Source organism: Streptomyces globisporus C-1027 (assembly GCF_000261345.2).
Lineage (GTDB): Bacteria > Actinomycetota > Actinomycetes > Streptomycetales > Streptomycetaceae > Streptomyces > Streptomyces pakalii.
In genome coordinates, this window is sequence record NZ_CP013738.1 from 4,617,498 (window position 1) to 4,673,685 (window position 56,188).

Below are 56,188 nucleotides of genomic sequence, written 5' to 3' on the forward strand. Positions count from 1 at the left end.
CTTCGGCTGGGGCCCGGACGACCTGGACGCGCTCGCGGGGGCCGTGGTCGCCGGGCACGTCCTGGAGTGCGGTACGCAGGCGACCGGCGGGAACCACGCCTTCTTCGGCGACCACGACCCCGCCCGCCTCCGCCGCCCCGGCTTCCCGCTCGCCGAGATCCACGCCGACGGCTCGTCCGTCATCACCAAGCACGACGGTACGGGCGGGGTCGTCGACCTCTCCACCGTCACCGCCCAACTCCTGTACGAGACCGGCGGAGCCCGGTACGCGGGCCCCGACGTCACCGCCCGCCTCGACACCGTGCGCCTCACGCCCGACGGCCCGGACCGGGTCCGGATCGACGGGGTGCGCGGCGAGGCCCCGCCGCCCACCCTCAAGGCCGGGCTGACCCGGCTCGGCGGCTGGCGCAACGAGGTCGTCTTCGTCCTCACCGGACTCGGCATCGAGGCCAAGGCCGACCTGGTGAAGGCCCAGTTCGCCGACGCCCTGGAGCGCGGCAGCGCCCGCCCGCCCGCCGAGGTGCGCTGGGAGCTGGCCCGTACCGACCACGCCGACGCCGACACCGAGGAACGGGCCAGCGCCCTGCTCCGGCTCGTCGTCCGCGACCAGGACGCCGATACGGTCGGCCGCACCGTCTCCGGGGCCGCCATCGAGCTGGCCCTCGGCAGCTACCCGGGCTTCCACGTCACCGCCCCGCCCGGAAAGGGCGCGCCCTACGGGGTGTTCGAGGCCCGGCCCGTACCGGCGGCGGAGGTCGAGCACCTCGCCGTACTGCCGGACGGGGCCCGGGAGGTGATCGAACCGGCTGTCCAAACCCAGGAGTTGGTCGATGTCGAGGGGTCGCCGCTCCCCGACCCGTACCCCTCCGGCCCCATCCGCCGCGCCCCCCTCGGTCTGATCGCGGGCGCGCGCAGCGGCGACAAGGGCGGCGACGCCAACGTGGGCGTCTGGGTGCGCGACGACGACGCCTGGCGGTGGCTGGCGCACGAGCTGAGCGTCGAGCGGTTCAAGGAACTCCTCCCGGAGACAGCAGACTTGACCGTCGTCCGCCATGTCCTGCCCAACCTCCGTGCCCTGAACTTCACCGTGCACGGTCTGCTGGGCGAAGGCGTCGCCGCCCAGGCCCGGTTCGACCCGCAGGCCAAGGCGCTGGGGGAGTGGCTGCGGTCCCGGTGGCTGCCGGTCCCCGTGCCCCTGCTCGAAGGCATCGACGCCCCGGAGGTGACCGCATGACCGTCCTGCCCACCGCGCTCGACACCAACAGCCCCGAGTACGCAGCGCATCGGGCCACCATGGTGGAGAAGCTCGCCGAGCTGGAGACCGAGCACACCAAGGCGCTCGCAGGCGGCGGCGAGAAGTACGTGACCCGGCACCGGGGGCGCGGCAAGCTCCCGGCCCGGGAGCGGATCGAGCTGCTCGTCGACCCCGACACCCCGTTCCTGGAGCTGTCGCCGCTGGCCGCCTGGGGCAGCGACTACGCCGTCGGCGCCTCGCTCGTCACCGGGATCGGGGTGGTCGAGGGCGTCGAATGCCTGATCACCGCCAACGACCCGACCGTACGCGGCGGGGCGTCGAACCCCTGGACGCTGAAGAAGGCCCTGCGCGCCAACGAGATCGCCTTCGCCAACCGGCTCCCGGTGATCAGCCTGGTGGAGTCGGGCGGGGCCGACCTGCCATCGCAGAAGGAGATCTTCATCCCCGGCGGGGCGCTCTTCCGGGACCTCACCCGGCTCTCCGCCGCCGGAATCCCCACCGTGGCCGTCGTGTTCGGCAACTCGACCGCCGGAGGCGCGTACGTCCCCGGCATGTCCGACCACACCGTGATGATCAAGGAGCAGTCCAAGGTCTTCCTCGGCGGCCCGCCCCTGGTGAAGATGGCCACCGGCGAGGAAAGCGACGACGAGTCCCTCGGCGGGGCCGAGATGCACGCCCGTACGTCGGGGCTCGCCGACCACTTCGCCGTGGACGAGCACGACGCGATCCGGCAGGCGCGGCGCATCGTCGCCCGCCTCAACTGGCGCAAGGCGCAATCAGATCCAGGCCCCGCAGAACCGCCGAAGTACGACGAGGACGAGCTGCTCGGCATCGTGCCGGGCGACCTGAAGGCCCCGTTCGACCCACGCGAGGTGATCGCCCGGCTGGTCGACGGCTCGGACTTCGACACCTTCAAGCCGCTGTACGGGCCGAGCCTGGTCACCGGCTGGGCGCGGCTCCACGGCTACCCGGTCGGCATCCTCGCCAACGCCCAGGGGGTGCTGTTCAGCGAGGAGTCGCAGAAGGCCGCGCAGTTCATCCAGCTCGCCAACCAGCGCGACATCCCGCTCCTCTTCCTCCACAACACCACCGGCTACATGGTCGGCAAGGAGTACGAACAGGGCGGCATCATCAAGCACGGCGCGATGATGATCAACGCGGTGGCCAATTCGAAGGTCCCGCATCTGTCGGTCCTGATGGGCGCGTCCTACGGGGCCGGCCACTACGGCATGTGCGGCCGCGCCTATGACCCTCGCTTCCTCTTCGCCTGGCCCAGCAGCAAGTCCGCCGTCATGGGCCCGCAGCAGCTCGCGGGTGTCCTCTCCATCGTCGCCCGCGCCTCGGCCGCCGCGAAGGGGCAGCCGTACGACGACGAGGCGGACGCCGGGCTGCGCGCCATGGTGGAGCAGCAGATCGAGGCGGAGTCGCTGCCGATGTTCCTGTCCGGGCGGCTGTACGACGACGGGGTCATCGACCCGCGCGACACCCGGACCGTCCTCGGGATGTGCCTGTCCGCGATCCACACCGCACCGGTCGAGGGCGCCCGTGGCGGCTTCGGCGTCTTCCGGATGTGAGGCCCACATGACCATCACCACGTTGCTCGTCGCCAACCGGGGCGAGATCGCCTGCCGGATCTTCCGCACCTGCCGCGACCTGGGCATCACCACGGTCGCCGTGTACTCCGACGCGGACGCCGACGCCCTGCACGTACGGGAGGCGGACCTCGCCGTACGGCTGCCGGGCGCGGCCCCCGCCGACACGTATCTGCGCGGCGACCTCGTCGTGGCCGCAGCGCGGGCCGCCGGGGCGGACGCCGTGCACCCCGGCTACGGCTTCCTCTCCGAGAACGCCGCGTTCGCCGCCGCCGTGCAGGACGCGGGGCTCGTGTGGGTGGGCCCGCCGGTGAAGGCCATCGAGCTGATGGCCTCCAAGACCCGGGCCAAGGAGCTGATGGCGGGGGCCGGGGTGCCGTTGCTGGCCCCGGTCGACCCGGCGACGGCGGGCCCCGGCGACCTGCCGCTCCTGCTGAAGGCGGCGGCGGGCGGCGGTGGACGCGGCATGCGGATCGTCCGCGAACTCGACACACTGCCCGGCGAGTTGCTGGCGGCCGCCGCCGAGGCCGCCTCCGCCTTCGGGGACGGTGAGGTGTTCGCCGAGCCGTACGTGGAGCGCGGCCGGCACGTCGAGGTCCAGGTGATGGCGGACGCGCACGACACCGTGTGGGCGCTCGGCACCCGGGACTGCTCGCTCCAGCGCCGCCACCAGAAGGTCATCGAGGAGGCCCCGGCGCCCGGCCTGGACGACGCCCTGCGCACCCGGCTCAACGAAGCGGCGGTGGCGGCAGCCCGTGCCGTGGACTACCGGGGCGCGGGCACCGTGGAGTTCCTGGTCTCCGCCGAGGGCCGCCCGTACTTCCTGGAGATGAACACCCGCCTCCAGGTCGAACACCCCGTCACAGAGGCCGTGTTCGGGCTCGACCTCGTCGCCCTGCAACTACGCGTGGCGGAGGGCGAGCCGCTGCCGGCCCCCGAGCCCCCGCCGACGTCCGGCCACGCGGTGGAGGCCCGGCTCTACGCCGAGGACCCGGCCCGCGACTGGCAGCCGCAGACCGGCGCGCTGCTCACCCTGGAGGTGCCGGAGGGGCCCGGTCTGCGCCTGGACACCGGGTACACCGGCGGCGACACCATCGGCGTGCACTACGACCCGATGATCGCCAAGGTGATCGCCCACGCCCCGACCCGTACCGAGGCCGTCCGCCTGCTGGCCCGCGCGCTGGAGCGGGCCCGCATCCACGGCCCGGTCACCAACCGCGACCTGCTCGTACGCTCGCTGCGCCACCCGGACTTCGCGGCGGCCCGCCTGGACACCGGGTTCTACGACCGGCACCTGGCCGACCTCACCGCCCCGGGAGCCGGTGACCCCGCCACCGCCGCCCTCGCCGCGACCCTGGCGGAAGCCGTGCGGGGTCCGGAAGCCGTACGCGGAGCGCAAGCCGTACGTCCCACGCGCCCCGGAGGCCCCGCCCCGGCCCGCTTCGGAGCCTGGCGCAACGTGCCATCGCAGCCCCAGCGCAAGCGCTACCGCAGCGAACCCGACGGCACGGAGCACGAGGTCGCCTACCGCACCCTGCGCACCGGGACCCCGGAACCGCACGAGACCCCCGGCACCCGGGTCCTGACCGCCACCCCCGACCGCGTCACGCTCGAAATCGAGGGCGTGACACGGCACTTCGCCATCACCACCCACGCCGACCGGGTCCACGTGGACGCCACCGACGCCTCGTACACCTTCACCGCCCTGCCCCGCTTCACCGACCCCGCCACGCACACCGCCCCCGGCTCCCTGCTCGCCCCGATGCCCGGCACCGTCGTCCGCCTCGCGGAGGGCCTGGCCGCCGGGGTCACCGTCGAGGCCGGGCAGCCGCTGATCTGGCTGGAGGCGATGAAGATGGAGCACCGCATCCTCGCGCCCGCCTCCGGCACCCTCACCGCCCTGCACGCCGCGCCCGGCCACCAGGTCGAGGTCGGCGCGCTGCTCGCCGTGGTCCAGGAGGACCCGGCCGCCACCCCCGTACCCGTTCCCGTACCGGAGGAGACCGCATGAGCACCGCACGCACCGCCCTCGAAACCGAAGAGCACCAGGCCCTGCGCGCAGCCGTCGCCGCCCTCGGGAAGCGGTACGGGCGCGACTACATGACCACCGTCATCCGCGAGGGCACGCACACCGACGAACTGTGGGCGGAGGCCGCGAAGCTCGGGTACCTCGGGGTGAACCTCCCCGAGGAGTACGGCGGCGGGGGCGGCGGCATGGCCGAACTCTCCATCGTGCTGGAGGAGTTGGGTGCGGCCGGATCGCCGCTGCTGATGATGATCGTGTCGCCCGCGATCTGCGGCACGGTGATCGCCCGCTTCGGTACGGAGGGGCAGAAGCGGACGTGGCTGCCGGGCCTGGCCGACGGCTCCCTCACCATGGCCTTCGGCATCACCGAGCCCGACGCCGGATCGAACTCCCACCGCATCACCACCACCGCCCGCCGCGACGGCGACGACTGGGTCCTCACCGGACGCAAGGTCTTCGTCTCCGGTGTCGACATAGCCGACGCCACGCTGATCGTGGGCCGGACCGAGGACGCCCGCTCCGGGAAGCTGAAGCCCTGCCTGTTCATCGTCCCCCGCGAGTCCCCCGGGTTCGGCCGGAACCAGATCGACATGGAACTCCACGCCCCCGAGAAGCAGTTCGAGCTGGTCCTCGACGACGTACGGCTGCCGGCGGACGCCTTGGTCGGCGACGAGGACGCGGGTCTGCTCCAGCTCTTCGCCGGGCTGAACCCCGAGCGGATCATGACGGCCGCGTTCGGCATCGGGATGGGCCGCTTCGCGCTCTCCAGGGCCGTCGAGTACGCCCGTACCCGCCAGGTCTGGAAGGACCCCATCGGCGCCCACCAGGCCATCGCGCACCCGCTCGCCACCGCGCACATCGACCTGGAGCTGTCGCGCCTGATGATGCAGAAGGCGGCCCGGCTGTACGACGAGGGCGACGACATCGGGGCGGGCGAGGCGGCCAACATGGCGAAGTACGCGGCCGGGGAGGCGTGTGTGAAGGCCGTCGACCAGGCGGTGCACACCCTCGGCGGCAACGGCCTGACCCGGGAGTACGGCCTCGCGTCCCTGATCACCGCGTCGCGGGTGGCCCGGATCGCCCCGGTCAGCCGGGAGATGATCCTGAACTACGTCTCGCACCAGTCGCTGGGCCTGCCGAAGTCGTACTAGCCCCGTTCTCCCTGTCGGGAGAGAAACGCGTCCGCCCCCTCCCCATCCCTCCCCCACAGGGGTGATTCTGACCCTCCACACCCGCACGGCGTCCCGCGCCGCCACCCGGGCGGCGCGGGCGACCGCGACGACAGGGGACCGCCATGGTGTTCCGCAGCGAGTACGCAGACGTAACGGCCCTCGACACGCCCATCCACGACGCGGTTCTCGGCGGGGCCGCCGGGTTCGGTGACACCGTCGCCCTGATCGACGGGACGAACGGCATGTCCCTCACGTACGCCCAACTCGACGGATTCCACCGGCGGATCGCCGCCGCGCTCGCCGAGGCGGGGCTCAGGAAGGGCGACGTCCTCGCCCTGCACAGCCCGAACACCATCGCCTACCCCGCCGTCTTCTACGGGGCCACCCGCGCCGGAGCCTCGGTCACCACGGTCCACCCACTGGCCACACCCGAGGAGTTCGCCAAGCAGCTCGCGGACAGCGGGGCGAAGTGGATCGTCACGGTCTCCCCGCTCCTGGCCACGGCCCGCCGCGCGGCCGAACTGACGGGCCGAGTACGGGAGATCTACGTCTGCGACCAGGCGGAGGGCCACACCTCCATCCTGGACATGCTGTCCTCCACGGCCCCCGAGCCGGAGATCGCGATCGACGCCGGCGAGGACGTGGCGGCCCTCCCGTACAGCTCCGGCACGACGGGCACGCCCAAGGGCGTGATGCTGACGCACCGGTCGATCGCGACCAATCTGGAGCAGCTGAGACCGTTCATCCCGATGGGCGAGGGCGACCGCATCCTGGCGGTGTTGCCGTTCTTCCACATCTACGGCCTGACGGCCCTGATGAACGTCCCGCTGCGCTGCGGCTCGACGGTCGTCGTGCTGCCCCGCTTCGACCTGGCCCAGTTCCTGGAGGCCATCCAGACGCACCGCATCTCCGGTCTGTACGTGGCTCCGCCGATCGTCCTGGCACTGGCGAAGCACCCGCTGGTGGGGGAGTACGACCTCTCCTCGCTCCAGTACATCGTCAGCGCCGCCGCCCCGCTGGACGCCGAACTGGCGGAGGCGTGTTCGGCCCGGCTGGGGGTGCCGCCGGTGCGGCAGGCGTACGGGATGACGGAGCTGTCGCCCGGTACGCACGTGGTGCCGCTCTCCGTCGAGCAGCCGCCGCCGGGCACGGTCGGCAAGCTGCTGCCGGGCACCGAGATGCGGATCGTGTCGCTGGAGGACCCGGCGAAGGACGCGGAGCCGGGGACGGACGGCGAGATCCTGATCCGGGGCCCGCAGGTGATGAAGGGCTACCTGGGCCGCGCGGACGCCACGGCCGCGATGATCGACGAGGACGGCTGGGTGCACACGGGCGACGTCGGCCGGGTGGACGAGGACGGCTGGCTGTACGTCGTCGACCGGGTGAAGGAGCTGATCAAGTACAAGGGCTACCAGGTCGCCCCCGCCGAGCTGGAGGCCCTGCTCCTCACCCATGAGGAGGTCGCGGACGCGGCGGTGATCGGGGTGTACGACGCGGAGGGCAACGAGGTCCCGAAGGCGTTCCTGGTCCGGGGACCGGGGGCGGAGGCCCTGACGGAGGACGAGGTGATGGCGTACGTCGCCGAGCGCGTCTCCCCCTACAAGAAGGTGCGGCGGGCCGAGTTCATCGAGGCGGTGCCGCGGGCGGCCTCGGGCAAGATCCTCCGGCGCGAGCTGCGCGACCGCGAGAAGACGGAGAGGACGGACGGGACGTGACCGTGATCGTACGGACGGGGGAGCGGGGCATCGCGACCCTGACGCTGGACTCCCCGGCCAACCGCAACGCGCTGTCGGCCGCGCTGGTCGGGGAGTTGCGCGCCGCCCTGGCGGACTGTGCGGCCGACGAGACCGTACGGGCGGTGGTGCTGACCCACACGGGTTCGACGTTCTGCGCCGGGGCGGATCTGAAGGCCCCGCCGGACCCGGAGGCGTTCGTGGGCCTGATGCGGGAGGTCGTGGCGCTGCCGAAGCCCGTGGTGGCCCGGGTGACCGGCCATGTCCGGGCGGGCGGCCTGGGCCTGCTGGCGGCGTGCGACATCGCGGTGGCGGGCGAGGGGTCGTCCTTCGCCCTCACCGAGTCCCGCCTGGGCCTGGCCCCGGCGGTGATCTCCCTCACCCTGCTCCCGCGCGTGGACCGTACGGCGGCGAACCGCTACTACCTCACCGGGGAGCGGTTCGACGCGGCGGAGGCGGCGAGGACCGGACTGGTCACGGTGGCCGCCGAGGACGTGGACAAAGCCCTCTCACCCGTCCTGGACGGCCTGCGCCGGGCCTCGCCCCAGGGGCTGGCCGCATCGAAGGAGCTGGTCACGGCTACGGTGCTGAGGAGCTTCGACCAGTACGCCGAAGACCTCATCGCCCGATCCGCCGCGTTGTTCGCCTCCGACGAGGCGAGGGAGGGGATGACGGCCTTCCTCGAACGACGGGACCCGGCATGGGTGCGGTGACCTCTTCCTCCTCTGCTCCCCGGGCCGCTCACGCGCCCAAGCAGGACCGCAGCCGGGCGACGCGGCAGCGGCTCCTGGAGGCGGCGGTGGCCTGCCTGGCCGAACACGGCTGGGCGGGCTCCACCGTCTCCGTCGTCGCCGAACGGGCCGGCGTCTCGCGCGGCGCGGCCCAGCACCACTTCCCGACCCGCGAGGACCTGTTCACCGGCGCGGTGGAGTACGTCGCCGAGGAACGCTCCGCCGCCCTGCGCGCGCTCCCCGTCCAGGGCCGCGCCGAGGTGGTCGCGGCCCTGGTCGACCTCTACACGGGCCCGCTGTTCCGGGCGGCACTCCAGCTCTGGGTGGCCGCCTCCAACGAGGCCCAACTCCGCCCGCGCGTCACGGAACTGGAGGCGCGGGTGGGCCGCGAGACCCACCGCATCGCGGTGGAACTCCTCGGCGCGGACGAGTCCCGCCCCGGCACCCGCGAAACGGTCCAGGGCCTCCTGGACATGGCCCGCGGCCTGGGCCTCGCCAACCTCCTCACCGACGACACGGCCCGCCGGGAGCGGGTGGTGGCGCAGTGGGCGGCGCTGGTGGAGGAGGGGCTGGGGTGAGGGTTCGCGGGGGCCTTCTGGTCACTCGCTCGGCGGCCGGGACGCGTCTGCTTGAGCGTGCCTGCCTCGTACAGAAAGCGGCCCACCGCGGCCAGGTCGTCGGTCACGACCCTCTCCTCTGACGCCATCCGTTCGGGACGACGCCGTAACCACCAAGTCGTCCTTGGCGCAGATGCCCGACTCAGCCGTTCGATCATTACGGGACAGGTCTTGGGTGCCACTGTCCGAAGCGACCCGCCGGCCCAGTTGGCGGGCCGTCTCGGGATTCCCGACATCAGCTCTGCTCGCCCTTACTCCTCACGCAGGCTCGTCACCAGGTCGCGGGGCAGCCCGTGCGTGTCGTACAGGTAGTGGAAGTCCTCCTCGGACAGGGGGCCTTGGAAGCGGGGGCGGGTGAGTACGGTGCGGCCGCGTTCCAGCAGGTGGCCGAAGCGCTGCTCCTCGTCGAGGAGGGTCCGGAGCACGTCGGCCGGGCGGACGTCCTGGCGGAAGTGGTCCAGGGTGTGCCGGACCAGGTCCTCCGGCAGGTCCCCGAGGCTGCGTGAGGCGTCCTGCCGCCACAGCACGGTGAGCACCCGGCGGACCAGGCGGCGCAGCACGTAACCCCGGCCGGTACTGGACGGGCGCACGCCGTCGCCGAGCACCACGACGGCCGAGCGCAGATGGTCGCTGACCAGGCGGAGTCCGGGCTCCTCCAGGGGCCACAGGGGCGGTACGAGGCGGCGCCACGGGTCGAAGACGTCGCAGGCGAAGACGGACCGCTTGCCCTGGAGCAGGGCGGCCAGGCGCTCCAGGCCGAGGCCGGTGTCGACGTTGCGCTGGGGGAGCGGCACCAGGGAGCCGTCTCCGTGTCGGCGGTAGGTCATCGTCACGTGGTTCCACACCTCCACCCAGCGGTCGTCGCGGGTGGGCGTCGACTGCGGCGGGCCCTCACCGCTCCAGAGGAAGATCTCCGAATCGGGGCCGCAGGGGCCGACGGGGCCGTCACCCCCGTTGTCGTCGACGCTCTTCGGCCACCAGTTGTCCTCCACCGTGAGCTCCACGGGGACGCCGAGGCCCTGCCACAGTTCGAGGGAATCGGTGTCCGGCCCTGTTCCTGTCCGGTCGTCGCCGGCGTAGACCGTGGCGTGCAGCAGGCCGGGGTCGATGCCCAGGCCCTCGGTGAGCAGCCCGTACCCCCAGTCGAGGCTGAGCGGACCCCCGTAGTCGCCCAGCGACCAGGTGCCCAGCATCTCGAAGACCGTCAGGTGCGTGGCGTCCCCGACCTCGTCCAGGTCCGTGGTGCGCAGACAGCGCTGCACGTTGACCAGGCGCTTCCCGAGAGGGTGCGGTCGGCCTTCCAGGTACGGGGTGAGCGGGTGCATGCCGGAGGTCGTGAAGAGGACCGGGTCGCCGGGGGGTGGCAGCAGGGTCGAGCCGGTGATCCGGCGGTGGCCGCGTTCTTCGTAGTACTCGACGAACGTCCTGATGAGCTGGTCCGTACGCATGGGGGTGGCTCCTTCGCGGGGCAGCGGGGGAGGCACCGGAGAACGGGACCGTTCAGTCACCCGGCCGGGGCCAGAGGCTCCGCGGCACTACCGACGGACCGTTTCCGGTCGCCGGGGGGAAGAGGACGTCAGGCGGCGGCAACCGGCGAGCTGGTCGCTCGCGCGGTCGCGGTGGTGGTGCTTCGGCCGGTGACGTTCATACGGGTGACGATAGCGCGGGTCGGCCCATGGAGGCATCCGCATTTCCCGCCGCCGGAACAGCGGGTCAGCCCCTGATCAGCCTCGGCCTCGCGAAGTCCGTGTTGTCGACGATCACGTCCATCCTCGGCAGCGGGTCCACCTCGTCGAGGTAGAGACGCTCCGCCACCAGGTACCGGTTTCGGTGGATCGCCTCCGCGTCCGAGCCCGCCCAGTCCTGGTCGCGTTCCGCGCCGCGGCGTACGGAGAGTCCGGCGTCCACGTCCATCCAGATCCGGAAGTCCCAGTACGCGTCGATCTCCGGCCGGAAGGCAAAGACGCCGTCCACGATCAGGACCGCGTCCGGGGCGAGCGGGGTCGTTTCGGCCGCGTGGCTCTCCTGCGTCAGCGGGTCGATCGAGCACAGGGCGCACGACTCCGCCTCCGGCGATCGGGCGGGGTCCAGCAGGAGGCGCTTGGCCGAGGCGTAGTCGTACGCGTTGCGGTAGTAGCCCTCGCCCGACTCCCGGTCGTACAGGTGCCGGTCCTTCCACGGGTTCTTGAAGTCGTCCAGTGTGGCCCGGAGCACCGGGCGGCCCGACTCGGCTACCTGCGCGGCCAGTTCGTGGCCGAAGCTCGTCTTCCCCGCCGCCGTGAAGCCGTCGATGCCGACCAGGAGCCGGCCCCGCCCTCGGTCCCGGATGCGTTCCGCGATGGCCTCCGTCAGCGCGCTGCGTTCCGCCGACGCCGGTGCGGGGTGCGGCTGTTGCCAGGTCGAGGGCGAGTGGCTGACGGCTGCGGGCTCACGGGGTTCCATCCGCCGATCCTCGCAAAGGCTCCTGGCGGGCCCTCAGGTGGGCCCGTTCGCCCTGGTGGCCGAAGAGGACGAGCAGTTCCACGGTGCGGTCGTCGTCGGGGCCGAGCCAGTGCGGGACATGCGTGTCGAACTCGGCCGCCTCGCCGGGCTTCAGGACGAGCGTTCGCTCGCCCAGGATCAGGCGGAGCCGGCCGGCCAGGACGTACAGCCACTCGAAGCCCTCATGGGTCCGCAGGGTCGGTTCAGCGCCCGCCGGGCTCGGGCGGATCAGCAGCTTGTGGGCCTGGACCCCGCCCGGGCGGCTCAGCGGTGCGTACGTGAGGCCGTCCCGCGTCACCGGGCGGAGGTGGATGCGCGGATCGCCCGTTCGGGGTGCGCCCACCAGTTCGTCCAGCGGGACCGCGTGGACCTCCGCCAGCGGCAGCAGCATCTCCAGCGTCGGCTTGCGCGTACCGCCCTCCAGGCGGGACAGGGTGCTCTCGTTGATCCCGGTCCGCTCCGCCAGCTCGGCCAGCGTCATGCCGTTCCGGCGTCGCAGCTCGCGCAGGCGGGGGCCCACCGCCGCCAGGACGTCGTCCTTGCTTCCCGTGTCTCCCATGGCCCCAGGTTGCCGAAACGGCATGGAAGCTTGCAAGGGCGGCAGGCCGCGGCGCACCTTCCTTCCAAGAAGCAGGGGAACAGGGAAACAGGGAACGAAAGGGATTCGCCGTGAGCAGCGACACCACCCGTGCCACCGAGACCACCGACTCCGCCGCGTTCTGGGAGAACCACTACGCCGGCATCGACCCGCAGTGGGGCACCCGGCCCAACGCCGTCCTCGCCGAGGTCGTCACCGCCCTGGCCCCCGCGCCGGGCGTCGGCGGCGGTCGTGCGCTCGACCTCGGCTGCGGGCACGGCGGCGACGCCCTCTGGCTCGCCGCGCTCGGCTGGGACGTCACCGCCGTCGACGTCTCGGCGACCGCCCTGGAGCGCGTCACCGCAGGGGCTGACGCGGCCGGACTGACCGACCGCGTCCACCCGAGCCGGCACGACCTCGCCCGGTCCTTCCCCGACGGGGCCTACGAGCTCGTCACCGCGAGCTACTTCCACACCCCTGTGGAGATCCCGCGGGACCAGGTCCTCCGGCGCGCCGCCGAAGCCGTCGTCCCCGGCGGCCTCCTGGTCCTGGTCGAGCACGCCTCGCTCGCCCCCTGGTCCTGGCGGGACGGCCACGAGGACGTGACGTTCCCCAGCCCCGACGACGTGCTCGCGTCCCTGCGGCTCGGCGACGGATGGCGCACCGAGCGCTGCCACGCGCCGGAGCGGACCGCCACCGGGCCCGGCGGCGAGACGGCGACCGTGACCGACAACGTCATCGCCGTCCGCCGCGTCCACCAGGGCTGAGGCACGTCGGGAGCCGGGCCCGCCGGAGCGCGCACGTCAAAGCCGCGTCACGTCAGCGTGTCCGGCTCCGCCTGCCGTGGCGGGGCCGTCGGGGCGGACGGGTCCGGGGCCACCGCGTCCTGGATCGTCAGCCGGTCCTGCTCGGCGATCTCCCGCGTCTGCTCCGCCACCCACTCGGGGCTGATCGCCGGGGGTTCGCCCGGGGCCCCTTCGTTCACGAACAGGCAGAACGGGTGGCCCACCGGGTCGAACAGCACCCGTACGTCGTGCTGCGGCTGGAACTGTGCCGGTGTCGCGCCCTCCGCGACCGCGTGGGCCACGGCCGTCTCCAGGTCCGTCACCTCGAAGTCCAGGTGCAGCATCATCAGCTGGTCGCCGGGGGAGGCGGGCCAGGCCGGGGGCACGTACGCCCTGTCCGTCTGGAAGCCCAGGCCCGAGCCGCCGCCGGGTGGCAGCAGCTTCACCCAGCCGGGCTCCTCCTGCACGGTCTCCCACCCCAGGAGGCGGCGGTAGAAGTCCGCCAACTCCGCCGCGTCCGGGGCGTCGAGAACCGTGCTGGACAGGGTCAGGGACGGGCGGGGCGTGCTCATGGTCTGCCTCCTCGTGCCGGGAATGCGCCGGAAACGTGCCGGTACGCCTACCCCGCACCGGCACGTTCACCGCCCCGGGAACGCCCCCGCCCCCCGGCTCAGCCCGCGACGATGTCCTCGTACCCGCTGATCTCGCGCGGGTTCCGCGTGCCCGGGCCCACGTACGTCGCCGACGGGCGGACCAGGCGGCCCGTGCGCTTCTGCTCCAGGATGTGCGCCGACCAGCCCGCCGTACGGGCACACGTGAACATCGACGTGAACATGTGCGCGGGGACCTCCGCGAAGTCCAGCACGATCGCCGCCCAGAACTCCACGTTCGTCGCCAGGACCCGGTCCGGGCGGCGGTTGTGCAGCTCCTCCAGGGCCGCCTTCTCCAGCGCCTCCGCCACCTCGAAGCGCGGGGCGGCCAGTTCGCGGGCCGTGCGGCGCAGGACGCGGGCGCGCGGGTCCTCGGCGCGGTAGACGCGGTGGCCGAAGCCCATCAGGCGCTCGCCCCGGTCCAGGGCCTGCTTCACGTACGCGGTCGCGTCGCCCGTCCGCTCGATCTCCTCGATCATGCCGAGGACCCGGGACGGGGCGCCGCCGTGCAGCGGGCCCGACATCGCGCCCACCGCTCCGGACAGGGCGGCCGCGACGTCCGCGCCCGTCGAGGCGATGACCCGGGCCGTGAACGTCGAGGCGTTCATGCCGTGCTCCGCCGCCGACGTCCAGTACGCGTCGACTGCCTTCACGTGCTTCGGGTCCGGCTCGCCGCGCCAGCGGATCATGAAGCGCTCGACGACCGAGTGGGCTTTGTCGATCTCGCTCTGGGGCACCATCGGCAGCCCCTGGCCGCGCGCCGACTGGGCGACGTACGACAGGGCCATCACCGCGGCCCGCGCCAGGTCGTCCCGGGCGGTCGCCTCGTCGATGTCCAGCAGCGGCTTCAGGCCCCAGACCGGGGCGAGCATCGCCAGCGCGGACTGGACGTCGACCCGGATGTCACCCGAGTGCACGGGGATCGGGAACGGCTCGGCGGGCGGCAGGCCGGGGTTGAACGCCCCGTCCACCAGCAGGCCCCACACGTTGCCGAAGGAGACGTGACCGACCAGATCCTCGATGTCGACCCCGCGATAACGGAGCGAACCGCCTTCCTTGTCCGGTTCGGCGATCTCCGTTTCGAACGCGACGACTCCCTCAAGACCGGGTACGAAGTCGGACATCAGGCGGCTCCCTCAGTTCGGCGGGCGACGGGCGGTGCGCGGCGTGCTGGGCTGTGCGGAAGCCACAGCGGCCTGCCCCAAGATATTGGCGGGTTCCTCCGATGCGGGGAAGCGTGACATCCGGCACAGGGCCCCCTTTCGCCGGGGCGTGGTTACGGCCCCTCGGCGCCGGGCACACTCGGCCGCTGCGGCAGGATGGGCCCGTGCCCACACCAGAAGGTTCCCCGGGGCCCCTCCCGGACGATTCCAGCACCGATCCCGCAGCCATGCGCGAGCAGTACCGCTCGGAGGACTTCGTCGAGCGCGACCTCGCCGCCGACCCGATGGAGCAGTTCGCCCGCTGGTTCCGGCAGGTCGCCGTCGGCGGCGTGCTGCACGAGCCCAACGCGATGATCGTCTCCACCGCCGACGGGGACGGCCGCCCGTCCTCGCGCACGGTGCTGCTCAAGCAGTACGACGACCGGGGCTTCGTCTTCTTCACCAACTACGACTCCCGCAAGGGCCGCGAGCTGACCGCGAACCCGTGTGTCTCGCTGCTCTTCCCCTGGCACCCGATGGCTCGCCAGGTCATCGTGACCGGCACCGCCTCCCGCACCTCCCGCGAGGAGACCGTCGGCTACTTCCGCACCCGCCCGCACGGCTCCCAGCTCGGCGCGTGGGCCAGCGCCCAGTCCACCGTCGTCGGCTCCCGCGAGGAGCTGATCGCCCGGTACGAGGAGCTGGCCGCCCGCTACCCCGTGGGCGAGAAGGTCCCGGCCCCGCCGCACTGGGGCGGTTTCCGGGTGGTGCCCGAGACGATCGAGTTCTGGCAGGGGCACGAGAACCGGCTGCACGACCGGCTGCGGTACGTCAGGGAGGGCGGTGAGCCGGGCGGCCGGTGGCGGGTGGAGCGGCTCTGCCCGTGAGGCCGTCGCCCAGCGGACCCGTACAACGCAGAAACCCGCAGGCTCTGGTTCCTCCGTGCACAGAGGAGCCGGCCGGACTTACCGGCGAGCCTGCGGGTCGGTGACTGCTTGGGATTGGCCGGCGACCGGCCTAGCACTGCAAAAGAGTGCGACGACGGGCGTCAGCCCGCAGCCACCTCACGAGTCCGAAGAGAAATCACTTCCGGAACACCTCCTTTCCTGTGTGCTCCACAGCCTATGAGCGCCCCGGATCGCGGTTCAAGCGATTTGTTCGCCGGACCGGGCCAGAAGATTTGGGCGAAGTGGATGTGCGCTGGGTCACGTTCGAGTTGAATGGTCTGACGTGCAGCGATACACGCGGTGACGCGTGGGAGAACGGCCGACACGTTCTGCGGGGGGTGCGGAGTGGGTGTTCCCAGGAGCAGGGGGGCCACCGACGAGCTCGGACCGGACGAGGATTCCGGCGGCGGGCCGGCGGGGTGCTCCACGGATCCCGGGGGCCGGGCCGGCGCGATCCCCGGTGCGCCCGACGGGTCCCGGCTGCTGGCGGCGCTGCTCGACGGCATGGACGCCGCGCTCTGCGCGTTCGACGCGGCCGGCACGGTCACCCACTGGAACCGCGAGGCCGAACGCGTCCTCGGCTGGTCGGCGGACGAGGCCGTCGGCCGCAGCGGCTTCGCGGGCTGGGCGGTGCGGCGGGCCGACGCGGACGAGGTGCGGGCCCGGCTGATGGCGGCCATGGACGCGCCGGGGCGCCAGGTGCACGAGTTCGCGCTGCTGCGCAAGGACGGCGGCCGGGTGCTGGTGCGGACCCAGTCCGCCGGGGTGCGCGGCGCCGACGGGAAGCCGGCCGGGGTCTACTGCGCGTTCAGCGAGGTGCACGCCCAGATCGACCTGGAGCGGGCCATCGCGCTGAGCGAGGCGCTGCTGGAGGACGCGTCCTGGGGCGTGGTCCTCGTCGACGTCGACCTGCGGCCCACGGTCGTCAACGCGCACGCCTCCCGAGCGCTCGGCGGAAGCCGCACCTCCCTCCTCGGCCGCCCGCTCGGCGAGCTGGTGGTCCAGGGCGTCGAGGAGCTGGAGGCCGCCCTGCACCATGTGCTCGCCGAAGGGGCCCCGAGCGCCCCGGCCGAGCTGTGGGTGACGCTGCGGACGGCCGAGGGCGAGCGGCGGCGGTGCTGGCGCAGCGGATTCCTGCGGCTCGCCTCGCCGCTGACGGAGGAACCGGTTCCGCTCGGGGTGGGGTGGCTGTTCCAGGACATCACCGCCGCCAAGCTCGCGGAGCAGGAGGCCGACCGGCTGCGGTTCCGGACGAGCCAGCTGCACCGGGCCGCCCGTACGGCCTCCGAGTGCGAGGACCCGATGGAGGCGGCCACCTCCCTGCTGGACTTCGCCCTCGCCGGATTCGCCGATCACGTCCTGGTCGATCTGGTGGCGGGCGAGCGGCTGGTCCGGACGGCCGCCACGCCGTTCGACGCGCCCGGCCCGTGCCTGCCGGTCGCCGGGGGCTCCATCCCCGCCCGGTACGCCCCCGGCCACCCGGCCCTCCAGTCCGTCGAGCGCACCGGCACCGTGCGGACGAGCGCGGGGGCCGCGGCCGCCGCGTCGACGGCCTGGGCCGTGGAGCGCCGCTGGCCCCGGGACGCGGCGCACGCGCTGTGCGCGGTGCTCCGGAGCCGGGGCCGGACGCTGGGCGTGCTGACGTTCCTCCGCGCGGCGAACCGGGCCGCCTTCGAACGTACCGACGCGGCGTACGCGGAGACGGTCGCGGCCCGGGTCGCGGGAGCGGTGGACCTGGCCCAGGTGACGAGCGGGGCGGCGGGGGGCCCAGACAGGCTCTGAGGCCTGTCGTCACCTTCCCGCCTGCCGCCGGCTCATGCGGTGTCGGGCTGTCCGGGCCGCCGGATCGCCCGGCTGCCGGGTCCGGCGGCGGCTCACCCGCGGCGTCGGCGGCTGCCCGTCAGGCCGGCTCCGTCCGGGGTCCGGGCCGACGCACGGCCCTCCGCGTGGTCCGTGTCCTCGACGGCCTCCGCCAGCGCCGCGTAGTACGCCTGCGGCCGGGACTCGAAGTCCGCCCAGGTGGCCAGCTCGTCCGCGCCGGCGTCGGGGCCGCGCAGCAGGTCCACCGAGGCCTGGGCGAAGCGTTCCGCCAGGCCTTCCCGCCCGGCCTCGGCCAGCACGAGGCGCAGCTTGGTCACCGCGGCCAGGACGTCGTCGCGCTCGTACGTCCCCGTCCGCAGCATCTCCCGTACTCCGGCCGCCGGTTCGGCGGTGGTGAGCAGCGGCTCAAGACGCGCGGCCAGCTCCTCGCCCGTGCGCCCGGCCTCCCGTGCGTCCGGTCCGGCGTCCACCAGGACCCGCAGTGCGGCGAGCAGCGCGGTGGTGCGCGGCTCGGGGCCGCGCGCGTCGAAGCGTACGGCCACCTCCCGGCCCACCGCGTCGGCCGTCCGCCGCGCCTCGGCCACCGTCTCATCGGCCATGTCCCGTTCCATGCCGAGGAACTGCGCGAGAGCCCACGTTCCGGCGTCGAGCACGTCCCGTACCGTGCGGACGCCGCCCTCCTCCAACTCCCTGGCCCGTAGCCGCTCCTCGGCCAGACCCCGCATCCGGCTCACCGGGATCCGGCCCAGCTCGCCGTCCACCAGTTCCCGGTGCAGCGGAGCCCACGCCGCCCGGACCGCCTCCAGGGCCCTGCGGTGGTCCCGCGCCACCGCGTCGGCGGCCTCCTTGAGCTCCGTCGCCCGGCGGAGCACCCCGGGCCGTACTCCGCGTATCCGGCGCGCCGAGCGGATGTTGCCGCCGGCGAGGCCGGTGATCGTCAGGACCAGCCCGGCCGTGACGAACCCGTCGGAGCGCTCGATCTGCTCGTCGCGGGCTTTGCCGTCCTCGTCCAGGGAGTACAGCTCGCCCTTGTCCGGACCTTCGGCGACCACGAACCCGCTGTCCCAGCCGAGGCCGGTGTCCGGGTCGTACTCCGGCGCCTTGAGGGACGAACTGCGGCCGGCATCGCAGCGGTACGGTGCCTCGCGCTCGTCGTCGAACGCGAAGGGGTCGGCCCAGGCGACCCTGCACGTCCCGTCGGGTTCCTCCTCCAGGACGGTCAGCTCGACCTGCTCCAGTTCCGGCATGTCCGGCGCGGTCACGTACAGGGCCGCCGACCAGGTGATCAGGGCCAGCCCCAAGGGGAGCACCCACCGGAACACGGGTACACGTCTCACCCGGCCACCCCCGCTCCATGTTGTGGGCGTGGCCTTCCTACGCCCCCCCCCGCGCGCTCAGTCTGTGCTGCGGGGGGACGGCAGGACAAGGACAGGAACAGGCAGCGGCCCGCGCCGCTGCCTGCCTGCTTCCGGCAATCGGCCGGAGCCCCCCCGGGGCCCCGCCCCTCACGCCGCGTGCAGCGCCAGCGTCGGGGAGAGGCGGGACGCCCGGACCGCCGGGTACAGGCCCGCCACCGTGCCGATCACCAGCGTCGCGCCGAAGCCGCCGCCGACCGCCCACAGCGGGACCACCCACGGCAGCCCGCCGGACTGTGCGTACACTCCCGTCGCCGCCGCGCCCAGCGCCACGCCCGCCAGGCCGCCCAGGCCCGACAGCATCAGCGACTCCGTGACGAACTGGATCCGGATCTGGCCCCGCGTCGCGCCCAGCGAGCGGCGCAGGCCGATCTCGTACCGCCGCTCAAGGACCGAGATGATCATGGTGTTGGCGACCCCGACGCCCCCGACGAGCAGCGCGATACCGCCCAGGCCCAGCAGCAGACTGCTGAACGCCCCCTCGGTCGCCGCCTTCGCGCGGAGCGCCGACGAGGGGTCGGTGACCTTCACGTTCTGCGGGTTCTGCGGGTCGACCGTCGCCGCCATCACCTTGCGTACGTCCTCGACCGCCGCGTCCGCCGAGCGCTCGTACACCGATGTCGGGTGGCCGTCGAAGTCCAGCAGGCGCTTCGCGCCCTCCCAGCCGACCAGGGCGGAACGTTCGATCTCGGGGGCGAGGGGGAGCGGGTCGAGGATGCCGACGACCGTGAAGTAGCGGTCGCCCAGCCACACCTGGCGGCCCGGTTCCGTGATGCCCAGACGCTCCGCCGCCACATGGCCGAGCACGACCGAGGGGTAGCGTCCGGTCGCCGCGTTCAGCCAGCCGCCGCTGCCGACCTCGCCCCGCAGGACCCGCAGCAGGTCGGCGGTCGTCGCCTTCACCGCGATCCCGCCGGTGTCGTCCTCGTCGACCTTCTCGGTGCGGCGTACGGTCGCGTTCAGATCGGCCGTCGCGCCCACGTCCTGGACGCCCTCGATCCGGCCCACCATCCCGACCGATTCCTCGGGCAGCTTCACCTCCTCCCCGGCGAACATCGACTCACCGGGCGAGGCGACGAGGAGATTGGTCCCCAACTTGTCCAGCTCGCGCAGCAGTTGGGCCTGGCTGGAGGCGGAGATGCCGACCACCGAGATCATCGTGGCGATACCGATGGCGATGCCCAGGGCCGAGAGCACCACCCGCATCGGGCGGCTGCGCAGTCCGGACGAGCCGACGTGGGCCACGTCCCGGGGGCTCAGCCGGGCCGCCTTCAGCTTTCCCCGGCCCCGGCCGCGCTCCCCGTTCACAGCGCCGCTCCCGTCGTCGCGGCCGTCCCGTGGGTCACGTCCGCGACCATCTGGCCGTCCCGGATCCGCACCTCGCGCGGCAACTGCGCCGCGATCTCCGTGTCGTGCGTGATCACGGCGATCGTGGCCCCCTCCCGGTTCAGGTCGCGCAGCAGCTCCATCACCGCCGCCCCCGACGCCGAATCGAGCGCCCCGGTCGGCTCGTCCGCCAGCAGCAGCGCGGGCTCGCCGACCACCGCCCGGGCGATCGCGACCCGCTGCTTCTGGCCGCCGGACAGCTGGTGCGGCTTGTGGTCGAGGCGGTCCGCGAGGCCGACCCGGGCCAGTGCGTCGGCCGCCCGGCGGCGGCGCACCGAGCGGGAGAGGCCCGAGTAGAGCAGGCCCTCCGCCACGTTGTCGCGGGCGCTGACGCCCGGCACCAGGTGGAACGCCTGGAAGACGAAGCCCACGTGCTGGGCGCGCAGCGCGGAGAGCCTGCGGTCGGAGAGCGCCGCCACGTCGTGGCCCGCGATGTGGACGGAGCCCGCGGTGGGGCGGTCCAGGGTGCCGATGATGTGCAGCAGCGTGGACTTGCCGGATCCCGACGGGCCCACGATGCCGAGGAGTTCGCCCTCCTCGACGGTGAGGTCCACCCCGCGCAGCGCGGCGACCGGGCCCGGGTACTCCTTGGTGACGCCGGTGAGGGCGACGACCGTACGGGGGTGGGGCGCCGGGCCCGTGATGGTGCCGGTGCTCATATCTTCGGCACCCCTACCTTCGTGCCCTCGCGCAGACCGCCGCCGGACACCTCGACCCGGCCTTCCGCGAACATGCCGAGCTCGACCTTCACCTCACGGGTCGTACCGCCCTGGACCACCTGGAGGCCGAAGCCGCCGCCGGGCAGCGCGAGCAGCGCGTTCACCGGCACGGTCAGGACGCCCTCGCGGGTCTCGCCCGTCAGGTTCACCGTGACCGGCGACTGGTCGAAGCCGCCGACCTCGTCCGGGTCGTCGAAGGAGACGGTCAGCGTGACCTTGGGGCTGTCGTCCGCCGGGTCGTCGCCGGGCTTCGCGGTCCGGCCCACCGACGAGACCTTCCCGGGCGCGGTCGTGCCGTCCGGCAGCTCCACGCTCACCTTCGTGCCCGCCTTCGCCAACTGGCTCTCCGCCACGTCCAGCTGGAAGGTGACGATGCGCTCCGAGCCGGTCGTGACCAGGACCGGGGCGCCCGGCTGGGCCTGCTCGCCCACACCCGCCCCGACGCTCTTGATCCGGACCTTCCCCGGGGCGAACGCGACGTCCCCCGGCCCGACCTTCCCGGTCTGCTTCGCGTCGTGGGACTTCTGCCAGCGCTTGACGGCCGCCGCCGTCAGCTCGGTGTACTCCTGGTCCGGGGTGAAGCCGGTGTAGCCCAGCTCCGCGAGATTGCGCTCCAGCTGCTCCACGTCCCGGCCCTTGTCGCCCGGCTTCAGCGTCCGGTACATGGGTCCGGAGCCGTACATCAGCCGGACCGGCCGCCCGTCGATCTCGTACAGCCGCTCGTTGCGCTCCACGGTCGAGCCGGTGCGCGGTGTCCACGTGATCGTGCCCGCCGCACCCGCGTTGACCTTGCGCTCCTTGTCGTAGCCGAGGGTTCCGTCGGCCTGGGCGCTGTCGCGGAGGTCCCCGCGCTCGACGGCGGCGGTGGCCGGGGGCAGCCCGGTGTTCTTCGCCGCGCCGGTCTCCTCCTCGCCGCCGAGCTGCGTGAGGGCGACCGAGCCGGCCGTGACCGCGAGCACGGCCACCGCCGCCGCCGCCGTCACGGCCCGTCCGCGCCTCATCGGCCGGCGCTTTCGCACGCCTTGTTGGCCTTCTCGAACTTCTTCATGTCCTTCGACTTCAGCGCGGGCGCCGCCTGCATCGCCCCGCCGTCGAACTTCGGGTCGGGCATGTCGAAGCCGTTCTGGCGCATGCACCGGGCGTAGGCGACCGCCTTGTCCTTCTCCGCCTGCGTCATTTCCTTGGGCCCGCCGCCGACCGCCTTGTCCTCGCAGGCCTTGAACGCCTTCTCCATCTTCTCCTTGCCCATCGAGCCGCCGTCGATGGTCACGCCCATGCCGTTCTCGCCCGGCTTCGGCTCGGGGATGTCCAGGCCCTGTTCCCGGAGACACTTGCGGTGCTCCAGCGCCTGGTCCTCCTTCGTCTTCTTGCTGTCGGACGCCGATCCGCCGTCCTTCGTCCCACCGCCGTCGCCCGAGCACGCGGTGGCCGTCAGGGCGAGGGCGGCGGCCAGGGCACAGGCCGCGGCGACGGACCGCCCCCGTGCGCGTGAGGCGGTCCGGCGGGAAAGGGTCTGGTTCATGGGGGCTCCTCGTCGCTTGCCGACAGGTCCGTACAGGGACGGCCCGAGCGTGCGCGAGGACGCTGTTTCGTTTCTCTCAGCGCCGATGCTTACACCGGCGAAACATCGCTTTCGGGTACACAGGGCCCATGCGCGTGCTGGTGGTGGAGGACGAGGAATTCCTGGCGGAGATGATCGCCGAGGGGCTGCGCCGTGACGCCGTCGCCGTGGACATCGCGCCCGACGGCCGGGCGGCGCTGGAGCGGCTGCGGTTCGGCGCGTACGACGTGATGATCCTCGACCGCGATCTGCCGGGGCTGCACGGCGACGAGGTGTGCCGCCGCGTGGTCGCCCTGCGCCTGCTGACCCGGATCCTGATGCTCACCGCAGCGGGGACCGTACGGGACCGGGTGGCCGGCCTCGGACTCGGCGCCGACGACTACCTGACCAAGCCGTTCGCGTACGACGAACTCCTCGCCCGGGTCCTCGCGCTCGGCCGCCGCGCCCGCCCGGCCCTGCCGCCCGTCCTGGAGCGGGCCGGGCTGACGCTCGACACCGCCCGCCGCCAGGTCTGCCGCGACGGCCGCTTCCTCTCCCTGTCCCGCAAGGAGTTCGCCGTGCTGGAGACCCTGCTGCGGGCCGAGGGCGCGGTCGTCAGCGGCGAGGACCTGATCGAGGAGGTGTGGGAGGCGGACACCAGCTACCGCACCAACGCGGTCCGCGTCACCCTCTCCAAACTCCGTACGAAACTGGGGGCGCCGCCCGTGATCGAGACCGTGCCCGGAGCCGGATACCGCATCGGGGACGGCGGGCCGGCCCCCGAAGACGGCCCCGCGACCGGGAGCGGCACCCCGTGAACAGTGAACGCACCCGTCTCGCCGCGCTGTACGGCGGACTGCTGGTCATGGCCGGCGTCCTGCTCCTGGCCATCGTCTATCTGCTGGTCAGCGAGGGCGTGTACGCCGGGATCGTCACGGCCGTCGCCCCGGCCGTCCCCACGGCCCGGCTGGACGCCGGCTCCGTCCCGGCGCCCGCTCTTCCCTCCTCGGAGTGGGCGCAGACCGCCGTCATCGAACCCGGGCAGTACGCGGTCGCGCAGAAGGTCAGCACCGCGGCCGGCGACGCGGCCCTCAGCCAGCTGCTGACCGTCTCCGGGGTCTCCCTCGCCGTCTACTCCGCGCTCTCCGTGGCCCTCGCCTGGTGGATGGCGGGCCGGGTGCTGCGGCCGGTCGGCGTCATCACCGCCCGCGCCCGCCGGCTCTCCGGCTCCAACCTGCACGAACGGATCGCGCTGAAGGCCCCGCCCGGTGAGCTGAAGGAGCTGGCCGACACCTTCGACGGGATGCTCGACCGGATCCAGCAGCTGGTCGCGGCCCGGCAGCGGTTCGCCGCCAACGCCGCCCACGAACTGCGCACCCCGCTCGCGGTGCAGCGGGCCGCCGCCGAGATCGGGCTCGCCGACGACCCGCCGCCCGAGAAGGTCGCCTGGATCCGGGACAAGCTCATCGACACCGCGGACAACAGCGAGCGGCTCATCGAAGGGCTGCTGCTCCTCGCGGTCTCCGACGAGGGGCTGCGGCGGCGGGAGCGGGTCGCCCTGGACGAGACCGTCACCACGGTCACCGATGCGCTGGCCGCCGAGGCGGCGGAGCGGGACATCAGCGTCGAGGTGGCGGCCCGGCCGGTGACGGTCGAGGGCGACGCGGTCCTCCTCGACCACCTCGTGCACAACCTGGTCGCCAACGCGCTGCGCCACAACCACCCCGGCGGGACCGTGGCCGTCCGGGTCGGTCCGGACGGCCTGGAGGTCGCCAACACCGGGCCCCGGGTGGACCCGGCGACCGTGCGGCTGCTGTTCGAACCGTTCCGCCGGGCCCAGGCCCGCCGCCACGCACCCGGCGAGGGCGCGGGCCTCGGGCTGTCCATCGTGGCGTCGGTGGCGCGGGCGCACGGCGGGGACGTCGGCGCCCGGGCCAACCCGGGCGGCGGGCTGACGGCCCGGGTCACCCTGCCCACGCGCCTCCCGGCGGCGCGGGTTCAGTGAGGGCAGCCGGGTCCGTCGGAGCGCTCGCTCAGTGGCGGTAGAAGATCCGGTCCCGGTTCTCCGTCATGACCCGGCCGTTCCACTCGTGGCCGCCGTCGACGTTCCCCGAGCGCAGCATCGGCGGCTCGACGCCCCGGGCCACCAGCTGCTCCACGGCGGCCGCCAGCATCGACTGCATGATCGCGCTGGTCACCACCGTCGAGGCGGGGGCGAAGGGGGCCTCGACGCCCGGGACCGTCAGCTCCGCGTCGCCGATCGCGATCTTGCTGTCCAGGACGATGTCGCAGTGGTCCCGCAGGAAGCCGCCCGAGGCGTGCCGGGAGCGGGTGTTCTCCGCGTACGCGACCGAGGTGACCCCGATGACCTTCAGCCCGAGGGCGCGGGCGTTCTGCGCCATCTCGACCGGCAGGGCGTTGCGCCCGGACAGCGAGACGATCACCAGGAGGTCTCCGGCGGTGGCGGGGCTGGAGTCCAGGACGGCCGAGGCGAGCCCGTCGACCCGCTCCAGCGCCGAGCCGAGCGGGGCGGGCATGACGTCCACGCCGACCACTCCGGGCACGGTGAGCAGGTTCATCAGGGCGAGGCCGCCCGCGCGGTAGACGACGTCCTGGGCGGCCAGCGAGGAGTGGCCCGCGCCGAAGGCGAAGAGCCGGCCGCCCGACTCGACGGTGTCCGCGACGGCCGCGCCCGCGGCGGCGATGCTCTCCGCCTCCTCGTCCCGTACCCGCGTCAGCAGGCCGATCGCCGCATCGAAGAACTGACCGGCCAGCTTGCTGTCGCTCATGGGGGAGAGCCCTTTCGACGGGGTGCGGTGCGGGCGTTCGGCGGCCCGGGAATGCCTGTGCCGCCGATCACGTTGCGGTCTGGACCAGTGGACTGTCAATACCGCCCGGCGTCCGCGCCCGCACCCTCTTCCACCGGTCTTCCACAGGGGCGGCACGGTTGTCGGCGCCATGCGTCAGAATTGGTGCAGGGCCATCGCACGACGTTTTCTAGTCACAGCATCGAGGGGCACGTATGTCCGGACTGATCGACACCACGGAGATGTATCTCCGCACCATCCTCGAACTGGAAGAGGAAGGCGTGGTCCCCATGCGCGCCCGTATCGCTGAACGGTTGGACCAGAGCGGTCCGACCGTCAGCCAGACGGTGGCCCGCATGGAGCGCGACGGACTGGTCCAGGTCGCGGGGGACCGCCATCTGGAGCTGACCGAGGAGGGCCGCCGCCTCGCCACCCGCGTCATGCGCAAGCACCGGCTCGCCGAGTGTCTGCTCGTGGACGTGATCGGCCTGGAGTGGGAGCAGGTCCACGCCGAGGCCTGTCGCTGGGAGCACGTGATGAGCGAGGCGGTGGAGCGGCGGGTGCTGGAGCTGCTGCGTCACCCGACGGAGTCGCCGTACGGGAACCCCATCCCGGGCCTGGAGGAGCTGGGCGAGAAGGCCGAGGCCGAGTCGTTCCTGGACGCCTCCATGGTGAGTCTGGCCGAGCTGGACCCGGGCGCCGAGGGCAAGACCGTGGTGGTGCGGCGGATCGGGGAGCCGATCCAGACCGACGCCCAGCTGATGTACACGCTGCGCAGGGCCGGGGTGCAGCCCGGGTCCGTCGTGAGCGTCACCGAGTCGCCCGGCGGGGTGCTGGTCGGCTCCAGCGGGGAGGCGGCCGAGCTGGACACCGAGGTCGCCTCGCACGTGTTCGTCGCCAAGCGCTGACGGCGCCGCCGCCCGGTGGCGGCACTGCTGCCGCGCGGCAACACAACCGTGATGTGCGCTCGCCGATTTCCCGTCCGGAACGGCAGCGCCCGGACCCGTCACATGCCAGGCTGATGCCAGGCAGAGACCTGGGGGTGTCGGCCGGCTCTGATCGGCACGGTCGGGGAGGGAGCAGGGAATGCGCCCGTCGCAGCGTCACGCGCACCGCGCGGTTGCCATCGTTGTCGAGCCCGCCGACGGCCGCCCCCGGACAGGGGGCGGCCCCGGCGTCCGAAGACGCCGGGGCCGTTCCTCCCCTGTGCTGACCCGGAGCCCCGAGCTCTCAAGGTCAGTTCCCGCGGGCCCCTGTCCCCGAGCGGCCCGCCTCCCGCTGAAGATCTCCCCAGGCCGGTCGGCATCAATCCTTGACCGGTGTCACTCGAACGTGGGGTGTTGGGCGGCGGAACCCCATTTTCGAATATGAGTTCGATAGCCTGGCGGCGCGACCACACGGTGATCGAGGACCAGAAGGGGGTGCCAGGACTATGGTGCGACGCATCGACGTAACCGGAACCGACGGCGTACGCCTCGCGGCATGGGAGTTCGCCGACCCGCCCAAGGAGCGCGCGGAAGCGGCCGGCGCTCCCGGGGTCTTACTGCTGCACGGGCTGATGGGCCGGGCCTCGCACTGGGCCCCGACCGCCCGATGGCTCGCCGAGCGGCACCGCGCGGTCGGCCTCGACCAGCGCGGCCACGGCCGCAGCGACAAGCCCGCCGACGGCCCGTACACCCGCGACGCCTACGTCTCCGACGCCGAGGCCGCGATCGAACAGCTCGAACTCGGCCCGGTCACCGTCGTCGGCCACGCCATGGGAGCGCTCACCGGCTGGCAGCTCGCCGCCAAGCGTCCCGACCTCGTCCGCGCCGTCATCATCTGCGACATGCGGGCCTCCGCCCTCGGGGCCGCCTCCCAGCGCGAGTGGAGCGACTGGTTCGACTCCTGGCCGCTGCCCTTCGCCACCCTCGCCGACGTACGGAAGTGGTTCGGCGAGGACGACCCCTGGGTGGAGCGGCCGAGCCCCGCCCGAGGCGAGTTCTACGCCGAGGTGATGGCCGAGGGCGAGGACGGCTGGCGCCCCGTCTTCTCCCGCCGCCAGATGCTCCGCTCCCGCGCCACCTGGGTCTTCGACGCCCACTGGGAGGAGCTGGCCCAGGTCCGGTGCCCCGCCCTGGTGCTGCGCGGCCTCGACGGGGAGCTGGGCAGAGCCGAGGCCCAGGAGATGGTCCGGGTCCTGCCCCGCGGCCAGTACGCGGAGGTGGCGGACGCCGGCCACCTCGTCCACTACGACCAGCCGGACGGCTGGCGGGCCGCCGTCGAACCCTTCCTGGAGCAGCTGGCCGAGGACAACCGCGACGACCGCGAACCGGTCGCGCCGTAGGGTCTGTCCCCGGGGGCGGCGGCTCAGCCCTTGCTGACCGCCGCCAGGATCTCCGGCAGCCGGTTCGCCGTGCGCCCGGCCGCGATCCGCAGCCCCGCCCACCCGATCAACGCCGCGTACACGAGCCCGCCCGGCACCACCAGCCACAGCGCGTCGTGATGGTCCGTGACATGCATCCAGATCACCGGCGCGATCACCGGCGCGGACAGCAGCCCGGCGGCCAGCATGCCGCCGAAGATCGAGATCCAGGCCAGACCGCCCTGCCCGGGCACCACGTTCTTGAACGCGCCCTCCTGCGGAATCGAGTACGGGAACAGCGCCGAGGCCACCGCCCCCGTCGCCAGCATCGAGCCCAGCAGCGCGAAGGACAGGCCGAGCGCCCCCGGCAGTGACTGCCAGTCACCGATCATCGCCGCCGTCACCCCGCACACCAGCAGCGTGAACGGCAGGGTGAGCAGCAGCAGGACCAGCGCCCGCGCCCGCAGTTCGACATACGCGTCCCGGGGCGAGGAGATCGTCAGCGCCACCATCCAGAACGCCGAGGTGTCCTGGCCGAACTGGTTGTACATCTGCATGCCGAGCATCCCCGCGGCGAAGCACGCGAAGTAGACCGAGCCGGTGCCCTGGAGGGCGTTGAGCAGCGGCACGATCGCCCCGACCGCCAGCGCCGTCACCCAGGCCGCCTTGGTCTTCGGGTCCCGGGCCACGTACCGCAGGCTGCGCTGCATCACCGTCGCCGTACGGCCCTCCGGCAGCAGTGCCGAGAGGCCGCCCCGGCCGGACGCCTTCTCCCGGGCCGGCTCCGCCGCCGCCAGCGTCGAACCGTCCGGCGCGGTCATCAGCTTCACCAGACTCCGCTGCCACATCCACATCAGTGCCACCAGGGCGCCGACCGTGATCAGCAGTTGGGCGACGGCGACCCCGTACGCCCCGTCCGACGCCGCGTCCACCGACGCCACGGCGGAGGCGCCGGGCAGCCAGCGCACCACGTTCGCCGCCGGGTCCAGCGTGGAGAGCCCGCCCGCCTGGCCGAGCCGCTGTGCGCCGAAGTTGACGAACTGGATGCCCACCGCGATGACCAGCCCGCTGAGCACCGCGAGGTCGCGGCCCTTGCGGGAGTTCAGCAGCCGTACGTTCGCCGTGGCCACCGTCCTCGACAGCGCCACGCACAGCAGCATCGTCAGCGGGACCGCGAGCACCCCGAACACCACGCCCGCCGCCCCGTGCGCCAGCGCGATCGCCGAGCCGACCACCAGGCAGAGCGTGAACAGCGGGCCGATGCCGATCATCGAGGACACCAACAGGGCCCGGATCAGCGGCTCGGGCCGCAGCGGCAGCATCACCAGCCGGGTCGGGTCGAGCGTGTCGTCACCGCTCGGGAAGAACAGCGGCAGCACCGCCCAGCCCAGCGCCACCACCCCGGTGAGCAGCACCACGACGGTGCCCCCGTGGTCGTTGCCGCGCAGCAGGACCAGGCCGAGCACCTGGCCCGCGGCGAGCAGCAGGCTGACGACGAGGGAGGCGATGAACGCCGCCTTCCGCCCGGTCGACTGGCGCAGCCCGTTGCGCAGCAGGGCCAGCTTGAGGCGGACGAAGACCGGGGTCAGGCCCGTCGTCGGCGCGACGGGGGCGGCCGCGGAGACCGGGGCGTCCAGCACGCTCATCGGGAACCGCCCAGCCAGTCGAGGGAGTCGCCGCTGTCACGGCCGCCCGCGCCGACCAGTTCGAGGAAGGCGTTCTGCAGCGACGGCGCGTCGCCGCGCACCTCGGCCAGCGTGCCGTGCGCCTTGATCCGGCCCGCCGCCATCACGGCGACCCAGTCGCAGAGCGACTCGACCAGCTCCATCACATGGCTGGAGAAGACCACGGTCGCCCCGGACCGGGTGTAGCGCTCCAGCACCCCCCGGATGGTCTGCGCCGACACCGGGTCGACGCCCTCGAACGGCTCGTCCAGGAACAGCACTTCGGGATTGTGGAGCAGGGCGGCGGCGAGCCCGATCTTCTTCCGCATCCCGGTGGAGTAGTCGACGACCAGCTTGTGCTGCGAGCCCGCGAGATCGAGGACGTCCAGCAACTGCGTGGCCCGCTTGTCCACCTCGTCGCCCGGCAGCCCGCGCAACCTGCCGTTGTACGCGAGCAGTTCACGGCCCGACAGCCGTTCGAACAGCCGCAGCCCCTCCGGCAGCACCCCGATCCGGGACTTCACCTCGACCGGGTCCGTCCACACGTCGTGGCCCGCGACCTCGATCTTCCCCATGTCGGGCCGCAGCAGCCCGGTGACCATCGAGAGCGTCGTCGTCTTGCCCGCCCCGTTGGGTCCCACCAGGCCGATGAACTTGCCCGCGGGCAGCTCCAGATCGATCCCCGCGACAGCGACCTGTTCCCCGAACCGCTTCCACAGCCCCTGCACACGGACGGCGGGCCGCACCTCGTGCGCCCCGCCTGTCAACGCGTCCGTCGCCGCTTCTGTCTCCGTACGCGCATCTGCCCGGTCCGGCATGGCACAGCCTCTCGATATCCCCACGTGGTGGGGACACCCTACGAAAGGCCCCCGGTCCGTTACGAGGTCCGGGCCCGGGCTGCGGCCGCCTCCCGGGCGCAGGCGTACGCCAGCGGGCTGATCAGCTCGTCCACATCGGGCAGCCAGCGGTTGGCGTTGGTGGGCCCGCAGGCCCACTGGACGGCGCCCCGGCCGCCGACCCGGGTGGGCGGGGCGGCGATGTAGTGGCCCTCGCCGCGGCCGGTCAGATCGATCGCCTCGGCGTTCCAGCCGAGCGCGCGCACCAGCTCGGCGGCCTTGGCGGCGCCGCCCGGCAGCACGAAGAACAGCATCCGGCGGTCGGGCGTGCAGGTGACCGGGCCCAGCGTGAGGTCCATCCGCTCCATCCGGGCCAGCGCCAGGAATCCCGCCGCCTCGGGGACCTCCAGCGCGTCGAAGGCGCGGCCGGTCGGCAGCAGCACCGAGGCGCGGGGCTGCCGGGTCCACATGCGCCGGGCCGCGGCCCCGCTGCCGGTCGCCTGGCCCGCCCAGTCCGGCCGGTCCGCGTGGGCCCCGGGCAGGGCGCAGCCGGCGTCGCCGCAGGAGCACCGCTCCCCGCCGCCCACCGCCTCCAGCCAGGTGCCGGGGAACACGTCCCAGTGACGCTCTTCCGCATACCGCACCGCGGCGTCCAGCAGCAGCTCGCTCCGCTGCTGGGGGACCTGTGCGGCTTCCGTGACTCCGATGGGCTTTTCCACGCCCAGCACAACTCCCGCCGTCACCTGGGGTTACGGCCTCCCCTGAACCGGGGCCCGGCGCATCGATCCTGCACGCGGGGCGCATCGGTGCACGGGCGGGGGCGCGCGTGAGGCGTCGCACCGAAGGGCGGGTAACCACCTCCAGGACCGCCGCCCAGGACCGCACCCGGCCCTCCGCGACGGTGCGACGCGCCATGCCCGTATCGAATGCCGATGGAATATGCGCATTTCTTGTGTATGTGCCGGGCAGTGATCCCTTTCACCGATCACTGCACATAACCGATGTTTCAGGGGGACATATGGCTGCAAGGCCTCTCGTAGCCCGCCAGCCCAACGAACGGCTCCAGACGCTCATCCAGGAGGCCGCCTGTTCCAACGCGGGCCTCGCGCGCCGGGTGAACATGGTCGGCGCCGAGCGCGGGCTCGACCTGCGCTACGACAAGACCTCCGTGGCCCGTTGGCTGCGCGGACAGCAGCCCCGGGGCCGGGCTCCGGGGATCATTGCCGAGGCGCTGGGCCGCAAGCTGGGCCGTACGGTCACGATCGACGAGATCGGCATGGCCAACGGCAAGAACCTCTCCTCGGGCGTCGGCCTCCAGTACGCGCCGACCGTCGCCGGGGCCGTCGAGCAGGTCTGTGAGCTGTGGCGCGGCGACGTGGGCCGCCGGGATCTGCTCACCGGGTCGTCGGTCGCCGCGTCCGCGCTCGTCGAGCCCAGCAGGGACTGGCTGATCTCGGGCCCCGACGCCCAGGTCGAGCGGACGGCGGGGGCCCGGGTCGGGATGTCCGACGTGGAGGCGGTGCGGGCGATGACCACCGCGCTCACCGACCTCGACCACCGGTTCGGCAGCGGCCATGTCCGCCCGGTGCTCGTGCACTACCTCAACAGCGTGGTCTCCGGGCTGCTTTCGGGGGCGTACCGCGAACAGGTGGGGCGCGAGCTGTTCGCGGCGGTGGCCCGGCTCACCGAGCTCGGCGGCTACATGGCGGTCGACACCGGCCAGCCCGGCCTCGCCCAGCGCTACTACATCCAGGCGCTGCGGCTCGCGCAGGCGGCTGGCGACCGGGCGTACGGCGGCTATGTGCTGGCGGCCTCGATGAGCCATCTCGCCGCCCAGCTCGGCAACCCCCGCGAGATCGCCCAACTCGCCCGCGCCGCCCAGGAAGGGGCCCGGGGCCAGGTCACCCCCCGCGCCCAGGCGATGTTCTGGGCGGCGGAGGCCCGGGGGCACGCGCTCCTCGGGGACGCCCGGACCTGCCACGCGGTGGCGGGGCGGGCCGTCGCCGCGCTGGAGCAGGCCGATCCGGACACCGGCGACGACCCGGTCTGGATCCGGCACTTCGACACCGGCTATCTCGCGGACGAACTGGCCCACTGCCACCGGGATCTGGGGCAGCCGCACGAGGCGGCCCGGCGGGCGAAGGAGGCGCTGGCCGCGCTGCCGGAGACCCGGGCCCGGCGCCGGGGCATCGCGCTGGTGCTGCTGGCCTCGGCGCAGGTGCAGCAGCGGGAGGTGGAGCGGGCCTGCCACACGGGGACCCGGGCGATGGAGCTGCTGTCGACGGTGCGCTCCAGCCGGGGTGCCGAGTATCTCGACGACCTCCAGCAGCGGCTCACACCCTTCGGGGAGGAGCCCGCGGTACGGGAGTTCGGCGAGCGGCTGGAGCTCCAGGCGGCGTGAGGAAGAGGTGGTCGTCCGGGGCGGTCCGGGCCGTGTACGGGGCGGCCCGGGAGCCCGGCGCGGCGGTCCGGCCCTATAACAGCGTCGTCGGGCCGTGGGATGTTACCCACCCTGTGAAGGGGTGGTGAGGGGCACCACGCGCTTGGCGGAGGCGGGCGGCCACCCGATAGCGTGAGCCGACGATTCCGTAGGTTCACACGTAGGAGTCCCGGTGACGCAGAGCGGACAGGGCGGGCAGGGCGGACACGGCGGCGAGCATCAGCTCCCCGCCGCACGACCCGCGCACGAGGGTGTCGTGCTGCCCGCCGACGGCAGCGCCCCCTGGACCCCGGGGGAACGCGCGGGCGATCAGGGCGGGCAGGGCGCTCCCGCGGGCGGCGAGCCGTGGGGCCAGGCCTGGGGTTCGCAGACCGCCGGGGCGCCGCAGCCGGACCAGCAGGCGCAGGGGGGCTACGGCTACCCGCAGGCCCAGGCGCAGGGGCAGCCGTCCTACGGATATCCGCCTGCCCAGCCCCTGCCGCCCGCGCAGCAGACGCCGGGCCCGGAGTCGTACCAGCACCCCGGGGCGTACCAGCAGCCCGGCTCGTATCAGCAGCCGCAGCAGCCCGGGGCGTACCAGCCGCAGTACCAGCAGCCGCACCAGCCTCAGCACGAGCAGCAGCACCAGGCGCAGCAGCCCCCGTCCTCGTCCCAGCCGCTTCCGTACGCGCAGCCGCTGCCCCCGGAGGCCGGGGCGGGTGCGCAGGGCGGCCAGGGGGCTCCGGGCGGGGACGCGGACGCCACGCAGTACATCGCGCCCGTCCCGGGCGGCCCCGGGCCCGTGGGGCCGCAGCCGGGCGGCGGTGACGCGGACGCGACCCAGTACATACCCCCGGTGCCGGGCGGAGCCCCGTACGGGATCAGGCCGGGCGCGCCGGGGGACCGGCAGCCGCCCGCGGAGTTCGACAACCTGTTCCGCAGCGAGGAACCGGCCGGCGCCACGCAGCAGATGCCGCAGTTCGACGCGGGGCAGCAGCGCCCGTCCCCGTACCAGCAGCAGGGCTACCAGCCTCAGCACACGCCCCAGGGCGGCGCGTTGCCGCCCCAGGCGCCCGGCGGCTACCAGTCGGGCCTCCAGGGCTTCCAGGGCCGTGCTGAGGAGGACGGGCCGGTCCCGCAGCAGAGCGGCGAGGCCCCGCGCCGGCGGTCCGCGCACATTCCGCTGATCGCCGCGGTCGTCGTCGGCTGCGCGGTCATCGGACTCGGCGCGGGCGCGCTGATGAGCGGCGGCGACGACTCCGCCAAGGACGACAAGCAGCCGGTGGCCGCGCAGAGTTCACCGTCCGAGGCGGAGCCCACCACCAAGGCGGCGGCCGACCCGGCGGAGCCCCAGGCCGAGGCTCTGGACAAGCTGCTGGCCGACAGCAACAACAGCCGGGCGGCGGTGATCAGCGCGGTCGAGAAGATCAAGTCCTGCAAGGACCTGGACCGGGCGGACGCCGACCTCAGGGGAGCCGCCCAGCAGCGCCGCGACCTGGTGACCCGGCTCGAAGGACTGACCGTCGACAAGCTCCCGCAGAACGCGAAGCTCACGGCCGCGCTGAACCGGGCGTGGAAGGCCTCGGCGGCGGCCGACGACCACTACGCCGCCTGGGCGCGGCAGGCCAAGAAGAACAAGTCCGTCTGCAAGGGCGGCCAGGCCCGGTCGACGAACGAGACGGCCAAGGCGAACAACCAGAGCGGGGTCGCCACCGAGGCCAAGCGCGAGGCGTCCACCCTCTGGAACGCGATCGCTGGTAAGTACGGCCTGACCAAGCACACGCCCACCGAGCTCTGAGACCGCCGGACACCCCCTGGCCGCCGCCGGACACCCCCGGCCGCGCGGGGCTCGTCCGTCAGCTGCGGGGGCCGTCCGTCAGGGCGTCCACGACGTCCACGAAGCCCTTCTTCTGGGCGGTGAGGCGGCCCTCGCGGACCACCTGGAACGTCACCTTCGTGTTGACGATGCGCGGGTAGCTCAACGTGCCGACGAGGTCCTTGAAGCGCCAGCGGAGCGTCGGGGTCAGGCCGCCGGTGTCGACCTCGACACCCCCGTTGAGCGCGGCCACGACCCGGCCCGGGGTGACGTTGTCGTCGTCGATCGCCCGGACGGCCGCCCGCAGCGCGGTGTACGCGATCCACGTCGTCTGCACGGCGGTGTCGTCCGGGTCGATGCGGTTGTCCCCGAAGGCGTACTTCCCGATCACGTCGCGCATCTGCTGCCAGCGCGCGTTCTTCGCGTCCGGGTACCAGCCCGTGACGTAGGCGCCCTCGAAGGGGCTGTTCCGGCCGCCCGTGCGGTTGATGAGCGGCTGGCTGACGCTGCCCAGCACGGAGGAGATCCTGACCTGCCGCCCGTCCGGCTCCAGCCGGCGGAAGGAGTCGAAGAACGTCTCCGTACGGGCGCCGAGCACCGCCGTGACACAGCCGCCGCCGGACCGCTCCAGCGCCTGCGCGGCCTGTTCGTCGTAGGACGTGGCGTCCAGCGGGGCCAGGATGTCGGTGGAGGCGGGCCGGTCCGCGGCCATCAGCCCGTTGTTGAGGAGCGGCGGCATGCCGTCGCCGCCGATCGAGTCGGGCCGCACCAGCGAGACCCGGGTGCAGCTGTCGCCCAACTGCCTTCCGTGGCCTGCCAGCAGGGCCGACTGGCCGCCGTTGACCGGGTAGGAGAGGTAGCTGCTGAACTCCTCGGTGGAGGCGCCGTAGCCGCCGATGTACGGGACGCCGCCCGCCTCCAGCGCGGGCATGAAGCTCTGCCCGTGGCTGCTGTACGAACCGACGACGGCGGCGACCTTCTTGGTGACGGCCTCCCGCGCGCACCGCTCGGCGCCGAGCGCGGTGTCGCCCTCGTCGCAGACGATCACCCGCAGCTCGCGCCCGTCGATGCCCCCGGTGTCGTTGACCCAGCGGGCGTACGTCTGCGCCATCGCGGGCACCCCGGCCATCTTCACCGCGTTGATGTCCTCGGACCGGTCGGGGGCCCAGGTCATCACGGTGACGGGCTCCCTGGATCCCCCCGTGGCCCCAGGAAGCCCGCCGCAGCCGGACAGCAGGAGCGCCCCCGCCGCCGCCGCGCTGATGACGCCCGGGAAGGGGCGGGGAAGGGTGGGGCGTCGCCGTCCGGTCATGGAAAGGGACCCTTCCGGGCCCGGGGTAACGGCGCGGTGTGCCGTGCTCAACGCTCGGTAACGTCCAGGTGAATTGCGGGGGCCCGTACGGAGGCGCGGTGAAGGAACGTACGATCGAGCACCGTGCAGCAAGGTTCGGAGAACTCTTCCCGTCGCGGCCGTCGCTCCTCCACCATGGGCGGCATGCCGCTCACTGACATGCCGTGGTGGCGCTGGCGCACCAACGTGCGCTCGGCGCTGCACATGCTCTCCGACCCCGTCTTCCACCACGAGTGCTGGCTCGCCGGCCGGGAGGGGTACGGGGACGTCACCGACGCCGTGTACCGCCTGGTCGAGGACACCTGGCTCGACAACTGGTCCGCCGAGAAGTACGTCGGCACCATATTCAGGGACTCCGCCGAGGCGGCCGCCGTGGACGCCGCCGCCCTCCGGGTGCTGCGGATCATGCACCAGGTCGGCGCGGACGCCCCCGTCTCCGCCTATCTGGAGCACCACGGCTGGCCCGAGGCCGTCCAGGCGGCCCGCGAGGCCCATGTGATGCTCGCCACCAACGACGCGGAGGATCCGGACATACCGCCCCGCTCGCTGGATGTCATCCGCATCATGACCAGGGCCGCCTAGCGGGCGGCGGGTGTGGCACGCTACGAGGATGACCGCGCCACAGCCCGCCTCCGCCGCCATCCCGGACGCCGCCGCGACCGAGCAGTACGTCCTCACGCTCTCCTGCCCCGACAAACAGGGCATCGTGCACGCCGTGTCGAGCTATCTCTTCATGACCGGCTGCAACATCGAGGACAGTCAGCAGTTCGGGGACCACGACACGGGTCTGTTCTTCATGCGCGTCCACTTCTCGGCGGACGCCACCGTGACCGTGGACAAGCTGCGCGCCAGCTTCGCGGCGATCGGCGAGGCCTTCCGGATGGAGTGGCAGATCCACCGGTCGGCGGAGAAGATGCGGATCGTGCTGATGGTCAGCAAGTTCGGCCACTGCCTCAACGACCTGCTGTTCCGTTCCCGTACCGGCGCGCTGCCGGTCGAGATCGCGGCCGTCGTCTCCAACCACACGGACTTCGCCGAGCTCACCGCCTCGTACGGCATCCCCTTCCGGCACCTTCCGGTGACGAAGGACAACAAGCCGGAGGCCGAGGCGGCGCTGCTGGAGCTGGTCCGCGAGGAGAACGTCGAGCTGGTGGTCCTCGCCCGCTACATGCAGGTCCTCTCCGACGACCTGTGCAAGCAGCTCAGCGGCCGGATCATCAACATCCACCACTCGTTCCTGCCGAGCTTCAAGGGCGCCAAGCCCTACCACCAGGCGCACGCCCGGGGCGTGAAGCTGATCGGCGCGACCGCGCACTACGTCACCGCCGACCTCGACGAGGGCCCGATCATCGAGCAGGAGGTCGAGCGCGTCGGCCACGACGTCACCCCCGACCAGCTGGTCGCCATCGGCCGGGACGTGGAGTGCCAGGCGCTGGCGCGGGCGGTGAAGTGGCACGCGGAGCGGCGCATCCTGCTCAACGGCCGCCGTACGGTGATCTTCGCTTAGCGGCTCGGCCGGGCTGGTTCGGAGCCGGCTGAGGGGCCGGAGGAGCCGGCGTCGGAGCCGGCTGAGGCGTCGGGTCCGGCTGGGCTCAGAGCCGACTGAGCGAGGCCGCCGCGAACAGGACGTCGCGGATGGCCTCGCGGTCGCCCTCCTGGCCCGCCGCCGCTTCGACCGGCGAGATGTGGCCCGCGACGAGCCGGCAGAACTCGACCCCGTCCAGCGCGACCTGCGCCACCGCGCGCTCGGGCGCGCCGACGGCGGCCGGGGAGTCCAGCGCGATGTACCAGTCGCCTCCGCCGTGCCCCTCGATCTCCAGATGGAGCGAGCGGCCCGGCGCGCCCGCTGCGACGAGGTCCTTCGCCGGACCGGCCAGTCCGGCGCTGCGGCGGCCCGCGAGGGCGGCCGGGAGCATCCGGGCCGCCAGGTCGATCATCCGGTGCAGATGGGCGGCGGACGGGGCCGGGTACGGGTAGTCGACGGCGTCGGCGATGTCCCCGCCGTGGACCCAGCACTCGAACGCCCGGTCCAGGGCGGCGTCCTGGAGCGGCAGGGCGAAGGCGCCGTAGGAGACGGACGTCTCGGCGACGTTCCGCCCGGCGAAGGAGGCCGTACGGATCAGCTCGTGGCTCTGGGCCCGCCAGGGTTCACGGACGGCCCGGGTGGGCGGCCGGCGCGTCGCCGACCAGTACGTCTCGGTGCGCTCGGTGGGGTCCAGCGGCGCTTTGCCGCCGTCGAGCGGGTCGTCGAGCCCGAGCGCGGCGGACAGCAGCCCGTCGACGGCCATCAGATGCCCGATCACCCCGGCGACCGTGGTCCGGCGGCTGACCCGGTGCTCCTCCTCGAACCACTGGAGCCGCACCGGGGCGTGCCACTCGGAGTCCCCGATGTCGCGGAGCAGCGCGTCGAGCCGGGCGGTCTCGGCGTCGTACGGGGCGGCCCACTCCGGCACCGGGATCCGGGCCGGGCGGCGGCCGAAGCAGCCGTCCAGCACCCGGGTGCGGAGCGTCGGGTCGAGGTCCAGGGAGCCGTCGGTGTGCAGCAGCCCCACCGCGTCCCGCAGCCGCAGCGCCTCGTCCGCGCACGGGGCGCACGCGGTGAGGTGGTCCTCCACGGCGGCGGTCTCCTCCGCCGAGCAGGCGGACAGCGCCCAGGCGCCGAGGAGGGCCTTGAGGACCTGGTGGGGGAGGACGACGGGGGCGGAGCTCACGTGGGGGTCCGGGGCGGGCGGCTCCGGGGTGCCGTCGGCTGTTTCGGGCCCGGGATGAGGGGCGGACCAGGCTTCCGCCGCCGGGGCGGCCGGTTCCGGTTCCGGGGCAGCCGGGTGCGGGTGGCCGTCGGCCGGTTCGGGCTCGGGCCCGGGACCCGGCTCGGGCCAGGCTTCCGCCGCCGGGCCGGGACCAAGACCCGGCTCGGGCTCCCCGGCACCGCTCTCCGGCACGTCGCCCGACGCGGACGCGGGCTGCGCCTGTTCCGGTACGGCCTCGTCCGGGGCCGTACCGCCGGGCGGCGGCAGGGGCGGCAGCGGGACGGACGCCAGGTCGAGGTCGTCCGCCGCCCCGCGCGGGCCGGGTATCCGCCGGGCGCCGCGCACCTCCTCCTCGCCGCCCTCGCTCTCGCGTCCGCCGCCGGTCACCGGACCCGTCCGTAACCGGGTGGCGCGGACCCTTCGAGCGGGCGGGCGTTCGCCGTGGAGAGCAGCTGGAGCCCCAGCCGGAGCCGGCGGCGCGCCTCGTCCTCGGTGACCCCGAGATCGGCTGCGGTCTGCCGGTAGTCCCGCCGGTGGATGTAGGCCAGCTCCAGGGCCTCCCGCAGCGATACGGGCATCGAGGAGACGATGTAGTCGGCGCGGGCGGCGGCCGTGGCGCTGCGCACCCTCCGCTCCAGCTCCTTCGGGTCGGGCACCGCGTCCTCGCCGTGCTCCGCCGCGTACGAGGAGGCCGCCGCGCTGCGCAGCCGCTGGACGGACCGGCGGTGGGTGAGGCGGGCCACCCAGGAGCGCATCGAGCCCTGCTTCGGGTCGTACGCCTCGGGGTTCTCCCAGACCCGGGCGAAGACCTCGCGGGTCACCAGGTCGGCGGCGTCCTCGTCGTCGAGCATCCGGTGTGCCTGGCTGTGGACGAGGGCCGCGAACCGGTCGTAGAGCTCGCCGAGCGCCGCCGCCTCCCCGCGGGCCAGCCTCTGCTGCATCCTGCGGTCCCAGCGGGGCGCCGTGTCCTTCGCCATGAACCCCCCAGCCCCCGGCTCCGTCGTACTCAGCTCCGTGATGCCCCTGTGCCCGTGAGGACCGAATGTAGTCCGCCGGGTGTGCGGTGCACGCGCCTTTGAGGCAACTCTCTTCCCGTGGCGCGTGGCCGACGACGGTAGTCGATTTTCGGCCCGGATGCCTCCCCGGCCGCTCTGAACAGCGGAAACGGGCCGAACCGCGCCTTTACGCCGGAAACCTCCTGGGCCTTGTCGGGTACTTCGGTGTTTCATGGGGGTGCGGTTGGGCAGCCGCGAGGAGGAACGGAAACTTCCGGATTGCCGGGAGCCCCGGAACGAGAGGTCCAGTCGTGACGCTCAAAGTGGACGAGGCGGAGCAGAACTCCTGGGCCGTGCTGCGCATAAGCGGTGAACTCGATCTGGTGACCTCGCCCGTCGTGCGCCAGTCCGTCCACGACGCGGTCGCGGAGGGGCAGCACGATGTGGTGCTCGACCTGTCCGACGTCTTCTTCTGCGACTCCAGCGGCGTCGGCGTGCTCATCGCCTCCCGCCGCCTGATGAAGTCCTGCGGCGGCCGCCTGCGGCTGATCCTCCCGGCCCGGGGCGCGGAGGACGGCTCCCACGTCAACAAGGTGCTCGGCGCACTCGGTGTGCGCCGGCTCTTCGACGTCTACCCCGACGCGCTGTCGGCCACCGACGAGGAGTGCAGGCCGCTGAGCGCCTGAAGAGGCGCCCGCCGATGCGAGGTTGTCACAGAGGAACAGCTTCTCGGTGACACGTGAGCGCCTCCGGCGACGTACGCTCCCCGCATGGACAGCGCAGAGTACGAGCGAAAGATCGCGCACCGCTTCGCCGCCTTCGACCAGGACGGCAACGGCTACATCGATCGCGCCGATTTCAACGCCGCAGCCGCCCGTCTGCTCACCGAGTTCGGTACGACGGCCCGCTGCGACAAGGGGCAGGCCCTCTACACCGGGGCCGAGGCCTTCTGGCAGGGCATGGCGGGGATCGCCGATGTGGACGGGGATCAGCGGGTCACCCGTGAGGAGTTCGCGGGCGGGGCGGTGAAGCGGCTCCGGGACAATCCCGAGCGGTTCGCCGAGATCGCCCGGCCGTTCCTGCGGGCGGTCATCGCGGTCGCGGACGGCGGGAACGACGGCAGAGCGTCGGTCGCGGACGTGGAGCGGGCGCTCCGGGTCCTCGGGGCCAGCGCCGAGATCGCGGGCGTCGCCGCCCAGAGCCTGGACACCGACCGGGACGGGAAGGTCGCGGAGAGCGATGTGGTGTCGGCGCTCGCCGTGTACTTCACGGTGATCGAGCCCGACGCGTAGGCGTTCCCGGCGTTACGGGGACGGCGCACCCGCCCCCGTAACGCCTCCCCGTCAGCCCGCCCTCACCCGCCGAACCGCTCCCGCAGCTGGTACTTGAGCACCTTGCGCAGGGTCTCGTTGCGGGGCAGGGCGTCCAGCACTTCCCACTGCTCCGGCACCTTGTGGACGGACAGGCCCGCCTCCCGCAGGTGGGCCGCGAGCCCGTCCGGTGCCAACGGCGGGGAGCCGGCGGGTTGTTCGATCACCGCGCAGACCCGTTCGCCGCGCTCCGGGTCGGGCAGGCCGATCACCGCCGCGTCGGCCACCCCCGGGTGGGTGTGGAGCAGGTCCTCGATCTCCTTGGCGGAGATGTTCTCGCCCTTGCGGATGATGATGTCCTTCAGCCGGCCGGTGAGAGTGAGGTGTCCGCTCTCCCGGAGGAGGCCCACGTCCCCGGTGATCAGGAATCCCTCGGCGTCGAACGCCGCCGCCGTCGCCCCGGTGTCCAGATAGCCCCGGCAGACCGCCTCCCCGCGCAGCCGTACCTCGCCCTCCTCCCCGTACGGGAGCGGCTTGCCCTGCTCGTCGGTGATCCGGATCTCCATGCCCTCCGGCGGCCGCCCCTCGGTCAGAGCCAAGTGCTCCGGGGTGTCGTCCGGCGCGCCCATGGTGATCATCGGGACCTCGGTCATGCCGTACCCGTGGGTGAGCTGGACCCCCATCTCCCGCACCACCGCGTGGTAGACCTCCGGCGGCTTGGGCGCCCCGCCGCCCGCGAGGAGGCGGAGGGACGGGATGAGCGGGCGGTCCGGGGCCTTGCGCTGCTCGGCCAGGAACATCGCGTAGAACGCCGTCGAGCCGCCCGCCACGGTCACCCCGTGGAGCCGGTACTCCGCCAGCGCGTCCGGCAGCGCGAACTGCTCGAACATCACCGCCGGGAAGCCGTAGAGCAGCAGCATCACCGTGTAGTCGGGCCCGGCGACATGGGCGTACGGGAACGCCATCGAGCCCACGTCGTCCGCCGACAACCTCAACGCGTGCGCGAGGCAGGAGCCGCCCGCGATCAGGGAGCGGTCGGTGTGCAGGACGCCCTTGGGGTCGGACGTGGTGCCCGAGGTCCAGTAGATCCAGCGGACCTCCTCGCCGGAGGCCGGTTCCGGCGGGGGCGGCAGAAGCGCCGGGTCGCCGTCGGGGAGGACGTCGTACGCCTCGAAGACGTGCGGCGGGTCCGGGAGTTCGGCGGCGATCCGCTCGGCCATCGCGGTGTGGTCGAAGCCCCGCCACACACCCGGCACGGCGAAGAACGCCGCCCGCGACTCCCGCAGCGCGAACCGCACCTCACGGTCCCGGTAGAACGGGATGACCGGACTCTGCACGGCCCCGAGCCGGGTCAGCGCGAAGGAGAGCAGGGCCGTCTCCAGCCGGGTCGGCAGCTGCCAGGCGACGACCGTCCCCGCCCGGACGCCCATCCCGTACAGCCCGGCCGCGACCCGCTCCGCACGGTCCCGCAGTTCGCCGAAGGTCAAGACCCGGTCCTCCTGGAGCAGCACCGGGCGGTCGGGGGTGAGGGCGGCGCGGGCCTCGACCAGCTCCCAGAAGGTGCGGGAGGCGCCCAGGGTGCGGGCGAGCGCGGTCACGTCGTTCACGGCGGTCACAGGGATCCCTCCGAACTGACGGTCAGTCAGATATTGCGCAGAGCGTAGGGCTCCGCGCCTTGTCGGTCCAGGGGTGCGGGGCTAGCCTGAGTTCCGCAATCACATCTGACGGACCATCAGAAAGTGCCCGGGGCCAGGAGTCGGCGAGGTGCTCCCGGGTGCGCGGAGGGGACGGCACACACCATGACGGACACGGAACTGCCTCGGATCGTCAGCGTCGACGACCATGTGATCGAGCCCGCGCACCTCTTCTCCACCTGGCTCCCCGCGAAGTACCGCGAGCGCGGCCCCCAGCCGCTCACCGCGGGCATCGGTGAGCTGGCGTACACGGGCGGGAAGTACGTCATCACGATGGACCCGGACGGGCCGCCCACCGACTGGTGGATCTACGAGGACCTGAAGTTCCCGTACAAGCGGAACATCGCCGCCGTCGGCTTCGACCGCGACGACATGACCCTGGAGGGCATCACCCGGGCCGAGATGCGGCCCGGCTGCTGGGACCCGGCCGAGCGTCTCAAGGACATGGACCTCAACCACGTCGAGGCCTCCCTCTGCTTCCCGACCTTCCCGCGCTTCTGCGGCCAGACCTTCGCCGAGGCGCACGACAAGGAGGTCGCTCTCGCCTGTGTGCGCGCCTACAACGACTGGATGGTCGAGGAGTGGTGCGGCGACAGCGGCGGCCGGCTGATCCCGCTCTGCATCATCCCGCTCTGGGACATCGACCTCGCGATCGCCGAGATCAAGCGGAACGCGGCGCGGGGCGTCCGCGCGGTCACCTTCTCCGAGATCCCCACCTACCTCGGGCTCCCCTCCATCCACACCGGCTACTGGGACCCGTTCTTCGCCGTCTGCCAGGACACCGGCACCGTCGTCAACATGCACATCGGGTCCAGCTCCCAGATGCCCGCCGCGTCCCCCGACGCCCCGCCCGCCGTACAGGCCTCGCTCTCCTTCAACAACGCGATGGCCTCGATGATGGACTTCCTCTTCAGCGGGGTGCTGGTGAAGTTCCCGACGCTCAAACTGGCGTACAGCGAGGGGCAGATGGGGTGGATCCCGTACGCCCTGGAGCGCGCCGACGACGTGTGGGAGGAGCACCGGGCCTGGGGCGGGGTGCGCGATCTGATCCCCGAACCGCCCTCCACGTACTACTACCGGCAGATGTTCTGCTGCTTCTTCCGCGACAAGCACGGCATCTCCGCGCTCGACGTCGTCGGCCGCGACAACGCCACCTTCGAGACCGACTACCCGCACGTGGACTCGACCTTCCCGCACACCAAGGAGGTCGCCCTCGACCACGTCAAGGGACTGGACGAGGAGACCGTCTACAAACTGATGCGCGGAAACGCGATCCGGATGCTCGGCCTGGATCTGGACAAGTAGGCGGGGGCGGCGGTGGATCTCGCGTACACGGAGGCCGAGGAGGAGTTCCGGGGCCGGCTGCGGGAGTGGCTGGCCGCCGTCCTCCCCGGCCTGCCCGCCAAGCCCTCGCCCGACGACTGGCCCGCACGCCGGGCGTACGACACGGCCTGGCAGCGGATGCTGTACGACGCCGGGTACGCGGGTCTGCACTGGCCGGTCGACGCGGGCGGGCAGGGGGCCACCCCGACGCAGCACCTGATCTTCCTGGAGGAGACGGAGAAGGCCGGGGCCCCCTACGTCGGGGCGAACTTCGTCGGACTGCTGCACGCCGGGCCGACGATCGCCGCCGAGGGCACGGCCGGACAGCGGGCCCGCTGGCTGCCCCCGGTGCTGCGCGGCGACGAGATCTGGTGCCAGGGGTTCAGCGAGCCGGACGCGGGCTCCGACCTGGCCGCGCTGCGGACGCGGGCGGTGCGCGACGGCGACGACTACGTGGTCACCGGGCAGAAGATCTGGACCTCGCACGCGGAGGTGGCCGACTGGTGCGAGCTGCTGGTGCGGACGGACCCGGCCGCGCCGAAGCACCGGGGGATCAGCTGGCTGGCGATGCCGATGGACGCCCCCGGGATCACGGTCCGGCCGCTGCGGACGCTCGCCGGGTCGACGGAGTTCGCCGAGGTCTTCCTCGACGAGGTCCGCGTTCCGGCCTCCTGTCGCGTCGGGGCGGAGAACGACGGCTGGCGGGTCACCATGGTCACCCTCTCCTTCGAACGCGGCACCGCCTTCGTCGGCGAGGTCGTCGCCTGCCGCCGCACCCTGGACGCGCTCGCCGACGAGTCCCGGCGCACCGGGCGCTGGGACGACCCGGTGCTGAGGCGGCGGCTCGGGCGGCTGAACGCGGAGTTCCGGGCCCTGTGGCGGCTCACACAGGCGAACGTGAGCGAGTCGGAGCGCACGGGCGGCGTCCCCGGCGTCGGCGGCTCGGTCTTCAAGCTGCGCTACTCCGGGGTCCGCCAGGAGCTGTACGAGGCGGCGGCCGAGGTGCTGGGCGCGGACGCCTTCGACGTCGACCGGGAATGGGTCCTGGACCGGCTGTCCTCCCTCTCGTACACCATCGCCGCGGGCACCTCGCAGATCCAGCGCAACATCGTCGCCGAGCGCATCCTCGGCCTGCCGAAGGGGCGCTGAGGCCACCGTGGACTTCCAGCTCTCGGACGACCAGCGGGCCCTGCGGTCCGGTATGCGCGACCTGCTCGGCGCGGTCTTCGACCGGGACCGGCTGCGGGCCGCGGTGGAGCGGGACGGGGCCCTGGACCGGTCGCTGTGGCGTGAGCTGGGCGCGGCCGGTTTCTTCGCGCTGCGGCTGCCGGAGGAGGCGGGCGGGGTGGGCCTCGGGCTGCCCGAGGCGGTGCTGCTCTTCGAGGAGGCGGGCCGGGCGCTGCTGCCGGGCCCGCTGGTCGCCACGCACCTGGCGGCGGGCCTGGTGAAGGGGGCCGCGGAGGGCGAGGCGGTGGTGACGGCCGTGGCCGGGGAGCTTCCGGTGGCACACCTGGCGGAGGCGGACGCGGTGCTGGTGGGTACCGACGCCCTTGCCGGGGAGGCGCTTGTCGGGGAGGCGCTGCGTGCCTTCGTGGCCGCCGCCCGGCCCGTACGCTCGATGGACCCGCTCACCCCACTGCACAGTCGGCCGGCGCATGCGGAACGTGCCCCGGCCGCGACGGAGCGCACCCCGGCGCACGCCGGGCGGCTCCGCTTCGAGGCCGCGCTGCTCACCGCCGCCGAACAGCTCGGCAGTGCCACCCGCACCATCGAGACGGCCGTCGAACACGCCGGGGAGCGCGAGCAGTTCGGATCGCCCATCGGATCGTTCCAGGCGGTCAAACATCTCTGCGCCGACATGCTCGCCCGCACCGAACCGGCCCGCGCCGCCGTGTACGCGGCCGCCGTGACCGGCGACCCGGTGGAGATCGCGGCCGCCAAACTGCTCGCCGACGAGGCGGCCGTACGCAACGCCCGTGACTGCCTCCAGATCCACGGCGGGATGGGCTTCACCTGGGAGGCAGATGTTCACCTCCACCTGAAACGGGCCTGGCTCCGGGCCGCCTCCTGGCTCACCGGGGCCGGGGCCGAGGAGCTGCTCGCCGCCGGTCTGGGGACGGCGGGACGGCTTCCGCGCAGCTCGGCGGCGTACGGACGGCCGGCCCCGGAAGCAGGGGGCGGAGGGTGACACAGCGCATCCGCCGGGTGGCGATACCGGGTTGTGTCCTTTGCGTGATTCGTCACCGGGTGGAGTCGGGGCCCGGCTCGGGTACGCTCCGTGGGATGCGAGTGGTTCTGGAACCGGGCGATCCGGGGGCGGCCTGTGCGGCGGCTCCGGTCCGGAGCGAGGGCTCTCGCCGGAGATGTGCCGGGCCTGCCCGAAGAGCGTTTCTCGCAGTCTCTGCGCGCTCCTGTTCGACTCCCCGCAGCGTGCGTCGCACAGTATGCACCACGCGTACTCCTTCGCGCTGGAATATGCCCGAAGCGCTTGTTGCGGTGACTGTACGTCAACCATGCTGTCGCGTAAGGGAATCACGTTCCGTGACCCTGAGGAGGCGCGAGGCGATGTGTCCGCCGGTTCGGATGGTGTGAGCGGTGCAGGTGCTTCAGGTTCAGCTGGAGGTCGGTCCGGATCCCGCAGAGGTGGGGCGGGCCCGTAGGTGGGCGCGGTCGCGCCTGGTCGGATCCGGGATAGGGGATGACGAGCCGCTCGCCGAGACGCTCATCCTGCTGATCTCGGAGCTGGTCACCAACGCCGTCGTCCACACCGGGTGTCCCGCCGTGCTGCGGATGCTCTTCGGCGGGGGCGGGGCCTCCGGGACGGTCCGGGTCGAGGTCGCGGACGCCAGCGACTGCCCGCCGCTCCAGCGGCACGCCGCGGGTGAGGACACGGGCGGCCGGGGCCTGGAGCTGGTGGACGGGCTCGCCGACCGCTGGGGCTGGCTGCCGGAGGGCGCGGGGAAGCAGATCTGGTGCGAGGTCGACCGGAGCGGTCCGGTGCGGGCCGCGGAGCCGCCCACGGTGGTCGTCCAGGGCGGTGGCGAGGTGTGCGAACCGCCCTCGTGCGTCTTCACCGACAACCTGGCCTGAAACCCGCCTGACCCGAACCGCTCTACAGGATGGCCACCGGGGCGACCGGCGACCCGGTGGCCCCGGCGAACGGCTCCGGCGCGGCGGTGAGCAGGAAGGCGTACCGGCCCTCCTCCGCACAGGCGGTGGACAGCGCCTCCAGGTTCCAGTTCTGGCCCTGGAGCAGCCCCATCTCGACCAGGTGCAGGGCGTGCACGGGCAGCCACAGGTCCGCGATCTCCGGCGGGAAGATCTCGAAGGTCAGGGTGTCGTTGGCGACGGCCGCGACGTCCCGGGCGTGGAACCACTCGGGCGTGCGCACGGAGAGCCCCGGTGACGGATAGCCGTACGCGTCCCGGTCCCCGGCCAGCGCGAGGCGCATCTGCCCGGTCCGTACGAGCACGATGTCCCCGGCCCGTACGCGTACGCCCCCGAACTCCTCCGCCGCCGCCAGGTCCTCCGGCGTGACGGCGTGATCGCCCGGCAGCCGGTCCACGCCCCGGGCGCGGGCCACGTCCAGCAGCACGCCGCGCGAGACGAGGTGCCCCACGGCGGCGATCGAGGAGAACCGCGCTCCGGCGTGCGCCGTGACGGTGTCCGCCGGACGGCCGTTGTAGATCTTCCCGCTGTGCGAGACATGGGGCAGGGCGTCCCAGTGGGTGGCCGCCTGGAGGCCCATCGTGACGGCGTCGTCGCTGGTGGCGACCGTGCCGGGGCCGAAGATCTCCTGGTTGATCTGGACCATCGTGTGCAGCGGATTGATCCGGCCCGGGATGAGCCCGCTCTGCACCCCGTCCTGCCGGAGCGGCAGCGCGAGCGGTATCCGGCGGCCGGTGCGGACGGTCGCCACCGCCTCCCGCACGACGGCGTCGGTGATCAGGTTGAGCGTCCCGCGTTCGTCGGCCTCTCCCCACCGGCCCCAGTTGTTGACGCGCTTGGCGATCTCGTGGAACTCGGCCGGCAGGGACATGGGGACCTCCTGGGTCTTGTGCCGGGGTATCCGACTGCCCGTAAAATCTAACGGTCCGTCAGAAACCGCGGGAAGGGGCCGGGCATGGGGAACTTCTTGGCAGGCAGGGTGGTCGCCGTGACGGGGGCCGGCCGGGGCATCGGCCGGGCGGTCGCGCTCGCCGCGGCGGCGGAGGGGGCGCGGGTCGTCGTCAACGACTACGGCGTCTCCGTCGAGGGCTCCGAACCGACCAGCGAGGTCGCCAGGGCCGTCGTCAAGGAGATCGAGGCGGCGGGCGGCACGGCGGTGGCGGTCGGGGACGACATCTCCACGATGGCGGGCGGACAGCGGATCGTGGACACGGCGCTGGCGGAGTACGGCCGGCTCGACGGGGTGGTCTGCGTGGCCGGGATCCTGCGCGAGCGGATGCTGTTCAACATGTCCGAGGAGGAGTGGGACCCGGTCCTCGCGACGCACTTGAAAGGCACCTTCACCGTCTTCCGGGCCGCGTCGGCGGTGATGCGGAAGCAGGAGGGCGGGGGCACGCTGATCGGCTTCACCAGCGGCAACCACCAGGGCAGCGTCTCGCAGGCCAACTACAGCGCGGCGAAGGGCGGGATCATCTCGCTGGTCCGCAGCGCGGCGCTGGGCCTGCACCGGTACGGGGTCACGGCGAACGCGGTCGCGCCCGTCGCGCGGACCCGGATGTCGGCCGGGGTCCCGATGGAGCTGAAGGAGATCGGGGAGCCGGAGGATGTGGCGGCGCTCGTCGTCTACCTGCTGAGCGAGCGGGCGCGGGCGGAGGGGATCACCGGGCAGGTGTACACGATCGCGGGCCCGAAGATCGCGGTCTGGGCCCAGCCGAGGGAGTTGCGTGCGGGGTACGCGGAGGGGGCGCCCTGGACGCCGGAACGGATCGCGGAGTTCCTGCCGGGGACGGTGGGGGTGGATCCGATGCCGATGCTGGCGCGGGTGGCGGAGATGGCGGCGGCGGCCAAGTCGGGCGACCGCCCGAACATTTCCAGCCCCTCCGGCGGACCCGCGCGGGACGACCGGGGCAATTCCAGCCCCTCCGGCGATTGAGGAGCGGGGTCCGGGGGCGCGGAGCCCCGGACCCCGCTCCTCAATCGCCGGAGGGGCTCAATACGGGGCGCGGCCCCAAGCGGCAGGAGGAACCATGGACTTCCGTACCGAGGTGCGCGCCTGGCTGGCGGACCGCCTCACCGACACCCCCGCCCCCTACCCCCGCGCCTGGGAACGCGAACTGGGCAAGGCCGGCTGGATCGGCATCGGCTGGCCCGGCGACGGAGAGACGTACGGCAACCGCCGCGCCACCCTCCCCGAGCAGGTCGTCTGGGCCGAGGAGTACGCCCGCTCCACCGCCCCCGCCCGGATGGGCCACATCGGGGAGAACCTCCTCGCCCCGACCCTCATCACCTACGGCACCGAGGAGCAGAAGCGCCGCCACCTGCCCCCCGTCGCCCGCGGCGAGATCCTCTGGTGCCAGGGGTACAGCGAACCGGGCGCGGGGTCCGACCTCGCCGGGATACGGACCACGGCCACCCCGGACGGCACCGGCGGCTACGCCGTGACCGGGCAGAAGATCTGGACCTCGCTCGCCCGGGACGCCGACTTCTGCTTCGTCCTCGCCCGGACCGACCCCGGCTCCACCCGCCACCACGGGCTGTCGTTCCTGCTCCTGGAGATGGACCAGCCGGGCCGGATCGAGGTGCGGCCGATCCGGCAGCTGACCGGGACCAGCGAGTTCAACGAGGTGTTCTTCGACGGGGCCCGCGCCACCGAGACCGTCGGCGGGGAGGGCAACGGCTGGCAGGTCGCCATGGGCCTGCTCGCCCTGGAGCGCGGGGTGTCCACCCTCGCCCAGCAGATCGGGTTCGCCGAGGAGCTGGGCCGGGTCGTCGCCGCCGCCGTGGCGAGCGGGGCCGCCGAGGACCCGGTCATCAGGGCCCGGCTCATCCGCCAGTGGGCCGAACTGGACACCATGCGCCGCCACGCCCTGCGCACCCTCGGCGCCACCGGCGACCCGGGCGCGCCCAGCGTGGCGAAGCTGCTGTGGGGCGGCTGGCACCAGCGGCTGGGGGAGCTGGCGGTGGAGGTCGCGGGGGAGGCGGGGGCCGTCGGCCCCGAGCCGTGGACGGCGGACCGCCCGTACGAACTCGACGACGCACAGCACCTGTTCCTCTTCAGCCGGGCCGACACCATCTACGGCGGCTCCGACGAGATCCAGCGGAACATCATCGCCGAGCGGGTGCTCGGCCTACCGAGGGAGCCGAGATGAGAGGCGTCGTCTTCGACGGCACACGGACCGAGGTCGTCGACGACCTGGAGATACGCGACCCGGGCCCCGGCGAGGTGCTGGTGGCGATCGCCGCCGCCGGGCTCTGCCACAGCGACCTGTCGGTGATCGACGGCACGATCCCCTTCCCGGCCCCCGTCGTGCTCGGCCACGAGGGCGCGGGCGTGGTGGAAGCGGTCGGGCCCGGCGTCGTCCACGTACGGCCCGGTGACCATGTCGCCCTGTCCACCCTCGCCAACTGCGGCGCCTGCGCCCAGTGCGACCGGGGCAGGCCCACCATGTGCCGCAAGGCGATCGGGCGGCCCGGGCGGCCGTTCTCGCGGGGCGGGGAGCCGGTGTTCCAGTTCGCCTCCAACTCCGCCTTCGCGGAACGTACGGTGGTCCGCGCCGTCCAGGCCGTGAAGATCCCGGCGGACCTGCCCCTCACCTCCGCCGCCCTGATCGGCTGCGGGGTGCTGACCGGCGTCGGGGCCGTGCTGAACCGGGCGAAGGTCGGCCTCGGCGACAGCGTCGTGGTCATCGGCGCCGGAGGCATCGGCCTCAATGTGCTCCAGGGGGCCCGGCTGGCCGGTGCCCGGACCGTCGTCGCCGTCGACAGCAACCCGGCGAAGGAGGCGGTGGCCCGGCAGTTCGGCGCCACGCACTTCCTGACCTCGGCCGACGGCGTACGCGGCATCCTGCCCGACGGGGCCGACCACGCCTTCGAGTGCGTCGGCCGCACCGAGCTGATCCGCCAGGCGATCGACCTCCTGGACCGCCACGGCCAGGCGATCCTGCTGGGCGTCCCGGCGGCGAGCGCCGAGGCGTCGTTCCTGGTCTCGTCGATGTACCTGGACAAGTCGATCCTGGGCTGCCGCTACGGTTCCTCGCGGCCGCAGCGCGACATCGCCCTGTACGCGGACCTGTACCGGGAGGGCCGGCTGCTTCTCGACGAACTGGTGACGGAGACGTACCCGGTGGAGGACTTCGCCAAGGCGGCCGACGACGCGCACCACGGGCGGGTGGCCCGGGGGGTGCTGGTCTTCTGACCCCTCCCGGTCAGCCGCGCGGGCAGGAGCGGGCCTCGGCCGCAGCCTTCAGCTCGCCGAGCCACGCTTCGAGGCCCTGCTCCAGGATCTCGGTGGCGTAGGGGACGTTCGCCTCGACCTGCTCGCCGGTGTGGGTCTCCTCGGTACGGACGAGGACGCCGCCCCGGACCTTCTGGAAGCTCCACACGTGGACGCCGTCGATGTGCAGCCCCTCGCCGACGGCGGGCCCGGTCCACCGGATGCAGGAGCCGCGCTCGACCTGCCGGACGGTGGACGTGATGTCCAGGCTGGTGGCGGGGGTCGCCGGGTTGGGCGGGACCGGGGTGGTCCAGCGGAACGCCGCACCGGGGCGGAAGGGGCCGTGGTCGAGGCGGTCCATGCTCGTCACGTGGGTCTGCCAGCTCGGCCAGCGCTCCACGTCGGTCTGGAGCTTCCAGACGGTGCTCAGCGGCGCGTCGATCACGGTCTCGGTGCGGGCCCGGACCAGGGCCTTGGCGTCGACGCCCTTGCCCTGGCAGGTGAGGGACGGGGCCGGGCGCGCGGTGGCGGCCCCGGCGGGTGCGGCGGCGGTGGCGAGGAGCGTGGCGGCGGCGAGCGGGAGGGTGAGCAGGGCGGCGGTGGCGGTGCGGGGCCGGAACATCAGGATCTGGTCCTCTGCTAGTGGCTGATGCTTTCGTGAGAAGTTGTAACTCTCGGCGCATCGAGGGATCAAGGGGTTGCGTGATATCTTCTAACGGAAATTTGAGCGAGTAGCTGACGTGGTGACGGAAGGCGGCACCCCATGGCGAAGTCCGACGCCGCGACCCCCCGGGAGCGCTATCGCGCCCAGGTCCGCGCGGAGATCAAGCAGCACGCCTGGGAGCAGATCGCCACGGCCGGGGCCTCCGCGCTCTCCCTCAACGCGATCGCCAAGCGGATGGGCGTCAGCGGCCCCGCGCTCTACCGCTACTTCGCCGGCCGGGACGAGCTGATCACCGAGCTCATCCGGGACGCGTACCGCAGCCTCGCCGACGCCGTCCACGCGGCGGCCGTCACCGGCGCCGACCCGGCCGCCCTCGCGCACGTCCTGCGCGACTGGGCCCTGGCGGACCCGCACCGGTACTTCCTCATCTACGGCACCCCCGTCCCCGGCTACCACGCGCCCGACGAGATCACCGGCATCTCGCAGGAGATCATGACCGACCTGCTGACCGCCTGGACGGCCTTCGAACCGGACGTGCCCGCCTCGCCGTTCGCCGCCCACCTGGCGGACCACCGCGACTGGGCCGGGGACCACCCGGCCCCGCCCGGGGTGCTGCGGCGGGCCCTCGCGTTCTGGACCCGGCTGCACGGGGTGCTGTCCCTGGAGCTGGCCGGCCACTTCACCGGCATGGGCTTCGACCCGGCTCTGCTGTTCCAGGCCGAGCTGGACGGCCTGGTGGGGCGCTAGGGCGTTTCGTTCGGATCAGGTCGGGGCGTCCGCCGAGGAGCGGAACGTACGCCGGTAGACCGTGGGCGGCACGCCCAGAGCCGCCTGGAGGCGCTGGCGCAGCGAGGTCGCCGTGCCGAAGCCCGCGTCCCGGGCCACCTGGTCGATGGCGAGGTCCGTGGACTCCAGCAGATGGCGGGCCCGCTCCACCCGCTGCTGGGTGAGCCACTGGCCGGGGCTGATGCCGACCTCCTCGCGGAAGCGGCGCGTGAACGTCCGTACGCTCATGGCCTCCTGCTCCGCCATGTCCCGCAGCAGGATCGGCCGCTCCAGCCGGGCCAGCGCCCAGGTCCGGGCGGCCGTGGTGGTCGCGAACTGCGGGTCGGGGAGCGGGCGGTGGATGTACTGGGCCTGCCCGCCGTCCCGGTGCGGGGGGACGACCGTGCGGCGGGCGATCTCGTTCGCGACGGCCGCCCCGTGATCGCGCCGCACCAGGTGCAGGCAGAGGTCGATCCCCGCGGCCACCCCGGCGGAGGTGAGGACGTCGCCGTCGTCGATGAACAGGACGTCCGGGTCGACGCGGACCTGCGGGAAGATCCGCTGGAAGTGGTCGGCGGACGACCAGTGCGTGGTGGCGGGGCGGCCGTCGAGGTATCCGGCCGCCGCCAGGACGTAGCTGCCGGTGCAGATGGAGACCATCCGGGTGCCGGGCCGGACCAGGGCGAGCGCGGCGGCCAGCTCCTCGGTGAGCCTGCCCTCCTCGAAGACCGGGCCCAGCTCGTAGGAGGCGGGGACGACCACCGTGTCGGCGGTGGCGAGCGCCTCCGGGCCGTGCTCCACGAGGACGGCGAAGTCCGCGTCGGTCCGTACCGGTCCCGGCGGCCGGATCGAGCAGGTCACCACGTCGTACAGCTTCCTGCCCGGGCCGCCCGACTCCGTGCCGAGGGAGCGGCCGAAGATCCGCTGGGGGATGCCCAGTTCGAAGGGGAGCGCTCCGTCGAGAGCCAGGACGACGACGCGGTGCGGCATGACGGCCTCCTCGAAGATCATCGTTGGAGCGGGTGGCTGGTATAGACCACGAGCTGATACAGGTTAGCGATGTGATGGAGAAGCCGACAGAGCCCGCGTCCATTCCCGATGCGGACGGTGACCCCCGCAGATTCACGGCTCGCGCTGTCGCGGCGGTGGCGGCCGTCGGCACCGTCGGCGCGGGTCTCGCCGTGCGTGCCGGGGCGGACGGGGCCTTCGCCAAGTACGCCGGGAGCGCGCTCTACACGGTGCTGCTCTGCGCGCTCGTCGCCTTCTGCGCGCCCCGCGCGCGGCCCCTCGTGGTGGCCGCCACGGCGCTGGGCCTGGGCTGGGCGGTGGAGTTCGCGCAGCTCACCGGCGTACCGGCACAGCTGTCGGCGCACAGCGCGGCGGCCCGGCTGGTCCTCGGCTCGACCTTCAACGCGCCGGACCTGTTCTGGTACGCGGTGGGCGCGGCGGCGGCCTGGGCCGTCCACGCGGGGGCCCGGCGGCGCGCCTAGGCAGGGCCCGATCGCATGGCCCGATTCCTGCGAACCATGTCCTTCAGGCCACTCGTAGGGAAAGCTCCAGGCCAAGAAGCTGGTCCACGTGACCGAGACCATCGACAGCGCGGCCCGGGGCGACCGTCGTCCGCCCGGCGAGGAGCGCAGCCGTCCCCGCCCCCGTATCCACCGCGCGTGGCTCGTCGCCGCCGTCACCTTCGTGACGATCATCGGCGGCGCGGCCTTCAACTCCCTGCCCGGCCTGCTCATCGACCCGCTCCACACCGCATTCGGCTGGTCGCGCGGGGAGATCGGGCTCGCCGTCTCCATCGACATGGCGCTGTACGGGCTGACCGCGCCGTTCGCCGCCGCGCTCATGGACCGCTTCGGTATCCGGCGGGTCGTGGCGTCTGCGCTCACGATGGTGGCGGCCGGGGCGATCGCCAGCGTCTGGATGACCGCGTCCTGGCAACTGATGCTCTACTGGAGCCTGTTGGTCGGCCTCGGTACCGGGTCCATGGCGATGGCGTTCGCCTCGACCGTCACCAACCGCTGGTTCGTCGCCCGAAGGGGCCTGGTCACCGGGATCCTCACCGCGGCCGGGGCCTCCGGGCAGCTGGTCTTCCTCCCGCTCTGCGCCTGGATCGTCGACGAACACGGCTGGGAGCCCGCCTCGGTCACCGTCGGCCTGGCGGCCCTCGTCGTCGTCCCGTTCGTCTGGCTCCTGATGCGCGACCACCCGGCCGATGTGGGGCTCGCCCCGTACGGCGGTACGTACGTGGCGAAGCCGGCCCCCGCCCGGGGCGCCGCGCGCCGGACGGTGCGTGTGCTGGTCGACGCGGCCCGCACCGGCCCGTTCTGGCTGCTCGCGGGTGCCTTCGCGATCTGCGGGGCCTCCACCAACGGCCTGATCCGCACCCACTTCGTGCCCTCCGCCCACGACCACCACATGCCCATCACCGTGGCGGCCTCGCTGCTCGCCGTGATCGGGGTCTTCGACGTCATCGGCACGATCTTCTCCGGCTGGCTCACCGACCGCTTCGACGCCCGCAGGCTGCTCGCCGTCTACTACGCGCTGCGCGGGATCTCGCTGCTGTTCCTGCCGATGCTCATGGCCCCCGACGTCCGGCCCCCGATGGTCTTCTTCATCGTGTTCTACGGCCTCGACTGGGTCGCCACCGTCCCGCCGACGCTGGCGCTCTGCCGCGAGCAGTACGGCGACGACAGCGCGATCGTCTTCGGCTGGGTGCTGGCCTCGCACCAGGTGGGCGCGGCGGTGGTCGCGTTCCTCGGCGGAGTCGCGCGGGACGTGTTCGGCAGCTACGCCGTGGTCTGGTACGCGGCCGGGGCGCTGTGCGCGATGGCGGCGCTGATGTCGCTGGTGATCCGTCGCGTCCCGGCGCCGAAGGAGCCCGCCGTCGGCCGCTGAACCGCCGAGCCCCGGCTCAGCGGCTGAGCCGGCCGAACGCCCCCCGGTGGAACAGCAGCGGCTCGCCGTCCTCCTCCGCGCCCAGCGCCGCCACCCGGCCCACCACGATGAGGTGGTCGCCGCCGGTGTGGACGGCGTGGATGCGGCAGTCGATCCAGGCGGGCACGGCGTCCAGCAGCGGTGACCCGGTCGCGGGGGCTTCCCCGTACGCCACGCCCGCGAACTTGTCGGCCCCGCTCACCGCGAACCCCCGGCACAGCGCGCCCTGGTCCGCCCCCAGGATGTTCACGCAGAACACCCCGGCGCGGGCGATACGCGGCCAGGTCGTCGACGTACGGGCGACCATGAAGGTCACCAGCGGCGGGTCCAGCGAGAGCGAGGCGAAGGACTGGCAGGCGAAGCCCGTCGGCCCGTCCGCGTCGCGGGCGGTGATCACGGTGACGCCGCTGGCGAAGTGGCCCAGCACGCGGCGGAACCCGGCCGGGGCGATCGGCAGTCGCTCGTCGTCCCGGACCGCTCTCAGGTCCGGGCGGGGCAGCGCCTCGGGGGGTGCCTCCGGTGCGGCTGTCGTGGCGGCGC

Annotated in this window: 52 protein-coding genes (2 of these 52 only partly in view); 30 read left to right on the forward strand and 22 right to left on the reverse strand. The window is 73.1% G+C overall.

Going from position 1 to position 56,188, the window contains the following annotated elements; translation table 11 throughout:
- From WQO_RS20265 to WQO_RS20295, 7 genes are all read left to right on the forward strand, one after another.
- On the forward strand, positions 1–1,234 hold the 3' portion of the coding sequence (locus tag WQO_RS20265; protein ID WP_010061106.1) for an acyclic terpene utilization AtuA family protein. It extends 503 nt beyond the left edge of the window; only the last 1,234 of its 1,737 coding nucleotides appear in the window; its start codon lies beyond the left edge, outside the window; it ends in the stop codon at positions 1,232–1,234.
- A complete protein-coding gene (locus WQO_RS20270) occupies positions 1,231–2,829 on the forward strand; it encodes an acyl-CoA carboxylase subunit beta (RefSeq protein WP_010061105.1) in 1,599 nt (532 codons plus the stop codon). Before WQO_RS20265 ends, WQO_RS20270 begins: the two co-directional genes overlap by 4 nt.
- Before the next feature lie 7 nt (positions 2,830–2,836).
- Positions 2,837–4,858, forward strand: coding sequence for an ATP-binding protein (locus WQO_RS20275; protein WP_010061104.1), 2,022 nt, complete (start codon positions 2,837–2,839; stop codon positions 4,856–4,858).
- Entirely contained in the window at positions 4,855–6,024 is a 1,170-nt protein-coding gene (locus tag WQO_RS20280; protein WP_010061102.1) for an acyl-CoA dehydrogenase family protein, read from the forward strand. The genes WQO_RS20275 and WQO_RS20280 overlap by 4 nt, the downstream gene beginning before the upstream one ends.
- Positions 6,025–6,167: 143 nt before the next feature.
- Positions 6,168–7,760: a 4-coumarate--CoA ligase family protein gene (locus WQO_RS20285; RefSeq protein WP_010061100.1), complete on the forward strand. Its 1,593-nt coding sequence runs from the start codon at positions 6,168–6,170 to the stop codon at positions 7,758–7,760.
- Positions 7,757–8,491: an enoyl-CoA hydratase family protein gene (locus tag WQO_RS20290; RefSeq protein ID WP_010061098.1), complete on the forward strand. Its 735-nt coding sequence runs from the start codon at positions 7,757–7,759 to the stop codon at positions 8,489–8,491. The genes WQO_RS20285 and WQO_RS20290 overlap by 4 nt, the downstream gene beginning before the upstream one ends.
- On the forward strand, positions 8,479–9,087 hold the full coding sequence (locus tag WQO_RS20295; RefSeq protein WP_010061096.1) for a TetR/AcrR family transcriptional regulator: 609 nt from the start codon (positions 8,479–8,481) through the stop codon (positions 9,085–9,087). Before WQO_RS20290 ends, WQO_RS20295 begins: the two co-directional genes overlap by 13 nt.
- A gap of 290 nt (positions 9,088–9,377) precedes the next feature.
- Here WQO_RS20295 and WQO_RS20300 read toward each other — a convergent pair whose 3' ends face one another.
- The 3 genes from WQO_RS20300 to WQO_RS20310 all read right to left on the reverse strand — a co-directional run bounded on the left by WQO_RS20300 (position 9,378) and on the right by WQO_RS20310 (position 12,166).
- Entirely contained in the window at positions 9,378–10,574 is a 1,197-nt protein-coding gene (locus WQO_RS20300; protein WP_010061094.1) for an alanine--tRNA ligase-related protein, read from the reverse strand.
- A 265-nt stretch (positions 10,575–10,839) separates the two neighbouring features.
- Complete coding sequence (locus WQO_RS20305; RefSeq protein ID WP_010061091.1) at positions 10,840–11,568, reverse strand: nucleoside/nucleotide kinase family protein; 729 nt, start codon at positions 11,566–11,568, stop codon at positions 10,840–10,842.
- Positions 11,555–12,166: a helix-turn-helix domain-containing protein gene (locus tag WQO_RS20310; protein ID WP_010061089.1), complete on the reverse strand. Its 612-nt coding sequence runs from the start codon at positions 12,164–12,166 to the stop codon at positions 11,555–11,557. The genes WQO_RS20305 and WQO_RS20310 overlap by 14 nt, the downstream gene beginning before the upstream one ends.
- Positions 12,167–12,276: 110 nt before the next feature.
- Between WQO_RS20310 and WQO_RS20315 the strand changes: the two genes are divergently transcribed.
- Positions 12,277–12,951 carry an SAM-dependent methyltransferase gene (locus WQO_RS20315; RefSeq protein ID WP_010061087.1) on the forward strand — a complete coding sequence of 225 codons (675 nt, stop codon included), beginning with the start codon at positions 12,277–12,279 and terminating at the stop codon, positions 12,949–12,951.
- A 47-nt stretch (positions 12,952–12,998) separates the two neighbouring features.
- Here WQO_RS20315 and WQO_RS20320 read toward each other — a convergent pair whose 3' ends face one another.
- Both WQO_RS20320 and WQO_RS20325 read right to left on the reverse strand, forming a co-directional pair.
- Positions 12,999–13,541, reverse strand: a complete 543-nt coding sequence (locus WQO_RS20320) for a VOC family protein (RefSeq protein WP_010061085.1) — start codon at positions 13,539–13,541, stop codon at positions 12,999–13,001.
- A 98-nt stretch (positions 13,542–13,639) separates the two neighbouring features.
- The gene (locus WQO_RS20325; RefSeq protein WP_010061084.1) at positions 13,640–14,743 is read right to left on the reverse strand and encodes a citrate synthase 2; all 1,104 of its coding nucleotides are present in this window, start codon (positions 14,741–14,743) and stop codon (positions 13,640–13,642) included.
- 266 nt (positions 14,744–15,009) lie between these two features.
- Between WQO_RS20325 and pdxH the strand changes: the two genes are divergently transcribed.
- Entirely contained in the window at positions 15,010–15,648 is a 639-nt protein-coding gene (gene pdxH / locus WQO_RS20330) for a pyridoxamine 5'-phosphate oxidase (protein WP_010061083.1), read from the forward strand.
- Positions 15,649–16,053: 405 nt separating this feature from the next.
- Positions 16,054–17,490 (forward strand): PAS domain-containing protein, encoded by a 1,437-nt coding sequence (locus WQO_RS20335; RefSeq protein ID WP_010061082.1) that lies wholly within the window; start codon positions 16,054–16,056, stop codon positions 17,488–17,490.
- Between the two features lie 92 nt (positions 17,491–17,582).
- On the opposite strand, the gene WQO_RS20340 is transcribed toward WQO_RS20335, so the two are convergent.
- The 5 genes from WQO_RS20340 to WQO_RS20360 form a co-directional block, all read right to left on the reverse strand.
- A complete protein-coding gene (locus WQO_RS20340; protein WP_237274153.1) occupies positions 17,583–18,866 on the reverse strand; it encodes a hypothetical protein in 1,284 nt (427 codons plus the stop codon).
- A 168-nt stretch (positions 18,867–19,034) separates the two neighbouring features.
- The gene (locus WQO_RS20345) at positions 19,035–20,252 is read right to left on the reverse strand and encodes an ABC transporter permease (RefSeq protein ID WP_010061080.1); all 1,218 of its coding nucleotides are present in this window, start codon (positions 20,250–20,252) and stop codon (positions 19,035–19,037) included.
- A complete protein-coding gene (locus tag WQO_RS20350; RefSeq protein WP_058954045.1) occupies positions 20,249–20,989 on the reverse strand; it encodes an ABC transporter ATP-binding protein in 741 nt (246 codons plus the stop codon). Before WQO_RS20350 ends, WQO_RS20345 begins: the two co-directional genes overlap by 4 nt.
- Positions 20,986–22,050 carry an efflux RND transporter periplasmic adaptor subunit gene (locus tag WQO_RS20355; RefSeq protein WP_029182330.1) on the reverse strand — a complete coding sequence of 355 codons (1,065 nt, stop codon included), beginning with the start codon at positions 22,048–22,050 and terminating at the stop codon, positions 20,986–20,988. The genes WQO_RS20350 and WQO_RS20355 overlap by 4 nt, the downstream gene beginning before the upstream one ends.
- Positions 22,047–22,571 (reverse strand): hypothetical protein, encoded by a 525-nt coding sequence (locus WQO_RS20360; protein WP_010061073.1) that lies wholly within the window; start codon positions 22,569–22,571, stop codon positions 22,047–22,049. The genes WQO_RS20355 and WQO_RS20360 overlap by 4 nt, the downstream gene beginning before the upstream one ends.
- Before the next feature lie 128 nt (positions 22,572–22,699).
- Here WQO_RS20360 and WQO_RS20365 point away from each other — a divergent pair, with 128 nt between their 5' ends.
- Positions 22,700–23,407 (forward strand): response regulator transcription factor, encoded by a 708-nt coding sequence (locus WQO_RS20365; protein ID WP_010061072.1) that lies wholly within the window; start codon positions 22,700–22,702, stop codon positions 23,405–23,407.
- Positions 23,404–24,594, forward strand: coding sequence for a sensor histidine kinase (locus WQO_RS20370; RefSeq protein ID WP_010061071.1), 1,191 nt, complete (start codon positions 23,404–23,406; stop codon positions 24,592–24,594). The genes WQO_RS20365 and WQO_RS20370 overlap by 4 nt, the downstream gene beginning before the upstream one ends.
- A 28-nt stretch (positions 24,595–24,622) precedes the next feature.
- Here WQO_RS20370 and WQO_RS20375 read toward each other — a convergent pair whose 3' ends face one another.
- Positions 24,623–25,378: an SIS domain-containing protein gene (locus tag WQO_RS20375; RefSeq protein WP_006126697.1), complete on the reverse strand. Its 756-nt coding sequence runs from the start codon at positions 25,376–25,378 to the stop codon at positions 24,623–24,625.
- Positions 25,379–25,611: 233 nt separating this feature from the next.
- On the opposite strand from WQO_RS20375, the gene WQO_RS20380 reads away from it, so the two are divergent.
- Together WQO_RS20380 and WQO_RS20385 are read left to right on the forward strand one after the other, a co-directional pair.
- Positions 25,612–26,304 carry a metal-dependent transcriptional regulator gene (locus tag WQO_RS20380; RefSeq protein WP_006126698.1) on the forward strand — a complete coding sequence of 231 codons (693 nt, stop codon included), beginning with the start codon at positions 25,612–25,614 and terminating at the stop codon, positions 26,302–26,304.
- A gap of 524 nt (positions 26,305–26,828) precedes the next feature.
- Positions 26,829–27,722: an alpha/beta fold hydrolase gene (locus WQO_RS20385; protein ID WP_010061066.1), complete on the forward strand. Its 894-nt coding sequence runs from the start codon at positions 26,829–26,831 to the stop codon at positions 27,720–27,722.
- Between the two features lie 23 nt (positions 27,723–27,745).
- Here WQO_RS20385 and WQO_RS20390 read toward each other — a convergent pair whose 3' ends face one another.
- From WQO_RS20390 to WQO_RS20400, 3 genes are read right to left on the reverse strand one after another with little or no spacing between them, the layout of a single operon-like run.
- Positions 27,746–29,386 carry a hypothetical protein gene (locus WQO_RS20390; protein ID WP_010061064.1) on the reverse strand — a complete coding sequence of 547 codons (1,641 nt, stop codon included), beginning with the start codon at positions 29,384–29,386 and terminating at the stop codon, positions 27,746–27,748.
- Complete coding sequence (locus WQO_RS20395; RefSeq protein ID WP_029182329.1) at positions 29,383–30,222, reverse strand: ABC transporter ATP-binding protein; 840 nt, start codon at positions 30,220–30,222, stop codon at positions 29,383–29,385. The genes WQO_RS20390 and WQO_RS20395 overlap by 4 nt, the downstream gene beginning before the upstream one ends.
- Before the next feature lie 59 nt (positions 30,223–30,281).
- Positions 30,282–30,968: a bifunctional DNA primase/polymerase gene (locus tag WQO_RS20400; RefSeq protein WP_010061060.1), complete on the reverse strand. Its 687-nt coding sequence runs from the start codon at positions 30,966–30,968 to the stop codon at positions 30,282–30,284.
- A 290-nt stretch (positions 30,969–31,258) separates the two neighbouring features.
- Between WQO_RS20400 and WQO_RS20405 the strand changes: the two genes are divergently transcribed.
- Both WQO_RS20405 and WQO_RS20410 read left to right on the forward strand, forming a co-directional pair.
- Entirely contained in the window at positions 31,259–32,641 is a 1,383-nt protein-coding gene (locus WQO_RS20405) for a hypothetical protein (RefSeq protein WP_010061058.1), read from the forward strand.
- Positions 32,642–32,852: 211 nt separating this feature from the next.
- Positions 32,853–34,457, forward strand: coding sequence for a hypothetical protein (locus WQO_RS20410; protein WP_193407220.1), 1,605 nt, complete (start codon positions 32,853–32,855; stop codon positions 34,455–34,457).
- A gap of 58 nt (positions 34,458–34,515) precedes the next feature.
- Here WQO_RS20410 and WQO_RS20415 read toward each other — a convergent pair whose 3' ends face one another.
- Positions 34,516–35,787 (reverse strand): ABC transporter substrate-binding protein, encoded by a 1,272-nt coding sequence (locus tag WQO_RS20415; RefSeq protein ID WP_029182328.1) that lies wholly within the window; start codon positions 35,785–35,787, stop codon positions 34,516–34,518.
- Positions 35,788–35,961: 174 nt separating this feature from the next.
- Between WQO_RS20415 and WQO_RS20420 the strand changes: the two genes are divergently transcribed.
- Together WQO_RS20420 and purU are read left to right on the forward strand one after the other, a co-directional pair.
- Complete coding sequence (locus WQO_RS20420) at positions 35,962–36,408, forward strand: SCO4402 family protein (RefSeq protein WP_010061054.1); 447 nt, start codon at positions 35,962–35,964, stop codon at positions 36,406–36,408.
- Positions 36,409–36,436: 28 nt separating this feature from the next.
- Positions 36,437–37,333 (forward strand): formyltetrahydrofolate deformylase, encoded by an 897-nt coding sequence (gene purU, locus WQO_RS20425; protein WP_010061053.1) that lies wholly within the window; start codon positions 36,437–36,439, stop codon positions 37,331–37,333.
- 85 nt (positions 37,334–37,418) lie between these two features.
- On the opposite strand, the gene WQO_RS20430 is transcribed toward purU, so the two are convergent.
- Both WQO_RS20430 and WQO_RS20435 read right to left on the reverse strand, forming a co-directional pair.
- Positions 37,419–38,963 (reverse strand): zf-HC2 domain-containing protein, encoded by a 1,545-nt coding sequence (locus tag WQO_RS20430; protein WP_010061052.1) that lies wholly within the window; start codon positions 38,961–38,963, stop codon positions 37,419–37,421.
- The gene (locus WQO_RS20435; RefSeq protein ID WP_010061050.1) at positions 38,960–39,553 is read right to left on the reverse strand and encodes an RNA polymerase sigma factor; all 594 of its coding nucleotides are present in this window, start codon (positions 39,551–39,553) and stop codon (positions 38,960–38,962) included. The genes WQO_RS20430 and WQO_RS20435 overlap by 4 nt, the downstream gene beginning before the upstream one ends.
- Before the next feature lie 329 nt (positions 39,554–39,882).
- Here WQO_RS20435 and WQO_RS20440 point away from each other — a divergent pair, with 329 nt between their 5' ends.
- Together WQO_RS20440 and WQO_RS20445 are read left to right on the forward strand one after the other, a co-directional pair.
- Positions 39,883–40,257, forward strand: a complete 375-nt coding sequence (locus WQO_RS20440; protein ID WP_010061048.1) for an STAS domain-containing protein — start codon at positions 39,883–39,885, stop codon at positions 40,255–40,257.
- 84 nt (positions 40,258–40,341) lie between these two features.
- Positions 40,342–40,863 carry an EF-hand domain-containing protein gene (locus tag WQO_RS20445; protein ID WP_010061046.1) on the forward strand — a complete coding sequence of 174 codons (522 nt, stop codon included), beginning with the start codon at positions 40,342–40,344 and terminating at the stop codon, positions 40,861–40,863.
- Positions 40,864–40,925: 62 nt separating this feature from the next.
- Here WQO_RS20445 and WQO_RS20450 read toward each other — a convergent pair whose 3' ends face one another.
- The gene (locus WQO_RS20450) at positions 40,926–42,497 is read right to left on the reverse strand and encodes a class I adenylate-forming enzyme family protein (RefSeq protein ID WP_058954046.1); all 1,572 of its coding nucleotides are present in this window, start codon (positions 42,495–42,497) and stop codon (positions 40,926–40,928) included.
- Positions 42,498–42,680: 183 nt separating this feature from the next.
- Here WQO_RS20450 and WQO_RS20455 point away from each other — a divergent pair, with 183 nt between their 5' ends.
- From WQO_RS20455 to WQO_RS20470, 4 genes are all read left to right on the forward strand, one after another.
- A complete protein-coding gene (locus tag WQO_RS20455; protein ID WP_010061039.1) occupies positions 42,681–43,880 on the forward strand; it encodes an amidohydrolase family protein in 1,200 nt (399 codons plus the stop codon).
- 12 nt (positions 43,881–43,892) lie between these two features.
- The gene (locus tag WQO_RS20460; RefSeq protein WP_058954047.1) at positions 43,893–45,047 is read left to right on the forward strand and encodes an acyl-CoA dehydrogenase family protein; all 1,155 of its coding nucleotides are present in this window, start codon (positions 43,893–43,895) and stop codon (positions 45,045–45,047) included.
- A gap of 7 nt (positions 45,048–45,054) precedes the next feature.
- Positions 45,055–46,086 carry an acyl-CoA dehydrogenase family protein gene (locus WQO_RS20465; protein ID WP_010061036.1) on the forward strand — a complete coding sequence of 344 codons (1,032 nt, stop codon included), beginning with the start codon at positions 45,055–45,057 and terminating at the stop codon, positions 46,084–46,086.
- Positions 46,087–46,493: 407 nt separating this feature from the next.
- Entirely contained in the window at positions 46,494–46,988 is a 495-nt protein-coding gene (locus WQO_RS20470; RefSeq protein ID WP_010061035.1) for an ATP-binding protein, read from the forward strand.
- Between the two features lie 22 nt (positions 46,989–47,010).
- On the opposite strand, the gene WQO_RS20475 is transcribed toward WQO_RS20470, so the two are convergent.
- A complete protein-coding gene (locus tag WQO_RS20475) occupies positions 47,011–47,937 on the reverse strand; it encodes a cyclase family protein (RefSeq protein WP_010061034.1) in 927 nt (308 codons plus the stop codon).
- Positions 47,938–48,021: 84 nt separating this feature from the next.
- Here WQO_RS20475 and WQO_RS20480 point away from each other — a divergent pair, with 84 nt between their 5' ends.
- The 3 genes from WQO_RS20480 (at position 48,022) to WQO_RS20490 (ending at position 51,261) form a co-directional block, all read left to right on the forward strand.
- Positions 48,022–48,999: an SDR family oxidoreductase gene (locus WQO_RS20480; protein WP_010061033.1), complete on the forward strand. Its 978-nt coding sequence runs from the start codon at positions 48,022–48,024 to the stop codon at positions 48,997–48,999.
- Between the two features lie 94 nt (positions 49,000–49,093).
- Entirely contained in the window at positions 49,094–50,215 is a 1,122-nt protein-coding gene (locus tag WQO_RS20485) for an acyl-CoA dehydrogenase family protein (protein ID WP_010061031.1), read from the forward strand.
- On the forward strand, positions 50,212–51,261 hold the full coding sequence (locus WQO_RS20490) for a Zn-dependent alcohol dehydrogenase (protein ID WP_010061029.1): 1,050 nt from the start codon (positions 50,212–50,214) through the stop codon (positions 51,259–51,261). Before WQO_RS20485 ends, WQO_RS20490 begins: the two co-directional genes overlap by 4 nt.
- A 10-nt stretch (positions 51,262–51,271) precedes the next feature.
- Here WQO_RS20490 and WQO_RS20495 read toward each other — a convergent pair whose 3' ends face one another.
- Positions 51,272–51,901 carry an SRPBCC family protein gene (locus WQO_RS20495; protein ID WP_010061027.1) on the reverse strand — a complete coding sequence of 210 codons (630 nt, stop codon included), beginning with the start codon at positions 51,899–51,901 and terminating at the stop codon, positions 51,272–51,274.
- A 141-nt stretch (positions 51,902–52,042) separates the two neighbouring features.
- On the opposite strand from WQO_RS20495, the gene WQO_RS20500 reads away from it, so the two are divergent.
- Complete coding sequence (locus tag WQO_RS20500) at positions 52,043–52,690, forward strand: TetR/AcrR family transcriptional regulator (protein WP_010061025.1); 648 nt, start codon at positions 52,043–52,045, stop codon at positions 52,688–52,690.
- Between the two features lie 15 nt (positions 52,691–52,705).
- On the opposite strand, the gene WQO_RS20505 is transcribed toward WQO_RS20500, so the two are convergent.
- Positions 52,706–53,698, reverse strand: a complete 993-nt coding sequence (locus tag WQO_RS20505) for a GlxA family transcriptional regulator (RefSeq protein WP_029182325.1) — start codon at positions 53,696–53,698, stop codon at positions 52,706–52,708.
- A 74-nt stretch (positions 53,699–53,772) separates the two neighbouring features.
- On the opposite strand from WQO_RS20505, the gene WQO_RS20510 reads away from it, so the two are divergent.
- Together WQO_RS20510 and WQO_RS20515 are read left to right on the forward strand one after the other, a co-directional pair.
- The gene (locus WQO_RS20510; protein WP_010061021.1) at positions 53,773–54,198 is read left to right on the forward strand and encodes a ribosomal maturation YjgA family protein; all 426 of its coding nucleotides are present in this window, start codon (positions 53,773–53,775) and stop codon (positions 54,196–54,198) included.
- 88 nt (positions 54,199–54,286) lie between these two features.
- Positions 54,287–55,609: an MFS transporter gene (locus WQO_RS20515; protein WP_010061020.1), complete on the forward strand. Its 1,323-nt coding sequence runs from the start codon at positions 54,287–54,289 to the stop codon at positions 55,607–55,609.
- A 16-nt stretch (positions 55,610–55,625) separates the two neighbouring features.
- Here WQO_RS20515 and WQO_RS20520 read toward each other — a convergent pair whose 3' ends face one another.
- Positions 55,626–56,188, reverse strand: the 3' portion of a protein-coding gene (locus WQO_RS20520) for a flavin reductase family protein (RefSeq protein ID WP_058954048.1). 37 nt of this gene lie beyond the right edge of the window; 563 of the gene's 600 nt are visible here — the last part of the coding sequence; its start codon lies off the right edge, out of view; the stop codon is at positions 55,626–55,628.

Bases quoted from the DNA above. Each gene is read 5' to 3' on its own strand.
- WQO_RS20270 (WP_010061105.1), top strand. From the start codon at position 1,231: ATGACCGTCCTGCCCACCGCGCTCGACACCAACAGCCCCGAGTACGCA.
- WQO_RS20375 (WP_006126697.1), bottom strand. From the start codon at position 25,378: ATGAGCGACAGCAAGCTGGCCGGTCAGTTCTTCGATGCGGCGATCGGC.
- WQO_RS20305 (WP_010061091.1), bottom strand. From the start codon at position 11,568: ATGGAACCCCGTGAGCCCGCAGCCGTCAGCCACTCGCCCTCGACCTGG.
- WQO_RS20320 (WP_010061085.1), bottom strand. From the start codon at position 13,541: ATGAGCACGCCCCGCCCGTCCCTGACCCTGTCCAGCACGGTTCTCGAC.
- WQO_RS20415 (WP_029182328.1), bottom strand. From the start codon at position 35,787: ATGACCGGACGGCGACGCCCCACCCTTCCCCGCCCCTTCCCGGGCGTC.
- WQO_RS20390 (WP_010061064.1), bottom strand. From the start codon at position 29,386: ATGAGCGTGCTGGACGCCCCGGTCTCCGCGGCCGCCCCCGTCGCGCCG.
- WQO_RS20365 (WP_010061072.1), top strand. From the start codon at position 22,700: ATGCGCGTGCTGGTGGTGGAGGACGAGGAATTCCTGGCGGAGATGATC.
- WQO_RS20435 (WP_010061050.1), bottom strand. From the start codon at position 39,553: ATGGCGAAGGACACGGCGCCCCGCTGGGACCGCAGGATGCAGCAGAGG.
- WQO_RS20380 (WP_006126698.1), top strand. From the start codon at position 25,612: ATGTCCGGACTGATCGACACCACGGAGATGTATCTCCGCACCATCCTC.
- WQO_RS20445 (WP_010061046.1), top strand. From the start codon at position 40,342: ATGGACAGCGCAGAGTACGAGCGAAAGATCGCGCACCGCTTCGCCGCC.
- WQO_RS20490 (WP_010061029.1), top strand. From the start codon at position 50,212: ATGAGAGGCGTCGTCTTCGACGGCACACGGACCGAGGTCGTCGACGAC.
- WQO_RS20505 (WP_029182325.1), bottom strand. From the start codon at position 53,698: ATGCCGCACCGCGTCGTCGTCCTGGCTCTCGACGGAGCGCTCCCCTTC.
- WQO_RS20300 (WP_010061094.1), bottom strand. From the start codon at position 10,574: ATGCGTACGGACCAGCTCATCAGGACGTTCGTCGAGTACTACGAAGAA.
- WQO_RS20285 (WP_010061100.1), top strand. From the start codon at position 6,168: ATGGTGTTCCGCAGCGAGTACGCAGACGTAACGGCCCTCGACACGCCC.
- WQO_RS20310 (WP_010061089.1), bottom strand. From the start codon at position 12,166: ATGGGAGACACGGGAAGCAAGGACGACGTCCTGGCGGCGGTGGGCCCC.
- WQO_RS20455 (WP_010061039.1), top strand. From the start codon at position 42,681: ATGACGGACACGGAACTGCCTCGGATCGTCAGCGTCGACGACCATGTG.
- WQO_RS20325 (WP_010061084.1), bottom strand. From the start codon at position 14,743: ATGTCCGACTTCGTACCCGGTCTTGAGGGAGTCGTCGCGTTCGAAACG.
- WQO_RS20395 (WP_029182329.1), bottom strand. From the start codon at position 30,222: ATGCCGGACCGGGCAGATGCGCGTACGGAGACAGAAGCGGCGACGGAC.
- WQO_RS20405 (WP_010061058.1), top strand. From the start codon at position 31,259: ATGGCTGCAAGGCCTCTCGTAGCCCGCCAGCCCAACGAACGGCTCCAG.
- WQO_RS20480 (WP_010061033.1), top strand. From the start codon at position 48,022: ATGGGGAACTTCTTGGCAGGCAGGGTGGTCGCCGTGACGGGGGCCGGC.
- WQO_RS20355 (WP_029182330.1), bottom strand. From the start codon at position 22,050: ATGAGGCGCGGACGGGCCGTGACGGCGGCGGCGGCGGTGGCCGTGCTC.
- pdxH (WP_010061083.1), top strand. From the start codon at position 15,010: ATGCGCGAGCAGTACCGCTCGGAGGACTTCGTCGAGCGCGACCTCGCC.
- WQO_RS20420 (WP_010061054.1), top strand. From the start codon at position 35,962: ATGGGCGGCATGCCGCTCACTGACATGCCGTGGTGGCGCTGGCGCACC.
- WQO_RS20510 (WP_010061021.1), top strand. From the start codon at position 53,773: ATGGAGAAGCCGACAGAGCCCGCGTCCATTCCCGATGCGGACGGTGAC.
- WQO_RS20495 (WP_010061027.1), bottom strand. From the start codon at position 51,901: ATGTTCCGGCCCCGCACCGCCACCGCCGCCCTGCTCACCCTCCCGCTC.
- WQO_RS20280 (WP_010061102.1), top strand. From the start codon at position 4,855: ATGAGCACCGCACGCACCGCCCTCGAAACCGAAGAGCACCAGGCCCTG.
- WQO_RS20350 (WP_058954045.1), bottom strand. From the start codon at position 20,989: ATGAGCACCGGCACCATCACGGGCCCGGCGCCCCACCCCCGTACGGTC.
- purU (WP_010061053.1), top strand. From the start codon at position 36,437: ATGACCGCGCCACAGCCCGCCTCCGCCGCCATCCCGGACGCCGCCGCG.
- WQO_RS20295 (WP_010061096.1), top strand. From the start codon at position 8,479: ATGGGTGCGGTGACCTCTTCCTCCTCTGCTCCCCGGGCCGCTCACGCG.
- WQO_RS20385 (WP_010061066.1), top strand. From the start codon at position 26,829: ATGGTGCGACGCATCGACGTAACCGGAACCGACGGCGTACGCCTCGCG.
- WQO_RS20485 (WP_010061031.1), top strand. From the start codon at position 49,094: ATGGACTTCCGTACCGAGGTGCGCGCCTGGCTGGCGGACCGCCTCACC.
- WQO_RS20360 (WP_010061073.1), bottom strand. From the start codon at position 22,571: ATGAACCAGACCCTTTCCCGCCGGACCGCCTCACGCGCACGGGGGCGG.
- WQO_RS20275 (WP_010061104.1), top strand. From the start codon at position 2,837: ATGACCATCACCACGTTGCTCGTCGCCAACCGGGGCGAGATCGCCTGC.
- WQO_RS20475 (WP_010061034.1), bottom strand. From the start codon at position 47,937: ATGTCCCTGCCGGCCGAGTTCCACGAGATCGCCAAGCGCGTCAACAAC.
- WQO_RS20500 (WP_010061025.1), top strand. From the start codon at position 52,043: ATGGCGAAGTCCGACGCCGCGACCCCCCGGGAGCGCTATCGCGCCCAG.